Annotated in this window: 49 protein-coding genes (2 of these 49 running past the window's edge); 17 read left to right on the plus strand and 32 right to left on the minus strand. The window is 64.7% G+C overall.

Annotated elements, in window-relative coordinates; all coding sequences use genetic code 11:
• Positions 1–870: the 5' portion of an SdiA-regulated domain-containing protein gene (locus ABKS89_RS28805; RefSeq protein ID WP_348588490.1), read on the minus strand. Its footprint begins 54 nt before the window's first position; only the first 870 of its 924 coding nucleotides appear in the window; it begins with the start codon at positions 868–870; its stop codon lies off the left edge, out of view.
• A 149-nt stretch (positions 871–1019) separates the two neighbouring features.
• Between ABKS89_RS28805 and ABKS89_RS28810 the strand changes: the two genes are divergently transcribed.
• From ABKS89_RS28810 to ABKS89_RS28840, 7 genes are all read left to right on the plus strand, one after another.
• Positions 1020–2036: an AraC family transcriptional regulator gene (locus tag ABKS89_RS28810; protein WP_138213755.1), complete on the plus strand. Its 1017-nt coding sequence runs from the start codon at positions 1020–1022 to the stop codon at positions 2034–2036.
• Between the two features lie 267 nt (positions 2037–2303).
• Positions 2304–3353, plus strand: a complete 1050-nt coding sequence (locus ABKS89_RS28815) for an ABC transporter ATP-binding protein (RefSeq protein ID WP_301531933.1) — start codon at positions 2304–2306, stop codon at positions 3351–3353.
• Positions 3350–4264 carry an ABC transporter permease gene (locus ABKS89_RS28820; RefSeq protein ID WP_348588491.1) on the plus strand — a complete coding sequence of 305 codons (915 nt, stop codon included), beginning with the start codon at positions 3350–3352 and terminating at the stop codon, positions 4262–4264. Before ABKS89_RS28815 ends, ABKS89_RS28820 begins: the two co-directional genes overlap by 4 nt.
• Complete coding sequence (locus tag ABKS89_RS28825) at positions 4261–5049, plus strand: ABC transporter permease (protein ID WP_045215587.1); 789 nt, start codon at positions 4261–4263, stop codon at positions 5047–5049. The genes ABKS89_RS28820 and ABKS89_RS28825 overlap by 4 nt, the downstream gene beginning before the upstream one ends.
• 43 nt (positions 5050–5092) lie before the next feature.
• Positions 5093–6142 carry an ABC transporter substrate-binding protein gene (locus ABKS89_RS28830; protein WP_081515260.1) on the plus strand — a complete coding sequence of 350 codons (1050 nt, stop codon included), beginning with the start codon at positions 5093–5095 and terminating at the stop codon, positions 6140–6142.
• Positions 6143–6531: 389 nt separating this feature from the next.
• Entirely contained in the window at positions 6532–7941 is a 1410-nt protein-coding gene (locus tag ABKS89_RS28835; protein ID WP_348588492.1) for an APC family permease, read from the plus strand.
• Between the two features lie 54 nt (positions 7942–7995).
• The gene (locus ABKS89_RS28840) at positions 7996–9027 is read left to right on the plus strand and encodes a histone deacetylase family protein (RefSeq protein WP_045215578.1); all 1032 of its coding nucleotides are present in this window, start codon (positions 7996–7998) and stop codon (positions 9025–9027) included.
• 75 nt (positions 9028–9102) lie between these two features.
• Here the strand turns inward: ABKS89_RS28840 and ABKS89_RS28845 are convergent, their stop codons facing one another.
• From ABKS89_RS28845 to ABKS89_RS28860, 4 genes are all read right to left on the minus strand, one after another.
• Entirely contained in the window at positions 9103–9480 is a 378-nt protein-coding gene (locus ABKS89_RS28845; RefSeq protein WP_138213752.1) for a NirD/YgiW/YdeI family stress tolerance protein, read from the minus strand.
• Between the two features lie 118 nt (positions 9481–9598).
• On the minus strand, positions 9599–10513 hold the full coding sequence (locus ABKS89_RS28850) for an SdiA-regulated domain-containing protein (RefSeq protein ID WP_348588493.1): 915 nt from the start codon (positions 10511–10513) through the stop codon (positions 9599–9601).
• Positions 10514–10598: 85 nt separating this feature from the next.
• Positions 10599–11264, minus strand: coding sequence for a fumarylacetoacetate hydrolase family protein (locus ABKS89_RS28855; protein ID WP_081515255.1), 666 nt, complete (start codon positions 11262–11264; stop codon positions 10599–10601).
• A gap of 160 nt (positions 11265–11424) precedes the next feature.
• On the minus strand, positions 11425–12819 hold the full coding sequence (locus ABKS89_RS28860; RefSeq protein ID WP_138213750.1) for a D-2-hydroxyglutarate dehydrogenase: 1395 nt from the start codon (positions 12817–12819) through the stop codon (positions 11425–11427).
• Positions 12820–13009: 190 nt separating this feature from the next.
• Between ABKS89_RS28860 and serA the strand changes: the two genes are divergently transcribed.
• Positions 13010–14239 carry a phosphoglycerate dehydrogenase gene (serA, locus tag ABKS89_RS28865; protein WP_081515253.1) on the plus strand — a complete coding sequence of 410 codons (1230 nt, stop codon included), beginning with the start codon at positions 13010–13012 and terminating at the stop codon, positions 14237–14239.
• Positions 14240–14488: 249 nt separating this feature from the next.
• On the opposite strand, the gene ABKS89_RS28870 is transcribed toward serA, so the two are convergent.
• Together ABKS89_RS28870 and ABKS89_RS28875 are read right to left on the minus strand one after the other, a co-directional pair.
• On the minus strand, positions 14489–14863 hold the full coding sequence (locus ABKS89_RS28870) for a DUF4399 domain-containing protein (RefSeq protein WP_348588587.1): 375 nt from the start codon (positions 14861–14863) through the stop codon (positions 14489–14491).
• Between the two features lie 211 nt (positions 14864–15074).
• A complete protein-coding gene (locus ABKS89_RS28875) occupies positions 15075–15569 on the minus strand; it encodes a 2-thiouracil desulfurase family protein (RefSeq protein WP_315808335.1) in 495 nt (164 codons plus the stop codon).
• A gap of 320 nt (positions 15570–15889) precedes the next feature.
• Between ABKS89_RS28875 and ABKS89_RS28880 the strand changes: the two genes are divergently transcribed.
• Positions 15890–16384 carry a DUF6160 family protein gene (locus tag ABKS89_RS28880; protein ID WP_518301064.1) on the plus strand — a complete coding sequence of 165 codons (495 nt, stop codon included), beginning with the start codon at positions 15890–15892 and terminating at the stop codon, positions 16382–16384.
• Positions 16385–16396: 12 nt separating this feature from the next.
• Here ABKS89_RS28880 and ABKS89_RS28885 read toward each other — a convergent pair whose 3' ends face one another.
• Positions 16397–17020 (minus strand): 2OG-Fe(II) oxygenase, encoded by a 624-nt coding sequence (locus tag ABKS89_RS28885; RefSeq protein ID WP_348588589.1) that lies wholly within the window; start codon positions 17018–17020, stop codon positions 16397–16399.
• Positions 17021–17120: 100 nt separating this feature from the next.
• On the opposite strand from ABKS89_RS28885, the gene ABKS89_RS28890 reads away from it, so the two are divergent.
• Positions 17121–17861 carry a hypothetical protein gene (locus ABKS89_RS28890; RefSeq protein ID WP_348588495.1) on the plus strand — a complete coding sequence of 247 codons (741 nt, stop codon included), beginning with the start codon at positions 17121–17123 and terminating at the stop codon, positions 17859–17861.
• Between the two features lie 154 nt (positions 17862–18015).
• Here the strand turns inward: ABKS89_RS28890 and bipL are convergent, their stop codons facing one another.
• The gene (gene bipL / locus ABKS89_RS28895; RefSeq protein ID WP_348588496.1) at positions 18016–18954 is read right to left on the minus strand and encodes a phospholipase BipL; all 939 of its coding nucleotides are present in this window, start codon (positions 18952–18954) and stop codon (positions 18016–18018) included.
• A 123-nt stretch (positions 18955–19077) separates the two neighbouring features.
• Between bipL and ABKS89_RS28900 the strand changes: the two genes are divergently transcribed.
• Together ABKS89_RS28900 and ABKS89_RS28905 are read left to right on the plus strand one after the other, a co-directional pair.
• A complete protein-coding gene (locus ABKS89_RS28900) occupies positions 19078–19653 on the plus strand; it encodes a DUF6436 domain-containing protein (protein ID WP_348588497.1) in 576 nt (191 codons plus the stop codon).
• A gap of 88 nt (positions 19654–19741) precedes the next feature.
• Positions 19742–20254 carry a transcriptional regulator gene (locus ABKS89_RS28905; RefSeq protein ID WP_045215548.1) on the plus strand — a complete coding sequence of 171 codons (513 nt, stop codon included), beginning with the start codon at positions 19742–19744 and terminating at the stop codon, positions 20252–20254.
• Between the two features lie 3 nt (positions 20255–20257).
• On the opposite strand, the gene ABKS89_RS28910 is transcribed toward ABKS89_RS28905, so the two are convergent.
• Positions 20258–21307, minus strand: coding sequence for an AraC family transcriptional regulator (locus ABKS89_RS28910; RefSeq protein ID WP_348588498.1), 1050 nt, complete (start codon positions 21305–21307; stop codon positions 20258–20260).
• Positions 21308–21414: 107 nt separating this feature from the next.
• On the opposite strand from ABKS89_RS28910, the gene ABKS89_RS28915 reads away from it, so the two are divergent.
• Complete coding sequence (locus tag ABKS89_RS28915; protein ID WP_348588499.1) at positions 21415–23802, plus strand: penicillin acylase family protein; 2388 nt, start codon at positions 21415–21417, stop codon at positions 23800–23802.
• Between the two features lie 422 nt (positions 23803–24224).
• Here the strand turns inward: ABKS89_RS28915 and ABKS89_RS28920 are convergent, their stop codons facing one another.
• From ABKS89_RS28920 to ABKS89_RS28955, 8 genes are all read right to left on the minus strand, one after another.
• Positions 24225–25097, minus strand: coding sequence for an ABC transporter permease subunit (locus ABKS89_RS28920; protein WP_081515243.1), 873 nt, complete (start codon positions 25095–25097; stop codon positions 24225–24227).
• Entirely contained in the window at positions 25094–25975 is an 882-nt protein-coding gene (locus tag ABKS89_RS28925) for an ABC transporter permease subunit (protein WP_138214270.1), read from the minus strand. The genes ABKS89_RS28920 and ABKS89_RS28925 overlap by 4 nt, the downstream gene beginning before the upstream one ends.
• 26 nt (positions 25976–26001) lie before the next feature.
• Entirely contained in the window at positions 26002–27156 is a 1155-nt protein-coding gene (locus ABKS89_RS28930; RefSeq protein WP_015479458.1) for an ABC transporter ATP-binding protein, read from the minus strand.
• A 149-nt stretch (positions 27157–27305) separates the two neighbouring features.
• The gene (locus ABKS89_RS28935; protein ID WP_225594893.1) at positions 27306–28376 is read right to left on the minus strand and encodes a polyamine ABC transporter substrate-binding protein; all 1071 of its coding nucleotides are present in this window, start codon (positions 28374–28376) and stop codon (positions 27306–27308) included.
• Positions 28377–28627: 251 nt separating this feature from the next.
• Positions 28628–29728: a polyamine ABC transporter substrate-binding protein gene (locus tag ABKS89_RS28940; RefSeq protein WP_138213742.1), complete on the minus strand. Its 1101-nt coding sequence runs from the start codon at positions 29726–29728 to the stop codon at positions 28628–28630.
• 117 nt (positions 29729–29845) lie between these two features.
• Entirely contained in the window at positions 29846–31213 is a 1368-nt protein-coding gene (locus ABKS89_RS28945; RefSeq protein WP_138213741.1) for an aspartate aminotransferase family protein, read from the minus strand.
• 61 nt (positions 31214–31274) lie between these two features.
• A complete protein-coding gene (locus ABKS89_RS28950) occupies positions 31275–32633 on the minus strand; it encodes a glutamine synthetase family protein (protein WP_138213740.1) in 1359 nt (452 codons plus the stop codon).
• Between the two features lie 40 nt (positions 32634–32673).
• Positions 32674–33423: a gamma-glutamyl-gamma-aminobutyrate hydrolase family protein gene (locus ABKS89_RS28955; RefSeq protein WP_348588500.1), complete on the minus strand. Its 750-nt coding sequence runs from the start codon at positions 33421–33423 to the stop codon at positions 32674–32676.
• A 278-nt stretch (positions 33424–33701) separates the two neighbouring features.
• On the opposite strand from ABKS89_RS28955, the gene ABKS89_RS28960 reads away from it, so the two are divergent.
• The 4 genes from ABKS89_RS28960 to aguA all read left to right on the plus strand — a co-directional run bounded on the left by ABKS89_RS28960 (position 33702) and on the right by aguA (position 38471).
• The gene (locus ABKS89_RS28960) at positions 33702–35081 is read left to right on the plus strand and encodes a glutamine synthetase family protein (RefSeq protein WP_138213737.1); all 1380 of its coding nucleotides are present in this window, start codon (positions 33702–33704) and stop codon (positions 35079–35081) included.
• A gap of 249 nt (positions 35082–35330) precedes the next feature.
• On the plus strand, positions 35331–36392 hold the full coding sequence (locus ABKS89_RS28965) for a polyamine ABC transporter substrate-binding protein (RefSeq protein ID WP_138213736.1): 1062 nt from the start codon (positions 35331–35333) through the stop codon (positions 36390–36392).
• Positions 36393–36447: 55 nt separating this feature from the next.
• On the plus strand, positions 36448–37089 hold the full coding sequence (locus ABKS89_RS28970; protein WP_348588501.1) for a TetR/AcrR family transcriptional regulator: 642 nt from the start codon (positions 36448–36450) through the stop codon (positions 37087–37089).
• Between the two features lie 272 nt (positions 37090–37361).
• On the plus strand, positions 37362–38471 hold the full coding sequence (aguA, locus tag ABKS89_RS28975) for an agmatine deiminase (RefSeq protein ID WP_348588502.1): 1110 nt from the start codon (positions 37362–37364) through the stop codon (positions 38469–38471).
• Positions 38472–38558: 87 nt separating this feature from the next.
• Here aguA and ABKS89_RS28980 read toward each other — a convergent pair whose 3' ends face one another.
• The 14 genes from ABKS89_RS28980 to ABKS89_RS29045 all read right to left on the minus strand — a co-directional run.
• Entirely contained in the window at positions 38559–39935 is a 1377-nt protein-coding gene (locus ABKS89_RS28980) for an OprD family porin (RefSeq protein WP_348588503.1), read from the minus strand.
• A gap of 527 nt (positions 39936–40462) precedes the next feature.
• The gene (locus ABKS89_RS28985) at positions 40463–41821 is read right to left on the minus strand and encodes an OprD family porin (RefSeq protein ID WP_045215520.1); all 1359 of its coding nucleotides are present in this window, start codon (positions 41819–41821) and stop codon (positions 40463–40465) included.
• A gap of 846 nt (positions 41822–42667) precedes the next feature.
• Positions 42668–43789: a polysaccharide biosynthesis/export family protein gene (locus ABKS89_RS28990; RefSeq protein WP_138213732.1), complete on the minus strand. Its 1122-nt coding sequence runs from the start codon at positions 43787–43789 to the stop codon at positions 42668–42670.
• A gap of 31 nt (positions 43790–43820) precedes the next feature.
• Complete coding sequence (locus ABKS89_RS28995) at positions 43821–45221, minus strand: undecaprenyl-phosphate glucose phosphotransferase (RefSeq protein ID WP_348588505.1); 1401 nt, start codon at positions 45219–45221, stop codon at positions 43821–43823.
• A 102-nt stretch (positions 45222–45323) separates the two neighbouring features.
• On the minus strand, positions 45324–46199 hold the full coding sequence (gene rfbA, locus ABKS89_RS29000; RefSeq protein ID WP_348588506.1) for a glucose-1-phosphate thymidylyltransferase RfbA: 876 nt from the start codon (positions 46197–46199) through the stop codon (positions 45324–45326).
• Entirely contained in the window at positions 46196–47314 is a 1119-nt protein-coding gene (locus ABKS89_RS29005; RefSeq protein WP_348588507.1) for a glycosyltransferase family 4 protein, read from the minus strand. The genes rfbA and ABKS89_RS29005 overlap by 4 nt, the downstream gene beginning before the upstream one ends.
• A gap of 20 nt (positions 47315–47334) precedes the next feature.
• Positions 47335–49950, minus strand: a complete 2616-nt coding sequence (locus ABKS89_RS29010; protein ID WP_348588508.1) for a GH39 family glycosyl hydrolase — start codon at positions 49948–49950, stop codon at positions 47335–47337.
• Positions 49919–51151, minus strand: a complete 1233-nt coding sequence (locus ABKS89_RS29015; RefSeq protein WP_138213727.1) for a glycosyltransferase family 4 protein — start codon at positions 51149–51151, stop codon at positions 49919–49921. The genes ABKS89_RS29010 and ABKS89_RS29015 overlap by 32 nt, the downstream gene beginning before the upstream one ends.
• Positions 51148–52146 (minus strand): glycosyltransferase, encoded by a 999-nt coding sequence (locus ABKS89_RS29020; protein WP_138213726.1) that lies wholly within the window; start codon positions 52144–52146, stop codon positions 51148–51150. The genes ABKS89_RS29015 and ABKS89_RS29020 overlap by 4 nt, the downstream gene beginning before the upstream one ends.
• Positions 52147–52191: 45 nt before the next feature.
• Positions 52192–52719 (minus strand): transcription/translation regulatory transformer protein RfaH, encoded by a 528-nt coding sequence (gene rfaH, locus ABKS89_RS29025; RefSeq protein WP_138213725.1) that lies wholly within the window; start codon positions 52717–52719, stop codon positions 52192–52194.
• Positions 52716–53465, minus strand: a complete 750-nt coding sequence (locus ABKS89_RS29030; RefSeq protein WP_138213724.1) for a WbqC family protein — start codon at positions 53463–53465, stop codon at positions 52716–52718. The genes rfaH and ABKS89_RS29030 overlap by 4 nt, the downstream gene beginning before the upstream one ends.
• Positions 53466–53492: 27 nt before the next feature.
• Complete coding sequence (locus tag ABKS89_RS29035) at positions 53493–55706, minus strand: polysaccharide biosynthesis tyrosine autokinase (RefSeq protein ID WP_138213723.1); 2214 nt, start codon at positions 55704–55706, stop codon at positions 53493–53495.
• 31 nt (positions 55707–55737) lie between these two features.
• Positions 55738–56667: a glycosyltransferase family 2 protein gene (locus ABKS89_RS29040; protein WP_138213722.1), complete on the minus strand. Its 930-nt coding sequence runs from the start codon at positions 56665–56667 to the stop codon at positions 55738–55740.
• Between the two features lie 2 nt (positions 56668–56669).
• Positions 56670–57346: the final stretch of a lipopolysaccharide biosynthesis protein gene (locus ABKS89_RS29045; protein ID WP_348588510.1), read on the minus strand. 844 nt of this gene lie beyond the right edge of the window; the window shows 677 of its 1521 coding nt (coding positions 845–1521); its start codon lies off the right edge, out of view — the gene reads right to left on this strand; its stop codon occupies positions 56670–56672.

Raw genomic sequence — 57346 nt, forward strand, 5'->3', positions numbered from 1 at the left:
GTACAGCGTGCCCTGGTCGTCCATGGCGATGCCCTCGGCCTGCGGCACGCTGCGCCGCAAACCCTGCATGCCGCGCAGCAGCGACAGCGAGCTGATCGGCTCGCCATTGGCGCTCAGCTCCAGCACCAGCCGGGACTCGTCGGACAGCGCCAGCAGGTGCCCGCTGCGCTCGTCGTACTGCAGGCTGGAAAGATCGCGGACGAACAGGTTGCGGTTGTGCTCGAGATCCTCCACCACATGCACCGCGATGGGTTGCTCCGACTGCTCGTAGGGGAAGCCGCGCACCTCGTAGATGTGCACCGGGTTGCGCTCCTTGGCGACGAACAGGCGCTTGCCCTGCGAGTCGTAGGCCAGCCCCTCGAAGCCGCTGTTGCCGCCGCGCCCCAGGGCCAGGGCGAGCTGCTGGGCGTCTTCGGCGTGCAGCTCCTTGGTGTCGTCGCGCAGCTCCACTCGCAGCAGGCGCTGGTGGGTCTCGTCGGTGATCACATAGACGTTGCGGCTGATGTACTCGATGGCTTCGGTATCGCCGAAGCCGTGCAAAGCGATCCTGCGCAGCACCTTGCCTTCCAGTGACAGCTCGACCAGCTCGTTCTGCTTGTTGGTGACGGTGAACAGGGTCTGCCGGTCCGGGTCATAGGTCAGCGCCGAGACATTGTCCTTCAGTCCCTCGATCGGCTGCGCCTCCAGCACCACGCGGTAGTCGGGCAGCCAGAGCGACTGCTCCTGCCACTGCGCGGCATGGCGCCACTCGTTGAACTTGAACCAGACGCGCTCGTAGACCCGGAAACTCTGGCCCAGTGCGAGCAACGCGGCCAGGGCGAGCAGCGCCAGCAGCAGGAACAGGCGGCGGGGTTTGAGCAGACGGCGCATGGGGGACTCGGGATGGGGATGGCGTGGCAGAGTGACAGCAGCGCCTGAAGCCAAACTTAAAGGCCATCATCCGCTGCGGGCAGGCTAGAGTCAGGTTAGCGCAAGACTGTCCTGTGTTGCTGTTGCAAGCGACTACAAGAGGCGTATCGATGGCTCAGCACCTGCTTCCCGAACAACGCCAGCAGGCGACCCTGCACACCGTGGTGCTGGCCACCGAGGTGCTGCACCACGCTGGCGTACCGCGCCCGAAGCTGCTGGAGGGCAGCGGCATCGGCGAGGCGGACCTGCTGACGCCGGAGAAGCTGATCACCCACGCGCAGGAGCTGCGGGTCTTCGCCAACGCGCTGAACTGCCACCACGATCCGGCACTGGGTCTCTATCTCGGTCTGCGCATGCATGTTTCCGCCTACGGCATCCTCGGCTACAGCATGCTCGCCAGCCGCACCCTGCGCGACGCGCTGCAACTGGCGCTGTCGTTTCCCGAGCTGCTCGGCACCTACTTCCGCCTGGCACTGACGCCGCAGGGCGACGAAGTCCACCTGACCGCTGACGGCTACCGCTACGCGCCGGAGTTGACGGTGTTCAACACCGAGCTGTGCCTGACCTCGCTGCTGACGGTGATCCGCGACCTGCTCGGCGAGTCGGTGCGCCCCCGGCGACTACTGCTGGCCTACCGGCCGCCGCTGCACGCGGAGACCTACACCGAGCGCCTGGGTTGCCCGGTGGATTTCGGCGCGCCCACCAGTGCGCTGTGTTTCAGCCCGGCACTGCTGGACCGGCCGTTGCCGCTGGCCGACCCGGTCAGCTGCCACAACGGCGTGCAGCAGTGCCTGCGCATGAGCGGGATGCTCAGCGCCCGTGGCGACGTGCTCGACCAGTTGCGCCAGCACCTGGCCAGCCACCTGCAGGACACCGCCAGCCTGGACACCGTGGCGCGGCATCTGCACCGTTCCACCCGCACCCTGCGGCGCCACCTGCAGCAGCAGAACACCAGTTATCAACAGGTGCTCGACGAAGTGCGCTTCGATCGCGCGCGGCAGTTGCTCAAGGACACCGACCTGCCGATCTACCTGATCGCCGAGCAGCTGGGCTACAGCGAGACGGCCAGCTTCCGGCATGCCTTCCAGCGCTGGAGCGGGGCGAGTCCGAGCCTTTATCGGGGCTGATCCGGAACGCCATCCTACTCACCGCCAGAATCGACTTTTCCGCGTAGGACCAAGCCCCTAAAAAATCTTCAGAACAGCAATCCGCTGACGCCCGAAATCCAGCATTGCAGAGCGCATTTTCAACTTGGCCTGATTTATCCCTTATTGGCCTGATCTATCGTTCTGCGTATCCCGGCGCTTGGTCATTATCAATCCGCAGCTAGGTGAAACGGTCCTAGAAACCGTAAAACCTCAACAATAACAACTGCTTAACTGCATGGTACAAGCATGACCAGCGCGATCACCATCGAGCGGATATGCATGGAGTTCGGTACACCCGGACAAGGCCTCAAGGCCCTGGACGACGTGTCACTGGAAATCCGCGCCAACGAGTTCTTCACCCTCCTCGGCCCATCGGGCTGCGGCAAGACCACCTTGCTGCGACTGATCGCCGGCTTCGAACAACCCTCCTCCGGCAGCATCCGTCTCTACGGCGACGCGATGGAAGGCCTTCCGCCCTTCAAGCGCCCGGTCAACACCGTCTTCCAAAGCTACGCCCTGTTTCCCCACATGACCGTGGCGGAGAACATCGCCTTCGGCCTGGAAATGCAGGGCAAGCAGCGCAGCGATATCGACGCCACCGTGCAGAAGATGCTCGACCTGGTGCGCCTGCCCGACGTCGGCAAGCGCCGCGCTGACCAGCTCTCCGGCGGCCAGCAACAGCGCATCGCCCTGGCCCGCGCCCTGGCCAGCCGACCCAAGGTGCTGCTGCTCGACGAATCGCTTTCCGCGCTGGACCTCAAGCTGCGCAAGGAAATGCAGATCGAGCTCAAGCGCCTGCAGCACGAGACCGGCATCACCTTCATCTTCGTCACCCACGACCAGGAAGAAGCGCTGACCATGTCCGACCGCATCGCGGTGATGAGTCGCGGCAAGGTCATGCAGATCGGCACGCCCACCGAGATCTACGAGGCGCCGGTCAATCGCCTGGTGGCCGACTTCATCGGCGAGACCAACTTCCTCGAAGGCGAATCCAGCGGTGACAGCGTGCGCCTGGCCGACGGCCAGGTGCTGCCGGCCGCCACCACCCTGCCCGGCAAGGTAACCCTGGCGATCCGCCCGGAGCGCACCGAGCTGGCGCAGGACGGCCAGCTCGAAGGCGTGGTCGAGAACATCGTCTACGTCGGCACCGACACCGTGTACCACCTCAACGTCGCCGGTCAGGGCGGCTTCCGGGTCCGTCAGCAGAACCGCGACGGCGCCCATTCCACCCACGCGCCCGGCGCGCGGGTGCGGGTCCGCATTCCCGCCACCGCCATCCGGGTGCTGGCCGAATGAGTACACTGCGCGCACAAGCGGAACGAAAGTCACTGCTCAATCGCCTGGCCCTGACCAGCCCGGCGATGATCATGCTGGTGGTGTTCCTCGTCCTGCCGCTGGGCATCATGTTCGCCGTGTCGATCCAGGCACCGGGGGACTACGGCGGCGTGAAATGGGGCCAGCATACCGTCGAGGCCTACATCAATTTCCTCTGGGAACGCGACCTGGACGACAGCCTGGCGTTCAACGCCGACTACCTGGGCATCTTCCAGCGCTCCTTCTGGCTGTCGATCCTGACCACCCTGGGCTGCGTGCTGATCGGCTTCCCCACCGCGCTGTACCTGGCGCTGCAGGACGAACGCCGGCGCAACCTGCTGCTGTTCCTGGTCACGGTGCCGTTCTGGACCAACCTGCTGGTGCGGGTCTACGCCTGGATGCTGTTGCTGCGCAACGGTGGGCTGATCGACGAAGGCCTGCACGGACTGGGCTTCTCGGACGCCTCCCTGGGCATCCTTTACACCGACAACGCGGTGATCATCGGCCTGTTCTACACCTATCTGCCGTTCATGGTCCTGCCCATCTACACCAGCCTTGAGAAAATGGACTGGCGCCTGGTGGAAGCGGCCTTCGACCTGGGCGCCAACCGCTGGAAGGCGCTCAAGCGGATCATCATCCCGCTGGCGATGCCCGGCATCGTCGCCGGCTGCATCCTGGTGTTCATCCCCTCGCTGGGCAGCTACATCATTCCCGAGCTGCTCGGGGGCGGTAAGTCGCTGATGATCGGCAACCTGATCCAATTGCAGTTCGGCACGGCGCACAACTGGCCGTTCGGCGCGGCGCTGTCCTTCGCCCTCCTGGCCTTCGTGCTGCTGGCGATGATGATCTACAGCATGCGGTTCAAACAGGGCGCGTCGGGAGGTCATCCATGAAGTCGGCCAACCCGCTCTGGCGGTTCACCGGAGTCCGGCCCGCCGCCTGGCTGTTCTTCGCCTTCCTCTACATCCCGATCTTCGTGCTGGTGGTGCTGAGCTTCAACAGCGGCCAGTCGGCGACGCTGTGGGAAAGCTTCAGCCTGAAGTGGTACTCGGTGGTGGCGGACGACCCGGAGATTCTTCGCGCCGCGAAGAACTCGCTGATCGTCGCGACCCTGGCCACCGTCGTCGCCACCACCCTGGCCACACTCGCCGCGCTGGGCATGCGCGGTCGCTCGTTCCGCGGGCAGACGCTGATGAGTGGCGTGCTGGGCCTGCCGCTGCTGGTGCCGGAGATCGTCACCGCCGTGGCGACCCTGATGTTCTTCGCGTTCATCGGCCTGAAGCTGTCGCTGTTCACCATCCTGCTGGCACACATCGTGTTCTGCATTCCCTTCGCCTACCTGCCGATCCGCGCCCGTCTCGAAGGCATGGACCCGCGGCTGGCGGAAGCGGCGGCGGACCTCTATGCCTCGCCGTGGAAGACCTTCTGGAAGGTGACCTTCCCCCTGCTGACGCCGGGGATAGTGTCCGGTGCGATGCTGGCGTTCATCATCTCGATGGACGACTTCGTCATCACCTACTTCGTCGCCGGCGCCGGGGCCACCACCCTGCCGGTGTACATCTTCAGCTCCATCCGAATGGGGATTTCCCCGAAGATCAACGCCATATCTTCAATAATACTGTTGATTTCCATCGCGTTCGTTGCGTTGTCGTACTACGTCGGCCAGCGTCGCCGCTGACCTCCTGCCGCCAAACAAAACAACATTGCAAGGAGCTTCACCGATGAAATTCCGCCGTACCCCCATCGCCCGCGCGCTCGTCGCCGCCAGCCTGTTACTGGCCGGTAGCGCCCACGCCGACGGCACCCTGCACTTCGCCAACTGGTCCGACTACTTCCCGCCGGAACTGCTGAAGAAGTTCGAGAAGGACACCGGCATCCACGCCACCCTGGACTCCTACGACAGCAACGAAACCCTGCTGGCCAAGCTCAAGGCCGGCGGCGGCGCCTACGACGTGGTCGTGCCGTCGGACAGCTTCATCGAGATCTTCGTCAAGGAAGGCCTGCTGCAGAAACTCGACAAGTCGCAGCTGCCGAACCTGGCGAACCTGAAAGACAAGTTCAAGACCCTGACCTACGACCCGGGCCACGACTACTCCGTGCCCTACCTGTGGGGCACCACCGGCTACAGCTACGACAGCGCCAAGGTCCCCGGCGGCAAGCTGGACGAGAGCTGGAAGCCGTTCTTCGAGCCGCCGGCCGAGCTGAAAGGCAAGGTGGTGGCGCTCAATTCCATCGAGGAACTGTACGCCCCGGCCTCCTACTACCTGGGCATCGACGAATGCACCGAGGACCCGAAAGAAGCGGCGAAGATCCAGGACCTGCTGCTCAAGCAGAAACCGATGCTGGCCATGTACAACAGCGACGGCACCATCGAGCGCATGGCTGCCGGCGAAGTCTCCATGCACCAGCAATGGAACGGCGCCTTCCACCGCGCCCACGCCCAGCGCGCCAGCCTGGTCTACGTCTATCCCAAGGAAGGCGTGCGCCTGTTCATCGACAACCTGACCATCCCCAAGGACGCCACCAACATCAAGGAGGCCCACGCCTTCCTGAACTGGATGATGCAGCCTGAGAACATTGCCCTGGCCTCCAACTTCGCCAAGTACAACAACGCGATCGAAGGTTCGGACAAGTACATGGACAAGGAGCTGTTCGACGACCCGGCGATCAACACGCCGGCGGACAAGCTGGATCGCCTGAAGCCCTTCAAGCTGTGCTCGCCCAAGGCTCTGCAGTTGCGCTCCAAGGTCTGGACCAAGCTGAAGAAATGACCCACAGGTCACCCGGCGCGGCGGTGCGCGCCGGGTGGCTCTGACAGCCAGTTTGGCCATTTCGATCCCTTTTTGACCCTTTGCAGGGTTCTGCCCGGCACCCCTGGTTGCTAGAGTCGGGCGGCTCGCGCAGGGAGCGGCTGGAAAGGCGGCCAGCCCTTGCACCATCGCAGATGGCGCAGGGATTTCCCGAGGGAACGCGAGCGCGTTATCCACAAGAACAAATGCCCCGAGAACGCCCATGACCAGCTTTTGCGTCACCCTGCAGCAAACACCCTCATTCCTCGCGCGTCGTCAGCGCTGCGGCTGAGCCGTAAGCCGACGACTTCAGGACGGCCACCGAACGCCGCCCGCCCGCAAGACACCATAAAAATCGCGAGGATCCCCCCATGGCCAGCCAACACAGCGCCAGCACTGCACACGCACAACAGAGCACTCAACAGAACACCCAACAAGGCACCCCGGCCAACGCCGACGCGCGCCTGAAACGCGTCCTGGGCCTGCCCGCCCTGGTCTTCTTCGGCCTGGTCTACATGGTCCCGCTGACCATGTTCACCACCTACGGCGTGGTCACCGAAATGACCGGTGGCCGTACTGCCACCGCCTACCTGATCACCCTGCTGGCGATGCTGTTCACCGCAGCGTCCTACAGCTTCATGGTGCGCAAGTACCCGATCTCCGGCTCCGCGTACTCCTACACCAGCCTGAGCTTCGGTCCGGTGGTCGGCTTCCTGTCCGGCTGGTCGCTGCTGCTCGACTACCTGTTCCTGCCGATGATCAACTACCTGCTCATCGGCCTGTTCATGAACATCGCCTTCCCGGAAATCCCGGCCTGGATGTTCGTGGTCGCCTCCATCGCCCTGGTCACCGTGCTCAACGTGGTCGGCATCAGCCAGGTCGCCGGCATGAGCAACGTGATCGTCGGCGCGCAGCTGGTGTTCATCGTGGTGTTCGTGGTCATGTCGATCAAGAGCCTGGCCGGCGGCGCCGCGATCGACTTCTCCCTGCCCTTCGTCGGTGACGGCACCCAGCCCGGCTTCGCCCCGCTGATGGCCGGCGCCGCCGTGCTGTGCCTGTCGTTCCTGGGCTTCGACGCGGTCTCGACCATGGCCGAGGAAACCCGCGACGCGCGCCGCGACATTCCCCGCGCGATCATCATCACCACCGTCATCGCCGGCCTGATGTTCACCCTGCTGGCGATCATCAGCCAGCTGGTATTCCCCGGCAGCGTGTTCCAGAACGCAGACTCGGCAGCCAACGAAGTGATGCTCAAGGCCGGCGGCCAGTTCCTCGGCAACTTCTTCACCTCCGCCTACATCGCCGGCTGCATCGGCTCGGCGCTGGCGTCCCAGGCCTCGGTATCGCGCATCATCTTCACCATGGGCCGTGACGGCATCCTGCCGCGCAGCCTGTTCGGCGTCCTGCATGCACGCTTCCAGACTCCGGTGGTGGCGATCCTGGTGGTCTCCGCTGTGTCCCTGCTGGCGGTCGTGCTGGACCTGACCACCCTCGCCTCGATGATCAGCTTTGGCGCGCTGGTGGCCTTCTCCGTGGTCAACCTGGCGGTGATCCGCACCTACCTGGGCGTCGAGCGCCGCCGCGGGGCGAAGAACGTCCTGCTGTACGGGGCGATTCCGTTCATCGGCCTGTGCCTGACCCTGTGGCTGTGGACCAGCCTCTCGCAGCTGACACTGGTCGTCGGCCTGAGCTGGTTCGCAGTCGGCTTCGCTTACCTGGCGGTGCACACCGGCGGCTTCCGTCGCAAGGCACCGAGTGTGAATTTCGAGGAAAACGCCTGACGGCAGAGCTACTAGAACCCAACGGGCGCCCTGAGGCGCCCTCAGGAGCGCGTGATGTTGACGATCTATACCGACGACCATCGCTTGCACCACGGTCAGCACGAGCTGATCGGCGGCCAGTTCACCCCCTGCTTCGAAAAGCCCAGCCGCGCCGACATGGTGCTGGACCGGGCCAAGGCGGTGAAACTGGGCGACATCCAGGCCCCGCGCGACTTCGGCCTGGACCCCATCCTGAGGGTGCACAGCGAAGGCTTCGTGCGGTTCCTGCAGCACGCCTGGCGTGACTGGCTAGCCACCGGCCGGACCCACGACATGCTGCCGATCTGCTGGCCGACCCGCCGCCTGCGGCAGAAGGAGCCGGACAGCATCGACGGCCGGCTGGGCTACTACAGCCTGGACGCCGGCGCGCCGATCACCGCCGGCACCTGGCAGGCGGTGCTCAGCTCGGTGAACGTGGCGATGACCGGCCAGGCCGAACTGGCCAAGGGCGCGCGCTCGGTGTTCTCGCTCTGCCGCCCGCCGGGCCACCACGCCTCGGCGGACTTCATGGGCGGCTACTGCTTCTTCAACAACGCGGCCATCGCCGCCCAGTCGATCCTCGACCAGGGCGCCAACCGCGTGGCCATCCTCGACGTCGACTACCACCACGGCAACGGCACCCAGGACATTTTCTACGACCGCGCCGACGTGCTGTTCACCTCGATCCACGGCGACCCGCGCTTCGAGTACCCCTACTTCCTCGGCTACGCCGACGAGAAGGGCCAGGGCGTGGGCGAAGGCTTCAACTTCAACTATCCGCTGGCCTCGGGCAGCGACTGGTCGGTGTGGAGCCTGGCGCTGCAGGCGGCGATCCGGCAGATCTCGGCGTACAAGCCGGACGTGCTGATCGTGTCGCTGGGCGTGGACACCTACAAGGAAGACCCGATCTCCCAGTTCAAGCTGGACAGCCCGGACTACCTGCGCATGGGCGAAGCCATCGGCAAGCTCGGCCTGCCGACGCTGTTCGTGATGGAGGGCGGTTACGCGGTAGAAGAGATCGGCATCAACGCGATCAACGTGCTGCAGGGGTTTGAAAGCATCGGTTGACGCCGCTCCGGCGGAACGCTGAAAACAAGAAAGCCGCACCGGGATTCTCGGTGCGGCTTTTTCGTTGGAGCTGGATTACTGGAGGATTTCGACGCGATCCACATCGATATCGGTGGCCTTCAGCTTGTGGTGGTCGACCTCGCCGGTCAGGCGCACCTTGGTGTTCTCGGAGACAGCCGCGCCAGCGGGCCAATCGTCGTTGTCGATCTCGACCTCGATGCTGCCGGTGGCATCCTTGAACTCGTAGTGTTCACCGCCGATGCGCTTGGTGATCACGCCTTCCAGCACCACCGGGGTGTCGTCGTGGGCGGACTGCGCCTGCTTGACCGTGGTGACCTGGGCGGCAGCGGCAGCGGGCTTGGCGTCGCTGCCCGGACCGGTGTAGCCGGCAGCCAGGGTGATGGTGGAGAACAGGCCAGCGGCAGCGATCAGGGGGAGATGAGTCAGTTTCATGGATGAGCCTCCTGGGGCGTTTTCGATGGGTTCAGCTTAGAACCGGTGGCTGAAACCAGCCTGAATCCGGACTTAACCCAACCTTAAAGCCGCCGAACGCCCTCTCCCCCGATCCAGATCAATCCGCCTTGGCCGCCTCGCGCTTGAACACGTAGAACAGGTCCGGCTCGCTGACCATGTAGATGGTGCCTTGCTCATCGATGGCCACGCCCTCGGCGCGCGGGATGCGGTCGTCCAGGCCATTGAGCCCGCCGAGCAGGCTGATGAAGCTGATCGGCTCACCCTTCTCGTCCAGTTCCAGCAGCAGGTGCGACTCCGCCGACAGCACCAGGGTATGGCCGGTGCGCGGGTCGATGCTCAGGGCTGAAACGTTGGTCATCAACAGATCACTGGGCATGGGCTGGAGGGCACCATTCAGGCTGGCCCCACCGTCGCTCGGTAGGCTGAACAGCGCCAGCGGGTCACGTTCCTGCCCCAGCACCAGGCGATGCTGGCGCGGGTCCCAGGCGATACCCTCGATGCCCTTGTTCTTCTTGCCGCGCGGGCCGAGGTCGAAGCTGGACAGCTTCGCGGTGCTCAGCTCGCGGGTCTGCGGGTCGACATGGAAGATGGTCAGGGAGTTCTGGCGCTCGTCGGTCACGGCGATGTTGCCGTTCTCCAGCACTGCCACGCCCTCGGGGTTGGCCATGCCCAGCAGCGGGATCACCCGCAGCACGTCACCGGTAAGCGACAGCTCGGCCAGCAGCGGCTTCTTGCCGGTGACGGTGAACAGGGTGCGGGTCACCGGGTTGTAGGCCAGGTCGGAGGTCTCCTGCCCCTCGATGCCACCCTTGAGCGGCTTGGCCTGGATCACCGCCCGGTAACCGGGCAGCCAGACGCTTTCCGAGCGCGCCTGGGCGCTGGTGTCCTGTTCGCGCAGCCAGAGGCGTGCGCGGTCATCCCAGTGGAAGCGGGACGTCAGGTAGCCGAGCACCACGAGGATGAACAGCAGGGCCAGCAGCAGCCAGCGGGGACGAAGGATGGACATGGTCATGACGACTCTTGTTGGTCAGCACGGCAAGGTATCCCGCAACAAGCGAAGGCCGCACAAACGGCGGCCTTCGGCGGGACAACGGGGTTTAAAGCACGCGGCTTTCGAATCGGCTGGCGCCGGGAAGTTCCAGCACCACCTCACTGCCGCTCGTGAGCGGGCCGACACCGACCGGGGTGCCGGTGGAGACCACGTCGCCCGGCTGCAGCGAGAAGTGCCCGCAGATGTGCTGGATCAGCGGCACGATGGGGTTGAGCATGTCGCGGCTGTTGCCGTCCTGGCGGACTTCGCCGTCGATCACCAGGCGGATGCCGATGTCGGTCGGATCCGGGAAGTGGTCGGCGCTGACGAAGGGCGCCAGCACGAAGGCGCCGTCGAAGGACTTGGCCAGTTCCCAGGGCAGGCCCTTTTCCTTCAGCTTGGCCTGTACGTCACGCAGGGTCAGGTCCAGCGCCGGGGCGTAACCGGAGATGGCGTCCAGCACTTCCTCGGTGCTTGGCTTGCGCGACAGCGGCTTGCCGATCAGCACGGCGATTTCCGCTTCGTAATGCACCGAGCCACGATCTTCCGGGATGGCGAAGCCACCAGCCTGCGACACGGTGCAGGAACCGGGCTTGATGAACAGCAGCGGCTCGGTCGGTACCGGGTTGTTCAGCTCCTTGGCGTGCTCCGCGTAGTTGCGGCCGACGCAGACCACCTTGCCCAGGGTGAAATGGATCGGGGTGCCATCGACGTACTGGTGCTGGTAACTCATGACCGACTCCTGACAACGCATGGAAGAGATGATCCGCGCGGGGCTCGTGATCCCGCACGGTTGCCCGCGTCCTGCCGGCGTACGCGCCACTTCCCGTGACGCTGACGTGCGAAGGGCCGGCCCCTCTATCCAAAGAACCGGCCCTTCTGGATACAGCAGCTTATTCGGCGAAGATCTTGCCGGGGTTCATGATCCCGTTCGGGTCGAACACCGCCTTGACCGCCTTCATGTAGCCGATTTCAGCCTCGGAGCGAGAGTAACCCAGGTAATCGCGCTTGGTCATGCCCACGCCGTGCTCGGCCGAGATGGAGCCGTTGTACTTCTGCACGGTCTCGAAGACCCACTTGTTGACGGTCGCGCACTTGGCGAAGAACTCGTCCTTGGTCAGGTTCTCGGGCTTGAGGATATTCAGGTGCAGGTTGCCGTCGCCGATGTGGCCGAACCAGACGACTTCGAAGTCGGGGTAGTTGGCCGCGACGATATCGTCGATGTCCTTGAGGAAGGCCGGGACCTTGCCGACGGTGACGGAGATGTCGTTCTTGTAGGGCGTCCAGTGGGAGATGGTCTCGGAGATGTACTCGCGCAGCTTCCACAGGTTCTGCAGCTGCTGTTCGCTCTGGCTCATCACGCCGTCGAGGACCCAGCCCTGCTCTACACAATGTTCGAAAGTGGCCAGCGCCTCGTTGGCCACTTCCTCGGTGCTCGCCTCGAATTCCAGCAGGGCATAGAACGGGCAGTCGGTCTCGAAGGCCGGCGGCACGTCGCCGCGGGCCATGATCTTGGCCAGGGCCTTGTCGGAGAAGAATTCGAAGGCGGTCAGGTCCAGCTTGTTCTGGAAGGCGTGCAGCACCGGCATGATCGAGTCGAAGTCCGGGGTGCCGAGGACCATCGCGGTGAGGTTCTTCGGCTGGCGCTCCAGGCGCATGGTCGCCTCGACCACGAAGCCCAGGGTGCCTTCGGCGCCGATGAACAGCTGGCGCAGGTCATAGCCGGTGGCGTTCTTGATCAGGTCCTTGTTCAGTTCGAGCAGGTCGCCCTTGCCGGTGACGACCTTCATGCCGGCCACCCAGTTGCGGGTCATACCGTAGCGAATGACCTTGATACCGCCGGCATTGGTGCCGATGTTGCCGCCAATCTGGCTGGAACCCGACGACGCGAAGTCCACCGGGTAATACAGGCCGTGCTCTTCGGCGAAGGTCTGCAGCTGCTTGGTGATCACGCCCGGCTGGCAAACCACGGTGCGGTCGAATTCGTTGAATTCCAGCACCTTGTTCATGTAGTCGAAGGCCACGACCACCTCGCCATTGGCGGCGACGGCGGCGGCGGAGAGCCCGGTACGACCCCCCGAAGGCACCAGCGCGACCTTGTGCTCATTGGCCCAGCGGACGATGGCCTGGACCTGCTCGGTGCTCTTGGGGAAGGCGATCGCCAGGGGCGCCGGGGCGAAATGCTTGGTCCAATCCTTGCCATAGGTCTCGAGGGAATCGGCGTCTGTCAGCAGCTTCCCAGCATCCAGCAGGGGCTTGAGCGATTCGATCAGGGCGTCGCGGGTCATTGGAGGAACTCTCAAATGGTTCATGGTCGTCCTGAGAACAGCTCAGGTCGCAACCGGGCAAGGAAAAGGGAGAACATGCTAGCATACGCACCCCACGCAGATCGCCACCTGGCGCCAAGCTTGGCACCGGCCGGTCCGGCCTGAGCTGTTCAATTTCTCGCCACATCCCGGGACTACAGGTTCAAAGCAGATGAGCAAGACTTCTCTCGACAAGAGCAAGATCAAATTCCTTCTCCTTGAAGGCGTGCACCAGAACGCCGTCGACACCCTCAAGGCGGCCGGCTACTCCAACATCGAGTACCTCAAGACCGCACTGTCCGGTGACGAGCTGAAGGAAAAGATTGCCGATGCACACTTCATCGGTATCCGCTCCCGCACCCAGCTGACCGAAGAAGTCTTCGACGCTGCCAAGAAGCTGATCGCCGTCGGCTGCTTCTGCATCGGCACCAACCAGGTCAACCTGAACGCGGCCCGCGAGCGCGGCATCGCCGTGTTCAACGCGCCCTACTCCAACACCCGTTCGGTAGCCGAGCTGGTGCTGGCCGAGGCCATCCTGTTGCTGCGCGGCATTCCGGAGAAGAACGCCTCCTGCCACCGCGGCGGCTGGATCAAGTCCGCTGCCAACTCCTTCGAGATCCGCGGCAAGAAGCTGGGCATCGTCGGCTACGGCTCGATCGGCACCCAGCTCTCGGTCCTGGCCGAAGCCCTGGGCATGCAGGTGTTCTTCTACGACACCGTGACCAAGCTGCCGCTGGGTAACGCCCAGCAGGTCGGCAACCTGCACGAGCTGCTCGGCATGTCCGACATCGTCTCGCTGCACGTGCCGGAACTGCCGTCCACCCAGTGGATGATCGGCGAGAAGGAAATCCGCGCCATCAAGAAAGGCGGCATCCTGATCAACGCCGCCCGTGGCACCGTGGTCGAACTGGACCACCTGGCCGCCGCTATCAAGGACGAGCACCTGATCGGCGCTGCCATCGACGTGTTCCCGGTCGAGCCCAAGTCCAACGACGACGAGTTCGAAAGCCCGCTGCGCGGCCTGGATCGCGTGATCCTGACCCCGCACATCGGCGGCTCCACCGCCGAAGCCCAGGCCAACATCGGCCTGGAAGTGGCCGAGAAGCTGGTCAAGTACAGCGACAACGGCACCTCGGTGTCCTCGGTCAACTTCCCGGAAGTGGCCCTGCCGTCGCACCCGGGCAAGCACCGCCTGCTGCACATCCACGAGAACATCCCGGGTGTGATGAGCGAGATCAACAAGGTGTTCGCCGACAACGGCATCAACATCTCCGGCCAGTACCTGCAGACCAACGACAAGGTCGGCTACGTGGTGATCGACGTCGACGCCGAGTACTCGGACCTGGCGCTGGAGAAGCTGCAGCACGTGAACGGCACCATCCGCAGCCGCGTCCTGTTCTAAGCGCTGCCCGGTGACAAGAAAAAAGGAGGCCTCGGCCTCCTTTTTTCGTTTCTGTCTCCCAGCAACTCGATCCAGGGCCAAAGCCCCTCACCCCAGCCCTCTCCCAGAGGGAGAGGGAGCCGCTCGGATTTCCGGGGCAGTCTCGGCGTCAGCCGGCGAGCACCAGAACATCAGCACACTCAGGACAGTCCCCTCTCCCTCCGGGAGAGGGTTAGGGTGAGGGCAAGCCCCCCACGCCCAAGCCAATCGTCACTTCACATTGACGGTGATCTGCTGTGACTCCACCGGCGGGTCGAACGGCACGTGGTTCTTGTCGCCCACCAGCAGCTGCAGGGTGTGCTTGCCCGGCGGCAGGGTCACCTGGGTCTCGGTCTGGCCCTTGCCGAAGTGCTTGATCTGGTCGGTCATCGGCAGCGGCATGTTCATCGCCGGCTGCTCCTTGAGATCGATCAGCAGGTGGTGGTGGCCGGTGGCCGGCGAATCCACGCCCGCCGGCGCGACGCCCATGCCCTTGAGGCCGAATTTGACGGTGAAGGTCTTGTCCACCGTAGCCCCGTCGGCCGGCTCGATGAAGTACACCTTGGCGCCTTCCGGGGCCGGGGTGCGCGGGATTTCCGCGGCCATGGCGGAAGTACCGGCGAGCAGCGCGGCAAGGCCGAGGCAAGGCCGAGGCAAGGCAGCATGGTTCTCATGTTCTTCTCCTTCTGCATGACAATCGCAAAGGCGAAGGACCCGCTCAGGCCGGCCCGCGCCTTTGCGCATGGAACGCACAAGCATAGGCGCCAGAGCGCGAGGCTCAAGGAAAATAGTGCGTCTTCGAGTGTCGGAAAGCGCTCTAGCCTCCGGCTTCCAGCCCGGCCAGGCAGACCGCGGCGGCATCCAGCTCTTCCTCGCTGAACACCAGTACGCCCATGCGTTTGAGAGCGGCGGCGGTGACGCCTTCGCCAGCGACCTTCTGGCCGCTGAAGCTGCCGTCATAGTTCTCGCGGTTGCCGCAGGAAGGGCTGCGCGCCTTGAGCACCGCCAGGCGGATGTCATGGCGGCGCACCAGCGCCATGGCTTCTTCGGCGCCGAGCAGGAAGGCGTCGCTGACGTCCTCACCCTCTACCGTCATCACTGGGCGCACGCGCTCCAGCACTGCCATGCCCTGGCCACCAGGGATCTCCGCCGGGGCGCGGGGCGTCGGCAGGCCGCCGGCGACTTCCGGGCACAGCGCGACCACCCGGCCCTGGTCCAGCCAGCGCGACAGCAGGTCGAACGGCCCGTGCGCACCGCCGTCGTAGCGGACGCGATGGCCAAGCAGGCAGCGGCTGACGAGAACCTTCTGCATGGGCGAATCACTCCCTTTTGGAAGGGGACAGACTAGCCGCTCACCGTTTACCGGTCACGCCGGGTAACGCAACTTTCATCGGCGCGTCTGTCGCAACAGGTTTCCGGCCCGCCGAAAGTCGGGTCCTTGAGCGGCGCGCCGGTCGTCGGCGCCCGCTCGGGCCCGAGTCGAGCACAACCTTCGACGGGAACAGCCGTCCGGCACTGGCTGCCAGGCAGGCCGCCACCCAGACTCGCGCATCGGCCAATCGCCAAGGAGCCTCCGTCATGCCCCGTCTCTTGCTCTGCACCGCCACCTTCGCCGCGCTGTCCTACCTGCCGATGGCCTTCGCCGAACTCCAGGCGCTGGACAATGAGCGCCTGGGTGCCGTCACCGGCCAGGACGGCATCAGCATCCGTGCCGACGTGCTGGCGCACATGGACAGCGTGGCGTGGAATGACGACGGCGGCAGCGTCTCGCTGCGCAACGTGTTCATCGACAACGGTTGCGTGAGTGCCGGCGACTGCCCCGACGGGCGCGGCGGCAGCCTGCCCTACGGGCCCGCACAGCTGGGCCTGAGCCTGCCGATCTTCGGCATCGAACAGCCGACGCTGCAGGTGGACGTGGTGCAGGGTGCCGGCGGCCAGCAGCAACTGGCGCTGACCCTGCCCGACCTGACCACCATCAACCAGCAGCTCAATGCCAGCGGGTTGCCGTCGCAGACCATCCGCATGCGGGTAACCGGCGATCTCTATGTAGGTGGCGGCAAGCTGGGGAGCATCGAAGTGCGCGACATCCAGGACATCAGCGGCACCCTGAAGATCTGGGGCCACTGACACGCCCGGGGTTCAGCGCGGGGCGTCGCCGCGACGACGGAACCAGCCGGTGAGCGACAGGCGCTCATGGGTGGCCGGCAGCACCTCGTGGGGGAACTCGCCGGAGAGGAACACCACCAGCCGGCCGGCCAGCGGCGGCAGGTCCAGTGTCCGTTCGTCGGGGAGGTACATCCGCAATTCGCCGCCCTGCGTCACCGGCCAGTCGCGGTTGAGGTAGAACACGGCGGAAATGGCGCGGCGGTCATCGTCGCGGAAGCGGTCCAGGTGTTTCTGGTAGAACGCCCCTGGCGGATAGAGCGCGAAGTGCCCCTCGAAGTCTTCCAGGCCCAGGTACAGCGAGCGATTGATCTGCTGGCGCAGCGCGTCCAGCGCACCCAGGTAAAGGTCGCAGGCCTCGAACTGGCCGGGCTCGAGCCACTGGATACGGTCGCCGCGAATGCCTTCGCGCACCGCCTGGCCCTCACCCCGACCGATGGCGGCGGAGGCCAGCTTGCCGGCCGCGTCACGGGCACGACATTCCGTCGCCAGCTGGGCGATCAGGGCATCGGGAAGGAAGGCGTCCTGCTGCGACCAGCCCTTGTCGGCGAGGTCATCCACGATGCGGTGCAGGACAGGAGAATCGGCGTCGAAATACATCGCGCATTGTAACGTCCAGCGCCAGTGTCTCGACAAGCGGGGCAAGCCTTGCCGACAATAGCCCCCGGCGAGCGAACCCTGCCGCCCAAAAGGAGTTGCAATGCGCGTACTGCTGGCCCTCACCCTTCTTGTACTGGGCATGCCTGCCCTGGCCGACAACTACCAGCGCCTGTACCAGGCCGCCGGCTGGCCGGAACAGCGAGCGCACTTCAATGACGCCCTGCACGCCGCGCAGAAGCGCTACCAGGGCAACCTGCCGCCGGCGCTGTACCAGACGCTGGTGGACAACAGCAACCAGCGATTCGCCCCTGCCGATATCGACCAGCGCGCCCTCGATGGCCTGCGCCAGAACCTGCAGGACAGCACCGCGGCGGTGAATTTCTTCGAATCCCCACTGGGCCGCAAGGTCGCCGGCGCCGAGACCCTGGCCACCCGCAGCGACCAGCTGCAGAAGTACGCCAACGGTCTGCCGCGCCAGCAGGCCAGCGATGCGCGCAAGCAGATCATTCATCGCCTGAGCCAGATCCTGCCGGCCCGCGAAGCCGGCGCCGAAGTCAGCCTGGCCCTGGCCAGCGTGGCCGCCGACAGCCTCAGCCAGATGCTCCCCGGCCTGCTCGGTGGCGGCAGCGCCCAGGGCATGCTCGAAGGCCAGCGGCAGAAGCTGATGAGCCAGATCGGCGCCGATCTCGACAACACCCTGCTGTACGTCTATCGCGGCCTGAGCGATGCCGAACTGGGCCAGTTCGCCGACTTCAGCGAGTCGCCGGCCGGCCGCGATTATTACCGCGCCGCCCTCGCCGCCCTTAAGGCAGGGTTATCGGTTTCCTCTGGCGGGCAGTGATCGGAAAAGACTGACCCCGCTTGAGGACCACTCCGAGGAACGCTCCTCCTAGAATGGCACCCGCTGTACAGAGGGTGGCGCCTGAGGAGCATGGCGCAAGGAGTGTAGGGACACACCCTCGACTACAGCGGTTCCCTTCCCCGCACCATCCCCGCTAAGCCAACCGCTCACTGAGAAAATCGAAGTAACGCCTGCGCAACGTCTCGCTCTCGTTCGCCAGGTGGTGCCGCGCGCCGGTGAGCAGCAGACACTCGATCTTCTCGAACTTGTCCTCCAGCACCTTCAGGTTGTAGCGCCAGTCCACCGTCTCGTCGGCGTCGCCCTGCACCACCAGCAGGCTCTGCGCGCCGTGGCCGGCCGCCTCGATGCGCGGAATCCAGCGCGCCAGCGCGCCCACCCAGGCCGTGGGCAGGATCTTCGGCTGCAGCGGATCGCGGTCGCGCAGGAAGGAAAGGAACTCGGCGTCATTGGAATTCTCGCTGAAGCGTCGCGGAATCGAATCCACGAAGGGCCGCAACATCTGGTAGCTGAACTTCGACCAGCCCCAGGCCCGTGGTCGCACCAGCGGCGCCAGCAGGATGGTACGGCCCAGTTCCGGGCGCGGTGCGCCGGTGAGCAGGTAGTCCAGCAGGATCGCCCCACCGGTGCTCTGCCCACAGAGATGCCAGGGTTGCGGCAGGTCCAACTCCTGGGCCTGCCCCAGTAACGCGCCCAGCACCACCTGGTATTCGGCGAAGTCGCCGATGCTGGCGGCAGCGCCACCCGACAGGCCGTGCCCCGGCAGGTCGCAGGCCAGCACCGCGAAGCCCATGCCCAGCGCCCAGTCGATCACGTGGCGGTACAGGCCCATGTGGTCGTAGTAGCCATGCAGCAGGACGACGGTTCCCCGCGCCAGCACCGGTCGCCAGTACTGCGCGGCGATCTGGTAGCCGCCGGCCTCGAAGGTGCCCAGCCGACTCTGCAGGCCGGGGTGACGGGCGTGCAGGTCCAGGCCGTAGAAATGCTGGTACAGCGCGATGCCGACCTCGTTCGCCTCTGCGGTCAGAGGTCGCAGCAGGGTGCGCAGCAGATCGGGCTGGAAGGCTTCAGGCATGGGCGTTTCGCTTCTGGCAGGCGGGTGACGAAAGGAGCGCGTGCAGCAGCGGGATATTCTGCCGCGCTCGCCCCCGTGGCAAGCTTGTCGGCTATCTTACCGACTCTGTCACTGGTCGCCGCCATGTCCTCACGCCGAAAATCGCTGCTCACCTGGCTGATCGCCGCGCTCTGCCTGGGCGCGCTGCTTGCCACCTACTGGTGGTACGAGAACCGCTTCATCCGCCCGTTCAGCCATCAGCCGCAGCTGTTTTCCGGCGACCACCTGATGCTGCCCGCACAACTGGCCGGCCCCGGCAAGATCCGCCTGGTGCACTTCTGGGACCCGGCCTGCCCGTGCAACGTCGGCAACCAGCAGCACCTGGCCGAGCTGATCCAGCGCTTCGGTCCACAAGGCGTGGAGTTCTTCGCCGTGCAGAAGCCCGGCAGCCGCGGCCACCTGCCCGACACGCTGAACACCATGCGTGCGCTGGACTCGCTGCCCGGCGCCGAGCAGTTGCCCGCCAGCCCCGCCGTGGCGATCTGGGACGCCCAGGGCAAGCTGGCCTACTTCGGCCCCTACAGCGAAGGCGCGGTGTGCACCTCTGGCAACAGCTTCATCGAGCCGATCCTCGATGCTCTGGTGGGCGGCCGCCAGGTCAACGCGACCCACACCCTGGCGGTGGGCTGCTATTGCCCCTGGGATGGCGCAAAGCACTGAGCCGCATCAACGAAGCCGATGGCCAATCCGTGACTACACTTGGATCGCCGGCCCATGAAGGGCCGATCGCCACCAAGGAGCTTTTCGCATGCGTCTTCCTTCCGCCCTCGCCTTCTGCGCCGTTCTCTCCACCGGGCTGGTGCTGCCCCTGGCCGCCCACGCCGAGGATGCCCCCAACAGCAAACAGGTGATGGAGCAACACAAGCAGGCCATCAACAACCGCATCGCCGACATCGACTACAAGCGCAAGCGCATCGTCGAAGCCAACATGAAGCTCACCCCGCAGGAAACCGAGAAGTTCTGGCCGATCTACAACAGCTACCGCACCGAGGCGGACAAGCTGAGCAAGCAGACCCTGGCGATCATCATCGACTACGCCAACAGCTATAACACCGGCTCGGTGAGCAACGACGACGCGGCGAAGCTGCAGAAGCAGGTGCTGGAACTGCAGGACGACCGCCAGGAGCTGAAAGAGAAGTACCTCAAGCGCATCGCCAAGGAAGTCTCGCCGCAGCGCGCACTGCGCTTCCTGCAGGTCGAAGACCAGCTCGACGCCATGGCGCTGCTGGAAGTCAGCCGCGAAATCCCGCTGGCCGAGTAAGCCTCAGCCTTCGGTGCCGCCCTGCAGACGCTGGCGATAGCGCTCGGGCGGCACCGAATACCAGCGCTTGAACGCGCGATAGAACGGCGACAGCTCGGCAAAGCCACAGGCCCGCGCCACCTCGCGGATCGCTTCGCCCTGCTCCAGCAACTGCGCGGCACGTTGCCGGCGCACCTCCTCCCGCACTTCCCTGAACGTCTGTGCCCGGCTCGCCAGGTTGCGCTGCAGCAGCCCCGGCCGCACGCCCAGCTCACGGGCGCAGCTTTGCAGGGTGCACTCCTCCTCCCCCAACCGTATGGCGATCAGGTAGCGCAGGCGATTGAGCAGGTCGTTCTCGTCCAGCGTGCCCAGCTGCTCCCGCGCGTGCTCGGTGAGCAACCGGTGCAACACTGGGTTGCCGGTGCGTGACGGCCTGGCCATCTGGGCGCGATCGAACAGCAAGGCGTCATTGGGCTTGCCGAAGGTCGGCGTGAGGCCGAACAGCCGCCGGTGCTCGCTCAGCCGACGCGGCTGCGGATGGCGAAACTCGATGGCCTGGACGCGGAATTCATCGTCGGTGATCAGCGCCAGCAGCTTGAGGAACAGCAGCATCAGGCACTCCATCTGCTGGCGCAGGTTACTGGTGCCCAGGTAGTTGAGATCGAGGATCAGCCGGACCTGCTCGCCCTCCTCGCGCATCTGCGCGGCAAAGCCGCCGGAGAGGATGTGCTGGAAGCGCAGGAAGCTGTGCAGCGCCTCACGCAGGTCGCTGCTGGCCATCAACAGGTAGCCGACCACGTCCAGCAGGCGCGGCTTCATCGCCTCACCCAGGTGCAGGCCGATATCGGCGTCGCCGGTAATTTCGTCAAGGGTCGTCCAGAACAATGGTGCGTCGTCGTGCACCAGGCGACCGCTCTGCGCCGGCGGCGGCAGGCGGACCTTCTGCAGGGCCTGGCGGTAGATGTCGGTGGGGTCGAAGCCCAGCACCGAGAGCGCCTCGTACAACTGGCGGCGCAGGGTGGCGGACTGGGTCAGCGCCGGGGTGGCGGGGAAGTTCAGTTCGGGGGCGGCCATGGTCACTCCTGGAGTTGACCGGAGAATTCCAGCAGCGAGACCTTTGGTCAATGAGCGACGAGCGGCATCCACTGCAAAATCGCCGCATAACAACAAGGAGTTGCCGCATGAAACGCACTTTGACTGTCCTCGCTGTCGTTGTCGCCGCTGCCGCGGCAGGCGCCGGCTGGTACCTGCACGGCAAGCAGCCGGTACGCGACGGACAACTACCCCTGGCCGGCCTCGCCAGCGAAGTCACGGTTCGCTACGACGAGCGCGGCGTGCCGCACATCAAGGCCGGCAGCGAAGAGGACATGTACCGGGCGATCGGTTACGTCCACGCCCAGGACCGCCTGTTCCAGATGGAAATCCTCCGTCGCCTGTCCCGTGGCGAGCTGGCCGAGGTGCTCGGGCCCAAGCTGGTCGACACCGACCGCATGTTCCGCAGCCTGCGCATCCGCGACCACGCCGCCGAATACGTGGCCAAGCAGGACAAGAATTCTCCGGCCTGGAAGGCGCTGGTCGCCTACCTCGATGGCGTCAACCAGTTCCAGGACAGCCATCCGCGCCCGGTGGAGTTCGACATCCTCGGCATTCCCAAGCGCGCCTTCACCCCCGAAGACACCGTCAGCGTCGCCGGCTACATGGCCTACAGCTTCGCCGCCGCCTTCCGCACCGAGCCAGTGCTGACCTACGTGCGCGACGAGCTGGGCGCGGACTACCTGAAGGTATTCGACCTCGACTGGCACCCCGAAGGCGTGATGACTCCCAAGGCGCTGGCCGCCGCCGACTGGCAGGATCTGAGCGCCATCGCCCGCCTGAGCCACTCCGCGCTGGAGAAAGCCGGCCTGCCGCAGTTCGAGGGCAGCAACGCCTGGGCCGTTTCCGGCAGCCGCACGAAGAGCGGCAAGCCGCTGCTGGCGGGCGACCCGCACATCCGCTTCGCCGTGCCGGCAGTGTGGTACGAGATGCAGGCCAGCGCACCGGGCTTCGAGCTGTACGGCCACTACCAGGCGCTCAACCCCTTCGCCTCGCTCGGCCACAACCTGCAGTTCGGCTGGAGCCTGACCATGTTCCAGAACGACGACGTCGATCTGGTCGCCGAGAAGGTCAACCCGGACAACCCCAACCAGGTCTGGTACCACGGCCAGTGGACGGACCTGAAAAGCGAGGAGCAGAGCATCGCGGTGAAGGGCGAGGCGCCGGTGAAGATCACCCTGCGCAGCTCGCCCCACGGCCCGCTGGTCAACGATGCACTGGGCACCGCTGCGGGCAAGACGCCGGTGTCCATGTGGTGGGCCTTCCTGGAAACCCAGAACCCGATCCTCGACGCCTTCTACGAGCTGAACCGCGCCGACACCCTGCCCAAGGCGCGTGCGGCAGCCTCGAAGATCCAGTCGCCGGGCCTCAACGTGGTCTGGGCCAACGCCCGTGGCGACATCGGCTGGTGGGCCTCGGCGCAACTGCCGGTGCGCCCGGACGGGGTCAACCCGAACTTCCTGCTCGACGGCGCCAGCGGCCAGGCCGACAAGAGCGGCTTCTACCCCTTCAGCGAGAACCCGCAGGAAGAGAACCCGGCGCGTGGCTACATCGTCTCCGCCAACTTCCAGCCGGTGCCGGCCAACGGTCGCCCGGTGCCCGGCTACTACAACCTGCCCGATCGCGGCCAGCAGCTGAACAAGCGCCTGTCCGACGACACGGTGAAGTGGGACCTGCAGAACAGCCAGGCGCTGCAGCTGGACACCGCCACCGGCTATGGCCCGCGCTTCCTCAAGCCGCTGCTGCCGATCCTGCGTGAAGCCGCCGCAACCGACGAAGAGAAGGCGCTGGTGGAGAACCTGGCCAACTGGCAGGGCGACCACCCGCTGGATTCGGTCACTGCCACAGTGTTCAACCAGCTGCTCTATCAGGTGGCCGACGGCGCCATGCGCGACGAGATGGGCGACGCCTTCTTCGACAACCTGCTGTCCACCCGCGTGCTCGACGTGGCCCTGCCGCGCCTGGCCGCCGACGAGAATTCGCCGTGGTGGGACAACCGCAAGACGCCGCAGAAGGAAACCCGCGCCGATATCGTCAAGGCCGCCTGGAAGGACAGTCTGGCGCACCTGCGCGCCAAACTCGGCCAGGACTCGAAGCAATGGCAGTGGGGCAAGGCGCACACCCTCACCCACGGCCACCCGCTGGGCCAGCAGAAGCCGCTGGACCGCCTCTTCAACGTCGGCCCGTTCGCGGCTCCTGGCGGCCACGAGGTGCCGAACAACCTGTCCGCCCGCGTCGGCCCGGCGCCCTGGCAGGTGATTTATGGCCCGTCCACCCGTCGCCTGATCGATTTTGCCGACCCAGCCCACAGTCTGGGGATCAACCCGGTGGGGCAGAGCGGCGTGCCGTTCGACAAGCACTACGACGACCAGGCCGAGGCCTACATCGAAGGCCAGTACCTGCCGCAGCACTACGACGACAACGAAGTGAAGGCCAACACCAAGGGCATCCTGCGGTTGATTCCCGTGCGCCGCTGAAGCGCCCTCGGCAAGAGCCACCCGGAAATGAAAAACCCCGCCTCTGCGGGGTTTTTCATTGGTGCGTTGTAGAGAGTGTTGCGGGAGATGCCGAAGCTCCCTGGCGCGTTATTTCCCCAAGGGATAACGATCGGGGTGTTGTATTGGGCGCCGTCTCCCGCACGGAGTGCCATAAGGCGTCACTGGAAGTTTGCCGGCGGCACCATCCGGTCCTGGTTCGGGGGGTGACCGGAAAGCGCTACCGAACGCTTAGAGCGTAGTTGGCAATCGGCCGGGAGGGAGTCTTTGCGACCCACGGATTTTTCCGATAAACCCCGTACTTCCAAGCACTTCGGAATAACGTGTGAGCAAAAAAACACGGGCCACCCGAAGGTGGCCCGTGGTTCGACAATCGCCGGATACTACCGGCCGACAAGACGGCGTCAGGCGGTGGCTGTCGAACCCTTCTGCCAATCGGTCGCGTTGGACTCCATGGCTTCCTGGATCGCACGCTTGCGACGCTCCTCGGCCTGGCGGGTGAAGTACCAGGCGAAGAAGGTGAACAGCGAAACGGTCAGCAGGATCAGGCTGGCTACGGCGTTGATCTCCGGCTTCACGCCCAGGCGCACGGCGGAGAACACTTCCATCGGCAGGGTGGTGGAGCCAGGACCGGACACGAAGCTGGCCAGTACCAGGTCATCCAGCGACAGCGCGAAGGACATCATGCCGCCCGCCGCCAGCGACGGGGCGATCATCGGGATGGTGATCAGCATGAACACTTTCCAGGGCTTGGCGCCCAGGTCCATGGCCGCTTCCTCGATGGACAGGTCCAGTTCGCGCAGGCGCGCCGACACCACCACCGCCACGTAGGACGAGCAGAAGCTGGTGTGGGCGATCCAGATGGTCACGATGCCGCGCTCCTGCGGCCAGCCGATCAGCTGGGCCATCGCAACGAACAGCAGCAGCAGCGACAGACCGGTGATCACCTCGGGCATGACCAGCGGCGCGGTGACCATGCCGCCGAACAGCGTGCGGCCACGGAAGCGCGGGATGCGGGTCAGCACGAATGCGGCCAGGGTGCCCAGGGCCACCGAAGAGATCGCGGTGTAGCAGGCGATCTCCAGCGAGCGGAACACCGAGCCGACCAGTTGCTGGTTGTCCAGCAGGCCGACGTACCACTTCACCGACCAGCCGCCCCACACGGTCACCAGCTTGGAGCCGTTGAACGAGTAGATGACCAGGATGAGCATCGGCACGTAGATGAAGAGCAAGCCCAACACCAGCATGATGTTGGAGAACGACCAACGCTTGTTCATACCTTGCCCTCCAGCTCTTTAGCCTGGTTCTTGTTAAAGAAGATGATGGGCACGATCAGGATCGCCAGCATCACGACGGCAAGGGCGGATGCCACCGGCCAGTCACGGTTGTTGAAGAACTCCTGCCACAGCACTTTACCGATCATCAGCGTCTCGGGGCCGCCCAGCAGTTCCGGGATCACGAACTCGCCCACCGCCGGGATGAACACCAGCATGCAGCCGGCGATGATGCCGTTCTTGGACAGCGGGACGGTGATCTTCCAGAAGCTGGTGAAGCTGCGCGCGCCGAGGTCGGAAGCGGCTTCCAGCAGGCTCATGTCGTGCTTCACCAGGTTGGCGTAGAGCGGCATGACCATGAAGGGCAGGTACGAGTAGACGATACCGATGTACACCGCGAAGTTGGTGTTCAGGATCGTCAGCGGCTCGTTGATGATGCCCAGCCACATCAGGAAGCTGTTGAGCAGGCCGTTGTTGGACAGGATGCCCATCCAGGCGTAAACGCGGATCAGGATCGCCGTCCAGGTCGGCATCATGATCAGCAGCAACAGGACGGTCTGCATTTCCTTGCTGGCGCGGGCGATGGCATAGGCCATCGGGTATCCGATGAGCAGGCACAGGAAGGTGCTGATCGCCGCCATCTTCAGCGAGCCCAGGTAGGCGTCGATGTAGAGCGGGTCGTCCGTCAGCATCAGGTAGTTGCCCAGATTCATCACGACCTGAAGGGTCTGGTCGGCGTACTGGAACACTTCGGTGTACGGCGGAATGGCCACGTCCGCTGCCGCCAGACTGATCTTCAGCACGATGGCGAAGGGCAGCAGGAAGAACAGGAACAGCCAGAAGAACGGCACACCGATCACGGCATGCCGGCCGTTCGGCAGGCGTTTCATGAGCGATTTGCTGATGTTCATGATTGCAGTACCACACCGCTGTCGTCGTACCAGCTGATGTAAACCGGCTGGTCCCAGGTCGGGCGCGCGACGTGGCGCTCGGCGTTGGCCATGAAGGCCTGGACGATGAAGCCGGAGGCCAGCTTGATGTAGTACACCGAGTGACCGCCCAGGTAGGCGATGTCGTGGACGGTGCCCTGGGCGACGTTGAAGCCTTCGTGCTCGAGGTTTTCCGGCTTCTGCGCGCTGACCATGACCTTTTCAGGACGCAGCGCGTAGGTCATGCGCTTGTTCTCGGCACGGGTGCTGATGCCGTGGCCGATGTAGATCGGGTTTTCCAGCTGCGGGCAGGCGATGACCGCGTGGTCCTGCAGGTCCTCGACGATCTCGCCGTCGAACAGGTTGACGTTGCCGATGAACTCGCAGATCAGGCGGCTGGCCGGAGTCTCGTAGATGTCCATCGGGCTGCCGATCTGCTCGATGCAACCCAGGTGCATGATGGCGATGCGCTGGGCCATGGTCATGGCCTCTTCCTGGTCGTGGGTCACCATCACGCAGGTCACGCCCACGCGCTCGATGATCTCTACCAGTTCCAGCTGCATCTGCGAACGCAGTTTCTTGTCCAGCGCGCCCATGGGCTCGTCGAGCAGCAGCAGCTTCGGACGCTTGGCCAGGGAGCGGGCCAGGGCCACGCGCTGACGCTGGCCGCCGGAGAGCTGGTGCGGCTTGCGCTTGGCGTACTGGGTCATCTGCACGAGCTTGAGCATCTCGTCGACGATCTTGTCGATCTCAGCCTTGGGCAGGCCATCCTGCTTCAGGCCGAAGGCGATGTTCTGCGCCACGCTCATGTGAGGGAACAGGGCGTAAGACTGGAACATCATGTTGATCGGCCGCTCATAGGGCGGCAGGTCGGTAATGTCCTGGCCATCGAGGAAGATGCGACCTTCAGTGGGACGCTCGAAACCAGCCAGCATGCGAAGCAGGGTCGACTTGCCCGAACCCGAACCACCGAGCAGGGCGAAGATCTCGCCTTTCTTGATGTCCAGGGACACGCTGTCCACAGCCAGCGTTTCGTCGAACTGCTTGCTGACCCGGTCGATTTTTACCAGAACCTCTTTAGGCTTCTGGTCGCCACTCAAGGCTTTCTTGTAGGCACCGGAGGCTATTGCCATTACCACAACTCCCAAATCATAGAGGCCCGGCCCCCGCGGCCGGGCATGCTTGGTATTACAGGGCTGGCGCAGTTTACGTGCGCCGCTGGGCCTTTCGAGGGGCCCTGCGACGCTCCGTGCCCGCGCGGACGGATTTGGGGAAAACCGTCTTACTTGCCCGACTTGATCTTGGTCCAGGAACGGGTCATGAGGCGCAGGATCTTCGGCGGCAGCTCATGCTGCACGAAGAGTTTGTCGAGAACCTCCTGGGATGGGTACACCTCAGGATTGTTGCGCACGGACTCATCCATGAATTCGCCAGCCTTGGGGTTCGGGTTGGCGTAACCGACGTAATCGCTGACCTTGGCGATCACTTCGGGTTTGAGCAGGTAGTTGATGAACGCGTGGGCCGCCTTCGGGTTGGAGGCATCCTTCGGCACGGCGAGGATGTCGAACCAGAGGTTGGCGCCTTCCTTGGGAATGGCGTAGGCGATGTTCACGCCCTTGCCGGCTTCCTTGGCGCGGTTGGCGGCCTGGAATACGTCACCGGAGAAACCGGCCGCAACGCAGATGTTGCCGTTGGCCAGGTCGGAGATGTACTTGGAGGAGTGGAAGTAGGTGACGTACGGACGCACCTTCATCAGCTTGTCCTCCACCTTCTTGTAGTCGTCCGGATTGGTGCTGTTGGGGTCCAGCCCCATGTACTTGAGCACAGCCGGCATCATCTCGTCGCCCGAATCAAGGAAGGCGACGCCACACTGGCTGAGCTTCTTCATGTTCTCGGGCTCGAAGAGAACGGCCCACGAATCGATGGTGTCGACACCCAGCACGGCCTTGACCTTCTCGACGTTGTAGCCGATGCCGTTGGTGCCCCACAGGTACGGCACGCCGTACAGGTTGCCAGGGTCGTTGGCCTCGAGCTGCTTCATCAGGTGCGGGTCGAGGTTCGACCAGTTCGGCAGCTGGCTCTTGTCCAGCTTCTGGAACGCGCCGGCCTTGATCTGGCGACCGAGGAAGTGGTTGGACGGCACGACCACGTCGTAGCCGGTGCGACCGGCCAGCAGCTTGCCTTCCAGGGTTTCGTTGGAGTCGAAGACGTCGTACACCGGCTTGATACCGGTTTCCTTCTCGAAATCGGCGAGGGTGGTTTCACCGATGTAGTCCGACCAGTTGTAGATGTGGACGGTCTGTTCCGCCTGGGCCAGCGAAGTCAGGCCGAAGACGGAGACTGCAGCGATCAGGGTTCTGCGGAAGGGAATGCGCACACGTGAGTCCTCTCGTTGTATTTGACTACTTCAGTCGGTTGCTGCCGGGGTTTCGACGGCCGGTCCGTGGATAGCGCCGAACCCTTTACAGCACGAGAGCGCCGGGGCTTGCGCAGCCATTCCACCGATGGAAGCTGTTTGTTGCTGCCGGTAGCGGGCGAGGGAGCGCACTCCCCCGCCGCTGTCCGGACCATCCGCTGCCGCGCCAGGCGACAGCGATTACCCGATTACTTGCCGGACTTGATGGTGGTCCAGCTGCGGGTCATCAGACGCTGGGTCTTCGCCGGCAGGTCCGGGAAGGCGTACAGCTTCTTCATGGTTTCCGGAGTCGGATACACGCCCGGGTCGTTGCGGATCGCCTCGTTCACCATCGGCGTGGCGGCGGCGTTGCCGTTCGGGAACTGCACGACGTTGGTGATCTCGGACATGACCGCCGGCTCGAGCAGGAAGTTGATCCACTTCAGCGCGGCTTCCTGGTTCTCGGCATCCTTCGGAATGGCGACGGTGTCGAAGAACGCGCCAGCACCTTCCTTCGGAATGTTGTACTTCACAGTGACCTTGTTCTTGGCTTCTTCAGCGCGGGACTTGGCCTGGTACACGTCACCCGAGTAACCGATAGCCACGCAGATGTTGCCGTTGGCGATGTCGGAGATGTACTTGGAGGAGTGGAAGTAGGAGACGTACGGACGAATCTTCAGGAACAGCGCTTCGGCTTCCTTCAGCTCTTTCGGGTCCTGGCTATCGGGCTTGTAGCCCAGGTAGTGCAGGGCGGCCGGGAGCATTTCGGTCGGCGAGTCGAGGAAGCTCACGCCGCAGGCCTTCAGCTTCTGGATGTTTTCCGGCTTGAACACCAGGTCCCAGGAGTCCACCGGGGCGTTGTCGCCCAGCGCGGCCTTGACCTTGTCCGGGTTGTAGCCGATGCCGATGGTGCCCCACATGTAGGGGATCGCGTACTGGTTGCCCGGGTCGCTGATCTCCAGCGTCTTCATGATGTCCGGGTTCAGGTTCTTCCAGTTCGGCAGCTTGGACTTGTCCAGCGGCGTGTAGACGCCAGCCTTGATCTGCTTGGCCAGGAAGGAGTTGGACGGCACCACGATGTCGTAGCCCGACTTGCCGGCCAGCAGCTTGGCTTCCAGCACTTCGTTGCTGTCGTAGACGTCGTAGACGACCTTGATTCCGGTTTCCTTGGTGAACTTGTCGACCGTGTCCGGCGCGATGTAGTCCGACCAGTTGTAGACGTGCAGCACCTTGTCATCTGCCTGCGCCATACCAGCCACAGCGCCTGCCAGCGTTACAGCGAGCAGGGATTTGCCGAAGGTCTTGAACATGCGGGTAGCTCCGTTTGTTTTTTTGATGTTCCGGGTGGCGTGGACATCTCCTTCCGTCACCACCCGGTGAGCCTGGCCAACGCACAGGCGCAGTCTGTCAAAGGTCCGGTGAAAGACTCAAGACAGAACGGCTGCGGCGGTTTGATCGAGGCACTTGCGCGCCAGGGTGATCAGGTCATCGATCTGCGATTTCTCGATCACCAGCGGCGGCGAGATAATCATAGTGTCTCCCACCGCGCGCATGATCAGACCGTTGCGGAAGCAGTGCTCACGGCACAGCATCCCGACACCCTTGCCTTCGAAGCGCTCGCGGGTCTTCTTGTTCTTCACCAGCTCCAGTGCTGCCACCAGGCCTACCCCGCGGGCTTCGCCTACCAGGGGATGGTCGGCCAGCTCTTGCCAGCGCTGCTGCAAATACGGTGCCGTTTCGTTCTTCACACGCTCGACAATCTTCTCTTCCCGCAGGATGCGGATGTTCTCCAGCGCCACCGCAGCGGCTACCGGGTGACCAGAGTAAGTGAAGCCGTGATAGAACTCCCCACCCTCATTCAGGGTATGGACGATCTCGTCGCGAACGATCACGCCGCCCATGGGGATGTAGCCGGAGGTCAGGCCCTTGGCGATCGGCATCAGGTCCGGGGCGTTGCCGAAGTACTGGCTGCCGAACCATTCGCCGGTACGGCCGAAGCCGCAGATGACTTCGTCGGCGATGAAAAGAATGTCGTACTTGGCGAGGATCTCGCGGATCTTCGGCCAGTAGGTTTTCGGCGGAATGATCACGCCGCCCGCGCCCTGCAGGGGCTCGGCGATGAAGGCGGCGACCTTGTCTTCGCCGACTTCGAGAATCTTCTTCTCCAGCTGCTCGGCAGCCCAGACGCCGAACTCTTCCGGGTCCATGTCGCCGCCTTCGCCGAACCAGTAGGGCTGGGCGATGTGCTCGATGCCGGGGATTGGCAGGTCACCCTGCTCGTGCAGCGCCTTCATGCCGCCCAGGCTGACGCCGGCGACGGTGGAGCCGTGGTAGCCGTTCCAGCGGCCGATGACCACTTTCTTCTGCGGCTGGCCCTTGATGGTCCAGTAGTGGCGGACCATGCGCAGCACGGTGTCGTTGGACTCCGAGCCCGAGCCGGTGAAGAACACGTGGTTCATGCCTTCGGGGGCGATGTCGGCGATCGCCTTGGACAGCTCCAGCACCGGCGGGTGGGCAGTCTGGAAGAACAGGTTGTAGTAGGGCAGTTCCTGCATCTGCTTGTAGGCGGCTTCAGCAAGTTCCTTGCGACCGTAGCCGACGTTCACGCACCACAGGCCGGCCATGCCATCGAGGATCTTGTTGCCCTCGCTGTCCCACAGGTACACGCCTTCGGCCTTGGTGATGATGCGCGCACCCTTCTCGTTCAGCTGCTTGTAGTCGGTGAACGGAGCCAGGTGGTGATCGCGGCTGAGCGCCTGCCAGTGTTGGGTGTTGGCGCTGGTCTGGTTAGTCATCTTGATAAAACCTCTTCTCTAAGAAACACGGGGCCCGGCCACGCGCCGGACCCCACGCCGATCAGACAGAAAGCAGAAGGAACTCACGCTCCCAGGAACTGATTACTCGTTTGAAGTTCTCGTGCTCGGCGCGTTTCACCGCGACGTAGCCTCGAATGAACTTGTCACCCAGGTATTTCTCCAGGGTCTTGCTGCCTTCCATGCACTCCAGGGCGGCCTCGATGGTCAGCGGCAGGCGCAGGTTACGCCGTTCATAGCCACGGCCTTTGACCTGGGCACTGGGTTTGAGGCCTTCAACCATGCCGATGTAGCCACACAGCAGGCTGGCGGCCAGGGCCAGATAAGGGTTGGCGTCGGCGCCGGCCAGGCGGTTCTCCACGCGGCGGTTGTCCGGTGTGGAATCCGGTACGCGCAGGCCCACGGTACGGTTCTCCTCGCCCCACTCCACGTTCACCGGCGCCGAGGTGTCGGGCAGGAAGCGGCGGAACGAGTTGACGTTCGGGGCGAACAGCGGCAGCGCCTCGGGGATCAGCTTCTGCAGGCCGCCGATGTGGTGCAGGAACAGCTCGCTCATGCTGCCGTCGGCGTTGGAGAAGATGTTCTTGCCGGTCTTGATGTCGACGATGCTCTGGTGCAGGTGCATGGCACTGCCCGGCTCGCCGGTCATCGGCTTGGCCATGAAGGTGGCGGCGACGTTGTGCTTGAGCGCGGCCTCGCGCATGGTGCGCTTGAACACCACGATCTGGTCGGCCAGGTCCAGGGCATCGCCGTGACGGAAGTTGATCTCCATCTGCGCGGTGCCTTCTTCATGGATCAGGGTGTCCAGATCCAGGCCCTGCAGTTCGCACCAGTCGTACATGTCCTCGAACAGCGGGTCGAATTCGTTCGCCGCGTCGATGGAGAAGGACTGGCGACCGGTCTCCTGGCGGCCGGAACGGCCGATCGGAGCCTGCAGCGGGTAGTCGGGGTCGTCGCTGCGCTTGGTCAGGTAGAACTCCATCTCCGGCGCCACGATCGGCTTCCAGCCTTTATCGGCGTAGAGCTGGAGGACGCGCTTGAGCACGTTGCGCGGCGACAGCTCGATGGGGTTGCCGAGCTTGTCGTAGGTGTCGTGGATGACCATCGCAGTCGGCTCGATGGCCCAGGGGACGAGGAACACGGCATTCTCGTCCGGGCGGCAGACCATATCGATGTCGGCCGGGTCCAGCAGGTCGTAATAGATGTCGTCTTCGACGTAATCACCGGTCACGGTCTGCAGGAGAACACTCTCCGGCAGGCGCATGCCCTTCTCGTTGAGGAATTTCGCGGTCGGCGCGATCTTGCCCCGGGCAATCCCGGTCAGGTCGGCGATCATGCATTCCACTTCGGTGATCTTGCGTTCCTTCAACCAGCCACTGAGCTGGTCTAACTTGCTAGTCATAAAGACCTCAGGGTTTGAGAGCCCGGCACCAACGCCGGACTCAGCGGTTCCCCGCCCTCTTGCTGCAGGCTTTGCCGAATGCCTGGAAGATAGCGAGATAGTTGGGGTTCGTTTCGACCTGCCATTCCGGGTGCCACTGCACCCCGACGGCGAAGGCCGCACCTTCGACGGAGAAGGCTTCAACCAACCCGTCAGGCGCCAGAGCTTCTACACGAAGGCCGGGCGCCAGACGATCAACGCCCTGGCCGTGAATAGAGTTGACCTGGAACTGCGAGGGTAGCCCGATACCGGCGAAAACGCCGCCCGGCTGCACATCGAGGACGTGCCGCAGACCATATTGGATTTCGATCGGTTCACCCGCGGGTTCGCGGTGGTCCATCAAGCCTTCGACTTCGTGCACCTTCTGGTGCAGCGAACCGCCGAAGGCGACGTTCATTTCCTGGAAGCCGCGGCAAATGCCCAACACCGGAATCCCGGCCGCGACGGCGCGGCGAATCAGCGGCAGCGTCGTACTGTCGCGCTCGGGATCATGAGGAGTGCCTGCAATGCTGGCGGAGCCACTATAATGATGGGGCTCGACGTTCGACGCCGAGCCTGTGAAGAGCAGGCCGTCGAATGCGGCCAACATGTCTTCCTGGTCGATGGCATCGCCCAGGGAGGGAATGATCAAAGGAATGCCCGAGGCCCCGGAGATCAGCGCTCTGAGGTATTTGTCGCCAGCAACATGGTAGGGTTTGGAACCGATCTGCTTGATGCAGGCGGACACGCCGATTAACGGCAGGCGAGACATGGGACACCCGTGTTTGTAAGTGTTATGGGCTTGAGGCCGAGCTTAGCCTTGTTCATTTTTTTACACAATAGTCATGTAAAAAATCAAACACGCCCCATTGAACAGCCCGCCAGCAAAGGCTCTCCGCTCATCAAAAGCGGCGCGAAACGCCCCAAAAACGGCCCATCACGACCGATGCGCCCTATTTTGGTGCGACATTGACAACCCTTGCCAATTCGGATTGACTCACACCTCAGCTTTCGAATGATTGAAATTTTTAACAATAAAGGTGTTACATCATGTCGGTACCCCAGAGTGCCGTGTCGCTCGATGAAGCGAGTGAGTTCCTGAAGGAACACCCCGAGGTCCAGTTCGTCGACCTCCTTATTGCAGACATGAATGGTGTGGTCCGCGGCAAGCGCATCGAACGCACCAACCTGCCCAAAGTCTATGAGAAGGGCATCAACCTCCCCGCCTCTCTCTTCGCTCTCGACATTACCGGCTCCACCGTAGAAAGCACCGGCCTCGGCCTGGACATTGGCGACGCGGATCGCGTCTGTTTCCCAATCCCCAACACCCTCTCCATGGAGCCCTGGCAGAAGCGCCCGACCGCGCAGCTGCTGATGACCATGCACGAGATGGAAGAACGTACGCCGTTCTTCGCCGACCCGCGTGAAGTGCTGCGTCAGGTCGTACAGAAGTTCACCGACATCGGCCTGACCATCGTCGCGGCCTTCGAGCTCGAGTTCTACCTGATCGACCAGGAGAACGTGAACGGCCGTCCGCAGCCGCCGCGCTCGCCGATCTCCGGCAAGCGTCCGCAATCGGTGCAGGTCTACTCCATCGACGACCTCGACGAGTACGCCGACTGCCTGCAGGACATCATCGACGGCGCCCGCGCCCAGGGCATTCCGGCTGACGCCATCGTCAAGGAAAGCGCCCCGGCACAGTTCGAAGTCAACATGCACCACGTTGACGACGCCCTGAAGGCCTGCGATTACGCAGTCCTGCTCAAGCGCCTGATCAAGAACGTCGCCTACGACCACGAGATGGACTCGACCTTCATGGCCAAGCCCTACCCGGGTCAGGCAGGCAACGGTCTGCACGTCCACGTCTCGCTGCTCGACAAGGACGGCAAGAACATCTTCACCAGCGAGGATCCCGAGCAGAACGCCGCGTTGCGCCACGCGATCGGCGGTGTGCTCGAGACCCTGCCGGCGTCGATGGCGTTCCTCTGCCCGAACGTCAACTCGTACCGCCGTTTCGGTTCGGCCTTCTTCGTGCCGAACGCACCGAGCTGGGGCCTGGACAACCGTACCGTCGCCCTGCGCGTGCCCACCGGCTCCGCGGACGCGGTGCGCCTGGAACACCGCGTCGCCGGTGCCGATGCCAACCCGTACCTGCTGCTCTCGGCGGTACTGGCCGGCGTCCACCACGGCCTGACCAACAAGGTCGAGCCGGGCGCGCCGATCGAAGGCAACGCCTACGAGCAATTGGAACAGAGCCTGCCGAACAACCTGCGCGATGCACTGCGCGAGCTGGACGACAGCGACGTGATGAACAAGTACATCAGCCCCGAGTACATCGACATCTTCGTCGCGTGCAAGGAGCATGAGATGCAGGAGTTCGAGTATTCGATCTCCGACCTCGAGTACAACTGGTACTTGCACACCGTATAAGTGGTAAACGAAACGCCGGCCTCAGGGCCGGCGTTTCCTTGTGCCTCTGGCACACCCGGGGAACTGCGACATCGCAACGGCGAGGAGGGGCGCTGCGGCGAGTCACATCCGTCGTTCCTTCCTGCCCGCGATGTCTCCATGCGCCCGCCTGGGCGTCCATCGCGTCTGTCGTGTCTTTGCTGTCGCGCTATCGAGCGGCGAATGAATGCCGCATCCGCTGATTACGTGGTTCATTCAGGGAGATCGCCAATGCCACGCCTGTACGCCTTGATTCTGATGCTGTTGTGCCCGCTGTCCGCCTGGGCCGACCAGGTCATCCGCGTCTACAACTGGAACGACTACATCGCTCCGGAAGTGCTCAAGGACTTCGAGAAGGACACCGGCATCCGGGTCGAGTACACGACCTACAGCACCGCCGAAGAGGTCAAGAAAGCCCTGGAGAGCGGCGAGAAATTCGACGTCGCCGTGCCCTCGCACAACGACCTGCCGGCGCTGATCCGCGACAAGCGCATCCAGGCGCTGGACTTCAGCAAGCTGCCCAACCGCAGCCACCTCGACACCCAGCTGCTGAGCAAGCTGGCCGCCGTCGACCCGAACAACCAGCACGCCGTGCCCTACCTGTGGGGCGCCGTCGGCCTGGCAATCAACGAACCCGAAGCAGAGAAGGCCTACGGCGGTAAGCTGCCCGACAGCTGGAGCATTCTGTTCGATCCGCAGCAGAGCCAGCGCCTGAAGGCCTGCGGCATGAGCCTGCTGGACGCCCCGGACGAAGCCTTCTCGGTGCTGATGAACTACCAGGGCCGCAACTTCGCCCGCAGCGCACCGTCGCAGATCCGCCGTGCCGGCGAAGTACTCGCGCAGCTGCGCCCGAACCTGCGCTACATCGACAGCGAGCGCTACATCCAGGACCTCAATACCGGCAAGCTGTGCGTCGCCATGGCCTGGGTCGGCGACGCCCTGGGCGCGGCCAACGCCGGCCAGCCGGTGCGCTTCGTGGTGCCGCAGGAAGGCTCGGTGCTGTTCATCGACAACCTGGTGATCCCCAGCGCTGCCGAGCACCCGGACCTGGCGCTGAAATTCATCGACTACATGATGCAACCCAAGGTCGCCGCGCAGGTCACCGCCGCCACCCTCTACCCCAACGGCAACAAGGACTCCGCGCAGTTCCTCGACGCCGCCCTGCGCGACCAGCCGGGCCTCTACCCGGACCAGGAAACCAAGCGCCGCCTGTTCGCCCTGGAAACCGCGCCGGAGAAGACCGCCCCGGTGATCACCGACGTCTGGGCCAAGCTGCGCGACGGCGGCAGCTGACTTGCCGAGCACCCCGGAGCTGGCGTCCAATAGCCGCCCAGCTCCGGAGGTCGTCATGCCCGCTCCCTCTCCCACTCGCAAGCCCCGCGCCAGCAGCCAGGCACGCATCGCCGTGATCCTCGAGGCCGCCCGCGCCCTGCTGGCCGAGAGTGGCGCGGCGGGGCTGTCGATCTACGCGGTGGCCGAGCGCGCGGATATCCCGCCCTCCTCCGTCTACCACTTCTTCCCCAGTGTGCCGGCCCTGCTGCAGGGGCTGACCAGCGACGTCCACGCCGCCTTCCGCGCCTGCCTGGAACAGCCCGTCGACCACGCCGCCCTGCGCGACTGGCGCGCCCTCGCGCGGCTGGTCGAGCAGCGCACCCTGGCGGTTTACGCCGAAGACGCCGCCGCGCGCCAGCTGATCCTCGCCAGCCACGGCCTCGCCGAAGTCACCCAGGCCGACAGCCAGCACGACGTGCAACTCGGCCAGGCCATGCGCGAACTGTTCGAGCGCCACTTCGAGCTGCCGCCGCTACCGCAGGACATCGAGGTCTTCAGCCTGGCCATCGAGCTGGGCGACCGCGTCTACGCCCTCTCCGTGCAGCGCCACGGGCAGATCACCGAGCGCCTGGCCGAAGAAGGCATGCGGGTAATCGACGCCTACCTGTCGCTGTACCTGCCACCCTGCCTGCCGAAGCGTCCCTCACCGCTAGAATAATCGATTTTTATCCGATAAGTATTCGGATATACGGCCGAAATATTTCTATTTTGTCCTTCATAAACCGATTTTTATCGGATATAAGTTCTCCCACCTGGGAGCATCCCGGCTTGCTGATGCGGCAGGCGACCTATACTGGCCCTCCTGCAACGGTCGACAGCGACGACATCCCGAATGACACAACCCACTCCGTAGGATGGGCAGAGCGCAACGATACCCATCGATGGCTATCGGCTCGCCCCTTCCACGAAGCACTGACCAAGGACCGCCCCATGACCACGCTGACCAGCACTCCCCGCGCCGATGGCTTCCGCATGCCGGCGGAATGGGAACCCCAGACCCAGACCTGGATGGTCTGGCCCGAGCGTCCGGACAACTGGCGCCTGGGCGGCAAGCCCGCGCAGGCCGCCTTCAGCGCCGTGGCCCGCGCCATCGCCCGCTTCGAGCCGGTGACCATTGGCGTCTCCGCCGGCCAGTACGAGAATGCCCGCGCCCAGTTGGCCGACGCGGCCAACATCCGCGTGGTGGAAATCAGCAACGACGACGCCTGGGTGCGCGACACCGGCCCGACCTTCGTCACCAACGACAAGGGCGACGTACGCGGCGTGGACTGGACCTTCAACGCCTGGGGCGGCCTCGAAGGCGGCCTGTACTTCCCCTGGCACCGCGACGATCAGGTAGCGAGCAAGATCCTCGGCATCGAGCGCTGCGACGGCTATCGCACCGAAGGCTTCGTACTGGAAGGCGGCTCCATCCACGTGGACGGCGAAGGCACTCTGATCACCACCGAGGAATGCCTGCTCAACCACAACCGCAACCCACACCTGAGCCGCGAAGAGATCGAGGCCGTGCTGCGCGAGCATTTGGCCATCGACACCGTGATCTGGCTGCCGGACGGCCTGTTCAACGATGAGACCGACGGCCACGTCGACAACTTCTGCTGCTACGTGCGTCCCGGCGAAGTGCTGCTCGCCTGGACCGAAGACCAGAACGACCCGAACTACGAGCGCTGCCAGGCCGCCATGCGCGTGCTGGAAACCGCCCGTGACGCCAAGGGCCGCCAGCTGACCGTGCACAAGATCATCATCCCCGGCCCGATCCACGCGACCGACGCCGAGTGCGAAGGCATCGACCTGGTGATCGGCACCCAGCCGCGCGATCCGTCGATCCGCCTGGCCGGTTCCTACGTCAACTTCCTGATCGTCAACGGCGGCATCATCGCCCCGCGCTTCGACGACCCGGCGGACGCCGAAGCCGAAGCGACCCTCAAGCGCATCTTCCCCGAGCACGAGATCGTCATGGTGCCGGGCCGCGAGATCCTCCTGGGCGGCGGCAACATCCACTGCATCACCCAGCAGCAACCGGCGCCGCAGAGCCGCTGATGCGCTGATGCGCTGAAGACCAAAAGGCCGTCGCTCCCACCGGAACGACGGCCTTTTTCATTGCCTGAAATCTGCGGAAATGCAGCGTTACAGCAGCGGAATGCTGTAGCTGACGATCAGGCGGTTCTCATCCTGGTCGCGCTGGCTCGCAGAGCCCGGCGTGGCGGCCGCCGGCAAGCCGCTGCGCAGCGACGCATTCTTCCAGGCCACGCCCAGGTTCTTCAGCGGGCCATCCTGGATGGTGTAGCCCAGGCTGATATCGCGCTCCCACTCGGTCTGCTTGCCGTAGGCGGTATCAATGCTGTCGCCGCGCAGGTAGACGGTCTGGAAGTTCAGGCCCGGTACACCCAGCGCCGCGAAGTCATAGCCGTAGCGCGCCAGCCAGGTCCGCTCGCCGGCATGCTGGAACCTGCCGATCTGCGATTCAGTGATCAGGTAGGAAGTCGCGCCGTCACCATCATTGATGAACGGAAAGTCGCTGTCGCCAGAGAGGCCTTGGTGCCCGACGCCGAAGCTGTGGCCCTGCAGGCTGTAGGTGAACAGACCGCTGAGCGCCTGGTTGTCCACCTTGCCACGGGTCACGCCGCTACCGTAGTAACCGGTGGTGGAATAGAACGGATCTTGGCTGCCATTCTTGCCGTCACTGCTGCTGTGGAAGTAGCGCAGATCGCTCTTCAATGCGCCGACACCCACGTCCCAGCTGTGCTGCAGGCCGAGGAAGTGCTGCTTGTAGAAGTCCTTCAGGTTGCCGTAGTAGTACTGGACCGTGGTGTTCGCGTTGATCCGGTAGTCCGCCCCGCCGTAGTAGAACTTGTTGCTGTACTGGGCGAACTGCGACTTGCCGCCGGCGTTGGCCCCGGCAATCGACAGCCCCTGGTCGGAGTTGCTCGAATTACGGCCTTTCATATGTTCCAGTTGGCCGGCTACGAAGGTCAGGTCCTTGAACTCGTTGGAGGTGACCTGCCCGCCACTGAAAGTCTGCGGCAACAGGCGGCCGTCGTTGTAGGTCACCACCGGCAGCTTGGGCTGCAGGGTGCCGTAGCGCAGTTCGGTCTGCGAAACCTTGGCCTTGGCGGTCAGCCCCAGGCTGGCGAAGTCATCCACCGCGCGGCCATCGCTGTCGGTGGGGAAGACGATACCGCCCAGGTTGCTGCTGTCCGGGTTGTACTGCTTGCCCCTGCCGCTATCGAGCTTCACGCCCAGCAGGCCGAGCGCATCAACGCCGAAACCCACCGTGCCCTGAGTGAAGCCGGAAGCATAATTGAACAGGAAACCCTGCCCCCACTCTTCCTGCTTGCTCGGCGCGGCGGAGCCGTTGCGGTTGTCCTGATTGATGTAGAAGTTACGCAGGCCGAGGCTGGCCTTGCTGTCCTCGATGAAGCCGTCGGCGAGAGCGCCCTGTGCCAGAGCGGCGATGACGATGGCCACGGCCAGGCTCGAATGCTTGAGTTTGCAGTGCTGCATAGCGGTTCCCCATGACAGGTTCGTGAGCACGTCATCTGGCTCCCGGCGCGCTGGGCGCGGCAGGGATGACGGCAGTGCTGATCACGACAGCCATGGGAAGGAGTGAAGGAGACGAGCCAGACGGGGCAATCTGCGCCGCCTTGTCATTGCAGCGACGGCCGGGCGCTGGTTCAGCGAGGTACTCCCGAGCGACGCCCGCTTCGTCAACCACCACCGTAAGGCCTGCTCGATGCCTCTCCCGCCGGTCCGCGCAACCGGCGCCACGATAAGAGCCAGGCCGGGCCGTGCGCGGCGGACAGGCCTGCGCTTGGGGGGCTGTTGCGCGATCTTTGACCAGGCTCACGCTTGGATTTTCAGACGCGCACGGACCACTCCGGAAATGAATGGGAAGTCTCCGATCACCGCCGGAAGAACACCGAATGGCGGCAGGAAAATTCAGCCGAAATCACGCGCTGGCTATGCACGCGCGTCATGAAAAAAGCCGCCGCCTCTGGCGAGGACGGCGGCTCTTCTTCAGCCCGCGGAAATTACAGCAGCGGGATGGTGTAGCTGACGATCAGGCGGTTCTCGTCCTGGTCACGCTGGGTCGCGGTGCCCGAACCCGTGGTCGGCAGGCCGCTGCGCAGGGCAGCGTTCTTCCAGGTGAAGCCCAGGCCCTTGAAGGTGCCATCCGGGATCACGTAGGCCAGGGAGATATCACGCTCCCACTCGCTCTTGTCGCCGTACTTGGTGTCGATGTTGTCGCCGTGCAGGTACAGGGTCTGGAAGGTCAGGCCCGGCAAGCCGGCCTGGGCGAAGTCGTAGCCGTAACGGACCTGCCAGGTGCGCTCGCCGGCGCGCAGGAACTTGCCGATCTGCACGTCGGTGATCAGGTAGGCCGTGGCGCCGTCGCCGTTGTTGATGAACGGGAAGTCGCTGTCGCCGCTGAGCTGCTGGTAGCCGGCGCCGAAGCTGTGGCCGCTGACGGTATAGGTGAACAGGCCGCTCCAGGCGCGGTTGTCGACTTCGCCCTTGGTCACGCCGTTGCCGTAGTAACCGCTGGTGTAGAAGTTCTTGTCGTGGCCGTTCTTGCCGTCATCGCTGCTGTGGAAGTAGCGCAGGTCGCTCTTGAGCACGCCCGGGCCGATCGCCCAGTTGTGCTGCAGGCCGAGGAAGTGCTGTTTGTAGAAGTCCTGCAGGTTGCCGTAGTAGTACTGCAGCGTCAGGTCCTTGGTCAGCTTGTAGTCGGCGCCGCCGTAGTAGAACTTGTTGACGAACTCGCCGGTGCGCGCGTTGTTGGCGCCGGCGATGGACAGCCCTTCGTTGTTGCTGGAGCTGCGGCCCTTCATGTGTTCCAGCTGACCGCCGAGCAGGGTCAGGTCCTTGAACTCGTTCGAGGTGACCTGGCCACCTTCGAAGGTCTGCGGCAGCAGGCGACCGTCGTTGTAGGTCACGACCGGCAGCTTGGGCAGCAGGGTGCCGTACTGCAGCACGGTGCTGGAAACCTTCACCTTGCCGGTGGCGCCCAGGTGGGAGAAATCGTCGACCGCGCGACCGTCACCATCGGTGGGGAAGACAGTACCGGAAAAGCTCGAGCTGGTTGGGTTGTAATGTGTGCCCTTGCCGCTGTCCAGGCGTACGCCCAGCAGGCCGAGTGCGTCGACGCCGAAGCCCACGGTGCCTTCGGTGAAGCCGGAGGTGTAGTTGAGCAGGAAACCCTGGCCCCACTCTTCCTGCTTGCTCGGCTCGGCGGTGCCGTTGCGGTTGTCGGTATTGATGTAGAAGTTGCGCAGGGTCAGGTTGGCCTTGCTGTCTTCGATGAAACCACCGGCGACGGCGGATTGTGCGAGGCCTGCGGCAGCGATGGCGAGCGCGAGGCTCGATTGCGTGAGAGTGCGGCGTTTCATTGGAATTTCCCCATTTTATTGATCTTGGAAAGCAGGCCATTCAAGGCGACCACTGGCTCCAGCGGAGCCCGACCGAACGGCAAGCAGCGGCCATGGCGTGTCAGGCACGCTCGGCATGCGGTAATTCGGCGGTGTACGGCGCTCCCCTAAACGGGGATCGAGCGCAGGCAAGCAGGCGGGAGGGCAGCAGAAGAATGGAATGGCATGGATCGGATCTCGTGTCTTGTTGTTGTGGCAATGCGCGGGGCATGCGTCAGTGGCTAGGCAATCCCCAGGCCAACCGGCCTTACCTGCCTGACACGCCCGCCACTTCCGACACTCGGAACGATCTGCAAGCAAATTCCTTCAGAAAAATCAGCGGAAAACCGCCACGAGCCCCCTTCATCCTGGCGGATAACCGCCATCCCCTTTCGCTGTCACGGCAACGCTGGGGGCCACGATAAAAGAAGCTCTATAAATCAAAAAAGAATTAATTATTACTATGTAATTTCTTTTGGGAATATATGGTAGCACGCCGACTGGCCGGCGCCGCCTCCCTGAGGAGGTACCCAGTTTGTATGAAATGGCTGATCAATCAGAAACGACGTAAGGACCAGGCCCGAGCTGCCGAACGCCGGGCAAAAAAAACCCGCCAGCGCTGCAACGCGGGCGGGTTCGGGACCCTGTGCTAGGGGAAGGTCCCAAAGGAGAGCGGCGGAGTGGAGTCCGCCTAGGAGTGGTGCGTCCCTGCACCCGATGGCGGCGATGATGGCCACCACCCGGCGCGGAGTCGATTCCAGCGATCCACCCGCGGCGGTGGGAAAATTCCCCAACGCCGCGGGCATTGCCGGAGAGTGCGGGTCGCAATCAGTTGCCGCCGACAGCGGCGCTGGTGCCGATGAAGTTGGCCGATGGCAGCAGCTGGCTGATGAAGCGGTTCCAGCGGGTGATGTTGGCCGGGCCGATGAACACCACGTCCTGCGGCTGCATGGCGAATTCCTTGGCCAGGGCGTACGCGGTCGGGCGCTTGGCTTCCAGGTGGAAGACCTGGGCCTGGAAGGTGCCTGGCGCGGTACCGGCGACCGGTTCCGGGTTGCCACGGATCACGTAGACCGAGTCGCCGTCGGAGGTTTCCGGGGCCAGGCCGCCGGCGTTGCCGAGCACTTCCAGCAGGGACAGACCGGTGGTGCGATAGGTGACCACCTGCGGACGCTCCACTTCACCGACCACGTAGACTTTCTTGCGGTCGTTGTAGGGCAGGTGGATCTGGTCGCCATTCTTCAGGTAGATGCCGGTCAGGGTCGAACCGGAGCGGTTCAAGGCGTCGACGTCGAGCACGTACTCGCGGCCATCACGCTTGAGGACCAGGCCGGACAAGTCCGCTTCACCGGTGACCACCCCCGCCTTGCTGACTGCCTGCACCAGGGTGGTCGGTGTGTTGTTCAGCTCGACCTGCCCGCCGTTCTGGAAGGCCCCGGAAAGCACCACGTGCTGGCTGGCATAGCGCAGCACGGTGACGTCCACCTGCGGGTCGACGATACCCTTGTTCGCCAGCCGTCGGGACAGGCTCGTACGCAACTGCGCCGGGGTCTGTCCTTCGGCGCGCACCACGCCGGCATAGGGGAAGAATATGTTGCCGTCGGCGCCGACCACGCGACCGTTGGCTTCCATCTGCTGGGTGGAGCCGGGGCTGGTCAGTTCCGGGTGGTCCCAGACGGTCACCAGCAGCACGTCGCCGCCGCCGATCACATAGTCCTCCTGCGGCGGGCGGTAATTAAGCAACTCTGCGGGTACACCGGGTTTGGCGGCGAACGCGGCCTCCTGGCGTTGCAGCACCTGGGGCGTGATGGGCACGAGGGTGATGTTCATCCCCTCTTTCTGTGCCTCGCGTTGGATATCGGAATCCGTCATGTGCTGACCGGGGGAGAACACGCAGCCTTGTAGCGCCAGACTGCCGACTACAAAGCTGAAAGCGAGCAGGTTTTTCATGGCAATCCTTCCTTGAAGCTTGTGTGGAAACTCAATAGGCATTGCGGTGTACGAAACCCTTGAACAGGGTCAGCAAGACGATCTTCAGGTCCCACCAGACGGACCAGTTCTCGATGTAGTCCAGGTCGAACTCGATGCGCTTCTGCATCTTCTCCAGGGTGTCTGTTTCGCCACGCCAGCCGTTCACCTGGGCCCAGCCGGTAATGCCTGGCTTGACCTTGTGACGCAGCATGTAACGGCTGACCTGACGCCGGTATTGCTCGTTGTGCGCCACGGCGTGGGGGCGTGGGCCGACCACGGACATGTCGCCGAGCAAGACGTTGAAGAACTGTGGCAATTCATCCAGCGAGGTGCGCCGCAGGAAGGCGCCCAGCGGGGTGATGCGGCAATCGTTGCGCGAGGCCTGGATAACGGCGGCGCCGTCTTCCATGACCGTCATGCTGCGGAATTTCCAGACGCGGATGGGCCGGCCATCCATGCCGTAGCGGGTCTGGCGGAACAGCACCGGGCCGCGCGAAGTGAGCTTCACCGCCACCGCGATGAACAGCATGGGCACGGCGATCAGCAGCAGGATCAGCGAGGCCAGCACCACGTCCTCGATGCGCTTGAGCACGGCGTTGGGGCCGTCCATGGGCGTGTCGAAGATGCTGATGGTGGCCAGCCCGTTGATGCTTTCGCTGCGCGCGTGCAGCAGGTCGAACATGAACAGGTCGGGGATCAGGTAGACCGATACCGTGGTGTCGGAAAGCTCGCGGATCAGCTCGTTGAGCAGCGGCTCGCGGGACAGCGGCAGGGTCAGGTAGACCTTGTCGATCTGCCCCGAGCGGGCGGCCTCGATCAGTGCCAGGCGGTCGCCTTTCACCGGCACCCGTTCGCCCAGTTCCATCTGCTGCGGGCGGTCGTCGTAGAAGCCGATCAGGCGCAGGCCCATCCAGGGTGCGGCGAGAATGGTCTCGGCCAGTCGCGCGCCGACTTCGCCGGTGCCGTAGATGGCCACGTTGCGGCTGTTGAAGCCGTGGCGGCGGGCGACGCGCAGCAGCATGCGGATGGCCAGGCGGTAGCCGCCCAAGATCAGCAGCGCCGCGGCGAACCAGCCCAGGCGCCGGGGCTCTTCCAGCTCCACGTGGCGCAGCGAGATGTCCAGCAGCAGCACGGCGAAGAACGCCAGCGACCAGTACAGGGTGACGCTCAGCGACTCACGCAGCAGCGACTCGCCGCGCCAGGAGCCGTAGAGCTGGTTCAGTTCGCCGAGCCAGTGGAACAGCATCACGCAGAGCAGCACCGAGACCCAGATCTGGGCATCCAGCACGCCATTGCCCGCGCCGAGCAGCACGACCCCGGTGAGCACGATCACCAGTATGTCGCTCAGGCGGTGCGCCAGCGAGATCAGCGACTGGTGCGCACGCAGAATTCCTTTCGTCTTGTTGGGCATGATGACCTCACGACTGCCGGCGTCGCTCCTGGCGCCGCTGCATCGCAGTCCGTTATCGGGCGCAATGCCGGCCAGCCCTCCACGGGCTCGCCGGCTGCGGGTTCACTGTCGCTTGTCCAGCAGCAGTTGCTGCAGGTAGCGGCCATAGCCGGTCTTGCTCAGGCGCTCGGCCTGCAGCGCCAGCAGGTTCTCGCTGAGCCAACCCTGCTGGAAGGCGATTTCCTCCAGGCAGGCGACCTTGAGTCCCTGGCGCTCCTCGATGGTCTGCACGAAATGGCCGGCCTCCATCAGCGATTCGTGGGTGCCGGTGTCCAGCCAGGCGAACCCGCGACCGAGCAGGCTGACGTGCAACTCGCCCAGCTCCAGGTAGAGGTTGTTGATGTCGGTGATTTCCAGTTCGCCGCGGGCCGAAGGGCGGATCTGGCGGGCCATGTCCACCACGCGGTTATCGTAGAAATACAAACCGGTGACGGCGTAGTTGGAGCGCGGCACGCGGGGTTTTTCCTCGATGGAAAGCACCCGGCCCGCGTCGTCGAACTCGACCACGCCGAAGCGCGCCGGGTCCGCCACCTGGTAGCCGAACACGGTGGCGCCCCGGGTCCGCGCGGCTGCCTCGCGCAGGGTTTCGGTGAAGCCCTGGCCGTAGAAGATGTTGTCGCCCAGCACCAGGCACACCGAGTCGTCACCGATGAATTGCGCACCGATCAGGAAGGCCTGCGCCAGCCCGTCCGGCGAGGGCTGCACGGCGTATTGCAGGCGCACGCCGAACTGCTCGCCGTCGCCCAGCAGGGCGCGGAAGTTCGGCAGGTCGGTGGGCGCGCAGATCAGCAGGATGTCGTCGATGCCGGCGAGCATCAGCACCGACAGCGGGTAGTAGACCATCGGCTTGTCGTAGATCGGCAGCAGTTGCTTGGACACTCCCAGGGTAATGGGATGCAGGCGGGTGCCGGAGCCACCGGCGAGGATGATGCCCTTCATGATCTGCCTCCTTGCTTGGCGATCTGTTTGGCGTCGAAGCGCGCCGGGTAGTCCGAGCGCTCGGTCAGAAAGGTGTCGATCAGGCTGGAGAGCCGCAGCGCGGAGATGTCCCAGGAGTAGCGCAGGACGTTCTCCTGACCCAGGCGGCGCAGGTCGGCGCGCAGCTTGTGGTCGAGCAGCACGCGGCGCAGGGCGGCGGCGATGCCGGGCGGATCGAGGGGGTCGAAGTACAGCACCGAGTTGCCCAGCACTTCAGGAATCGAGGCACTGCTGGCGGCCACCACCGGGCAGCCGCAGGCCTGTGCTTCCAGCGGCGGGATGCCGAAGCCTTCGTACAGCGAAGGGAAGGCGAAGACGGCGGCGTTGCGGTACTGCTCGATCAGCTGGTCGTCGTCCAGCCGGCCCAGCCAGCGCACCCGGTCGCCCTGCCCGCTCTGCTGCAGTTGCGCATCGACGAAGCTGCGGTTGGCGGCGCCGACGATGCGCAGCTCCACGTCCAGCTCGCCGAGCAGACGGAACGCTTCGATCAGCCGGGAGAAGTTCTTGTGCGACGCCGGCGAGGACACCGCCAGTACATAGGGGCGTTCGAGCAGCGTCGGCTCGAGGCCGGTGCAGAACTCGGCGGACACTGCATTGGCGATCACATGAATGCCCTTGGGGTCGACACCATAGTGCGAGGCGATCTCCTCGCGGGAGAACTCGCTGACCGTGACCTGCGCCAGCGAGCGACGCAGCATCAGCGGGATCATCAGGCGGTACAGCGCACGGAACTTCCAGGAGAAGCTTTCCGGATGGCGCACGTAGGTGATGTCGTGGTGCGTGACGACCTGCTTCGAATAGGCCAGCGGCGCCGTGCTGCACAGCGAGACCAGCAGCGGCCGGCCGTGACGGGCCAGCCACAGCGGCAGGTCGATCTGCTCCCAGAGGTGCCCGCTACGCTGGCCGATCTGTTCGACCCGGAGTTGGCTGGCGACTTCCGGGCGGAGGATTTCACCGGGCGGTGCGACGAAGTGCAGGTCGCTGCGCAGCCGCGCCAGCGACAGCGAGATCTGCTCGGCGAAGCGCTGCACACCACTCACTTGCTGGGTGAGAAAACGCGCGTTGATCACGATCATGTGGATTCTCCGCGATGGAGTCAGCGCAACGACAGTTGCGGGGTCGACGCGCTGCGCACCAGGGTGGGCGACTCGTCGATGCGGATGCTGGCCTGGCAGTCGCCGCCCCCTGCGGGGCACTGCCAGGGCACCGGCCGGCCCTCGCGGCGGGCGATCCCTTCGACGGCGTCCAGGCGCCAGAGGGTGTCGCTGCTGCCGGGCTTGCTGGTGATGTTCAAGGTCTGCTCGTGGCCCAGGGTCCAGGCCACCAGGATTTCCTCGCTGGCCTTGGCGAAGCGCAGCAGGTAGACGTTCGGGTCTTCGTTCGGCACGCGACCGACGAAGCGGTAGCGGCCGATGATGTCGGCGATGCTGGCCATCGCGTGGTAGGCCGGCTTGGGCTGTCCGCCGGCGGTGAGCAGGCCGAAGTTGTGCTCCATGTCCGTGCGGTCGATGCCGTCGTCCACCAGGTCGTACCACCAGGCGCCCTTCACGTTCGGCAGGCTGCGTACCAGCACGTAGGCGCGGGCCAGGTAGGCGGCCTGGCGCTCGCGGCTGATGCCGCAATCGCCTTCGTGGGCCGGCCAGCTGAACTCGGTGAAGTACAGCGGGACCGGTTTGCCGGCGGCGTTTTCCAGCTTCTGGTTGACGCCCTGGAACCAGTTCAGCCAGGCCTCGGGGGTGGACATCTCGCGCTCGCAGTACACCGAGGGGTGCAGCGAGATACCGTCGACGACATCCAGCACGCCCCCACCGGCGATGCGCTCGGCGAAGCCCTGGCGAATGCCCTTGAGGGTGACGGCCCCGGCGAGAATTCTGGCCTGCGGGTCTTCCTCGCGGATCACCTTGGCGGCCGCGCGCACCAGGGTCAGGTAGTCGTCGCTGAAGTCCTTGTCGGTGGCGTTTTCCGAGTCCCACTCGTTCCACACTTCGTAGTAGGCGACTTGCCCCTTGAAGCTGCGCACCACGTAGCGCACGTAACGCAGGTAGCCCTCGCGGGAGGCGTCGTCGCGCGGCTTGGCGTTACCGTAGAACTGGTTCTCGTTGCCCAGGATCAGCAGCGTGTCTATCCCCAGGCTGCGGGTGCTGCGCAGCTGTGCGCGCCAGGCGGCGTCGATGGACAGCACGCCGCGCTCGCGCTCGACGCTGGACCAGTAGGCGTCGTCGCGGAACGACAGGATGCCGGCCTCGCGAGCCAGGCGATTGATGCCGTCGCGATTGCCCGCGCGGATGTTCTGGTGGGTACTGGCGCCGACGATGAATTCCGCCGGACCGAGATTTTCCACCGGTGCCTCGTTGGCCAGGCTGCGCGGTGACTGCAGCAACCCGCCGATCAGCAGAGCGCAGGCCAGCAGACTGAGCATGCCGCCCTGCAGGCGCAGGGTGCGCGGTGCCGGCTGCGGCGCGGTCTCGCCCGGCAGGCGCAGGGCGCGGCCGATGGCCAGGCCGAGAAACAGGCTGGGAATCGGCGACTCGAGCACGTCGCTGGTCCAGGCGATGAGCAGGATGCAGTAGGCGATGCCGAGCAGCGCGCGGGCTTCGCGGCCGGGTTGGCGTTGCAGGCGCATCAGCATCGGCACCGCCAGCAGGTAGAGGGCGACGCCGGCCACGCCGAACAGGCACCAGAGGTAGAGCAGCGAATTGTCCGCCACCGCCAGCTGCTCGACGCCGAAGACCGGGAAGGCCGCGTAGGCGCTGCCCGTCATGCCCAGCCCGGCGCCGGTATAAATCCAGCCGTTGTAGTCCATCACCTTGATCAGGTTCGGCCAGGTATTGACCAGACGATCCACCATCGAGCCCATCAGGTTGTCGCCGGTGGCGGTGGCCAGGTACGGGTCGACATGGCCGTACAGGCCGTACAGCGGCAACGCCAGCGCGCCGAGCACCACCAGCAGCGCGGCCAGCAGGAACAGCAGGCGCTGGCGGCTGATGCTCATCACCAGCAGGGCCAGGAAGAAGGCGCCGGCGGAGGACTTGTTGGTGGTCAGCACGATACCGACCAGCGCAATCAGGTAGATCAGCCCACGCACCGGCAGTGCCAGGCGGAAGGACCCCAGATACAGGCTGAACACCGCCAGCATCATCGCCAGGCTTGAGGACATCCGCGAGAAGCCGGCGATACGATCCAGGCCATAGGCGCTCCAGGAACGGTTGCCGCTGATCTCGACGCCGCCCATGGAGTAGGTGTAACCCTTCCACGGCACGTTGATGGTGAGGTCCAGGGCGATGCCCAGCAGGGACGCGAGCAGGCAGAAGAAGATGATCCAGCCCACGGCCTTGCGGTGCATTTCCAGGTACTGGCCGCAGAGCAGGCCGAACAGTAGCGGCGCGTAGATGAAGACGGAGAAGAAGCCGCTCTGGGATTCGGCGCCGTGCAGCCGGCCGAGCAGCAGCGAAGCCGCCGCGAGGATCAGCAGCAGCCACAGGCCGCGCTGCTGCGGGCGAGTGAACAGCTCCCAGCCCACCGCGACGATGCAGGCCACCTTGGGCAGGTAGACGATGGCCGACAGACCGGCCTGGTCGGTGTAGAAGCGCAGCGCGCCGTTGAAGGTCTCCACCAGCAGCAAGGCCACCAGCACCCCGAGCGCCAGCAAGGAGCGGTCGAAGGTCACGCGGCGGTCGACCTCAAAGCGTGGATACGGGGATTGCAGTTCCATGCTGGACTCCGCGGGTAAGCAGGGTGTGGCGCAGGATGGCTTCGTATTCGTCGAGCATCCGTTCCACGCTGAGCATCGGTGCCACGACTTCACGGGCGCGCGCGGCCAGGCGCTGGCGCAGCGCCGGGTCACGCACCAGGCGCTCGATGGCGTCGCCCAGCGAGTCGCTCCGGTCGGGCGAGCAGAGCAGGCCGTTGATTTCGTCCAGAACGATTTCCGTCAGGCCGCCCATGCGCGAGGCGATCACCGGCAGGTGGTGGGCACAGGCCTCCAGCGCCACCAGGCCGAAGGATTCCGGGGACAGGCTGGGCACCACGGCGACGTCGATCTCGCTGAAGAACTCAGCCGCCTTGCGGTAGCCGACGAAGTGCACGCGCTGGGGGTCGGCGAGCGACTTCAGCTGGTTCACGTAGGCGCCGTCGCCCCGTCCGGCGATCAGCAGCGAAGCATCGTCACTGCGTGCCTGAAACTGCTCGATCAGCCACTCCACGCCCTTGTTCGGGGTCAGCGCGCCGATGAAGCCGAAGCGCAGCGGGCGACGCCCGCTTGCCGGTGGCGCGACGGTCACCTCCGCCATCGGCGAGCCGTTGTAGACCACATGGGTCTGGCTACCGGCGAAGTACCCGGCATCGAGCAGCGCATTGAGCTGGTAGCGGCTGACGCCGACTACTGCATCGACTTCGCTCGAAGCCGATGCGTGGGAGCGCCGCAGCAGCGCACAGGACGCGCACTGCTGCTCGCAGTGGCGGCCCTTGTTGAAGCGCACGCCGCGCGGGCAGGTGAGGTACTGGTCGTGAAGTATCTGGACCAGCGGCAGGCCGGCATCGCGGATCGCATCCCAGGCGGAGATCGACCAGCCCGACAGGTTGTGGCAGACCACCACGTCGGGCTCGACCTCTTCCAGCACCTTCGCCAGCACACTGCGCATGCTGCGGTTGTAGCGGTCCAGCCCGTGCCAGGCGAGGCGCTTCAGCGTGCCATGGCGCTTCTCGTCGAACGGCCAGTAAAGATTGCGCAGACCGGCGCGCAGCACCGTTACACCGTTCAGCGTCTCGTGCTGCAGGCCCTCGTCCGGCCCGGTGCAGAGCACCTGAACGTCGTGGCCACGCCCGCGCAGGCCCTCGGCCATGTGCTGCAGCATGACTTCCGTCCCGCCACCGATGTTCGGGGCGTAGAGGGTGTTGAGCAGCAGCACTCTCATAGCGGGTAGGACCGGTTCATGCCGAGGCTGCCGGCCTCGCCATCACGGATTGCCTGCAGCAGCAGGGCCAGGCGACTCTCGCGCTGGTGACGGCGGGCGAAGAAGTGCAGCAGGCGAATGAACACCCAGCGGTTGAAGCGGTACATCAGCGGCGAGGTGACCCACAGATTCTTGTCGAACCAGGCCTGGTTGCGCGCGGCGTAATAGGCGCGCAGGTCGGAGCTGCCGAGCAGGTAAGTCTCGTAGATGTTGGAGGTGCGCGCCTTGATGTTCCAGGAGTTCTCCAGGTCATCCAGGCCCGCTTCGGGCACCAGGTAGAGGTGGCCGCCCAGGGCGCCGATGCGGAAGGTGTATTCGGTGTCGTCGGCGTAGAGCACCAGGTCGCGGCGCGGCAGGCCGATGCGGCGGAACAGGTCGGCATGCCCGAGCAGGCCGCCGTAGTAGGCGAACGGCAGCTCCAGCAGCGGCTGCGCCGGGCGCGGCTTCGGCTTGCCCCAGGGCGTGCGTCGCCACAGCTTGTAGGGCAGCTGGCGAACGTGGAAGCCGAAATAGCTGGAGCGCGGCGGCGCGATGAAACGGGTCGGCACGCCGGAGGCGACGTCGGCCTGATGGGTAGGGCGGAAGCCGAGCACGGCGGTGTTGTCGGCGCCATGGCGCAGGGCGCAGTCGATCAGGCGTTGCTTGAGGAGCGGGAAGGAGCCCGGCGTCGGGGCGTTGTCGTCATCCATCAGCCAGATGAAATCGCAGCCGGTCTTCAGCGCAGCCTCGATGCCCACGGCGTAGCCATTGGCCGAGCCGGTGTTGCTGTCCAGCTCGATGACCTGCACGCGGTTTGGCCAGAGCATGAACAGCTGATCGAGCTCCGCCACGGAGGCATTGCTGACGACGATGGCGCGGGTGATTTCCTTCTCGCGGAAGGCGCGCGCCAGCAGTTCCTGCAGGTAGTCCAGGCGATCGCCATAGGTCAGCGTCACCAGCACGGTCGATCCATTCATCTTGCCACTCCTCCTTGTACCTGGCCTTGTCTGGGGGTTTGCGCCTCAGGCGCGCCAGCCGTCGTTGCCGCTCAGCGCCGAGAGCTGGCTGAGCGGGACCCGGATGCGTTGTTCGCGTTGCAGCAGGTTGAGCAGGATCAGGGCGCGTTCGGTGCCGTCGTCGCAGAGGAAGATGGCCTCCACTTCACATTCGCCAGAACACTTCAGGCGCACGACCTGGCCTTCGTGGAAGCCGCTGGAGGGCCGCTCGGGCATGGCTGCCAGGCGCTCGCGGATGCCTTCCACCAGGTCGTCGGCCACCGCCAGCGGCTGCGCGCCGAAGCTGACGATGCGCGCCACGCCCCGGGTGGAGCGGATCGGGAACCAGTTGTCGTGCTGCTGATCGAGGCGGATGAACAGGTAGCCGGGGAACAGCGGCTGCGGCCGGCTGCCCTGCTTCACCACCGGGCGGTAGCAGGAGAAGCCCTGGCGGCCGAGGTTCTCCTCGGCGCGCAGTTCCTGGTGCGGTTTGGTCTGGATCAGGTACCAGCGATACTGCGCGGCTTGCAGGCCAACGCTGACAGCGGAATTCATGACTCGTACTCCCCGAGGATGTCGGACGACGGAGCGGGTCGCTCCAGGGTGTAGCGGCCTAGCAACCGCTGCATCTCGTCCGGTGGGTTGAACATCAGCACGTCGATGATCGACAGGCTGGGGACGAAATCCGGGCTGAACTGCGGGTAGCTCAGCTCGTCCATGCGCAGGAACTGCAACTCCAGGCCATGGGCCTGGAACACATCGGGCGAGTACAGGTGGCGACCGCCCTCCGGGTTGAGGTAGATGTCGCCGCCACTCTGCTTCACCGCCTCGATCAGGCGCTGGTCGCGGCCGATGTCCTCGGCCAGCTCCAGCTCCGAGGCCCGCACCATCGGCGTGTCGATGCCGATGTAGTGGCAGATGCGGCGGATCGAGTGCTCGGCGAAGTGCGACAGGTTGCGCTCGGGGTGCTCGAGGATTTCCTCCAGCAGCGGCATCACCTGCTCGTAGCACGGCGCGCGGTGGTAGGCATGGCGGATGGTGTGCAGCAGCCGCCGGTTGCTCAGCTGCATCTGCTCGCTAAGCCTGCGTTCGTTGATCGCCTGGGTCTGCGAGCCCTGCTCCAGGGGAAAGCTGAACTGCCAGATCTTCCCGCCGACCAGCAGGCGATTGCGGTTGATCCACCCACGCCGGGTGTACTGCAGGCTGTCGCCGAGAATGAACAGGCCGCTCGCGGCGATCAGCTGGAAGTACCCCAGGTAGGGGAACAAGTACGGCTGCATGAGGCTGACGATATGGACCATGGCTGCATCCTTTCCCTAGATTCCCTTTCAGTCCTTGGCGTCGTAGCGATAGGCGTAGGCGCCGTAGTCGTACGCCGCGGTCGAGGCCTTGCGTTTCACCCCGTTGAGGATGGCGCCCTGCAGGTGGATGCCGCTCTGCGCCAGGCGCCGCCGCGCGGTGTCGATCTCGCTCGCCGGGCTCTGGCCGAAGCGCGTCACCAGCAGGCAGATGCCGCACAGCCGGCCGACCAGGGCGGCGTCGGTCACCGCCAGCACCGGCGGCGTGTCGACTATCACCAGGTCGTACATCGACGAGGCATCGCGCAGCAGCTGGGCGAAGTTGTCGTGCATCAGCAGTTCGGACGGGTTGGGCGCGGCGAAGCCACAGGAGATGAAGTCCAGCTCCGGCACCTCGGTGGGCAGGATCACTTCGCTCAGCGGACGGTGCGAACTCAGCGCGTCGGACAGGCCGTGGCGCGGGGTCAGGCCGAATACCCGGTGCAGGTAGCCCTTGCGCATGTCGGCGTCGATCAGCAGGGTGCGCAGGCCCGATTGCGCGACGATGGCCGCGAGGTTGCTGGAGACGAACGACTTGCCGGCGCCCGGCGCCGGGCTGGTGAGCATCACCACATTGTTGCGCGCTTCGAGCAGGGCGAAGTGCAGGTTGGTACGCAGGCTGCGGATCGCCTCGTTGGCCAGGTCGCCGGGGGCAGACGCGGCGAGCAGCTTGGGCGTGTGGCCGAGGATGTCGCTCTTGCGCTCTTTCTCCAGGCGCTCCTGCTGCCGCGAGTAGGGAACCGCGGCGAGCACGGAGAGGCCCAGCTGCTCGATCGCCTCGGGATTCTCCACGCCACGGTAGAAGGCCTGGCGCAGGAACAGGATGCCGAGGGCGACGCAGAAGCCGAGCAAGGTCGCGAGCAGCACGATGACCTTGCGCATGGGCTTGGCCGGTTGCTCGACGTTGGCCTGGGCGGTGTCGATCACCCGCACGTTGCCGATGGTGCCGGCACGGATGATGTCCTGCTCCTGGGCCTTGTTCAGCAGGCTGGTGTAGGTCTGCCGGGTGACCTGCATGTCACGGGACAGGCGCAGCAGTTCCTGCTGGGTGGCCGGCAGGGTCTGGATGCGTTTCTGCAGTTGCGCCTTGCGGTCTTCCAGGCTGGACATCTGCTTGAGCAGGGCCTGGTAGGTCGGGTGCGACGGGGTGTAGAGGCGGTCGTAATCGGCACGCTTGAGCTTGAGTTCGGAGAGCTGGTTGTCGATGCCAACGACCTGGTCCAGCACGCCGCGGGTCTCGACGCTGATGTCGGCGGACTTGGCGGTGGTCTGGTAGGCGTTGTAGGCGTTCTCGGCGCGCTCCAGGTCCAGGCGCACCACCGGCAGCTGCGAGCGCAGGAACTGCAGGCGCTGGGAGGCTTCGGCGGAGCTGCGTTCAACGTTCTGCAGCACGTAGAGGTGGCTGATCTTGTCGAGGATGCGGTCAGCCTGCAGCGGGCTCGGATCTTCCAGGGTCATGTAGATGATCCCCGAGTCCTTGCCGGCCTCGACCACCTTGAGCAGCTTCTGGTAGTTCAGGGTGGTGGTCAGCAGGCGGTTCTTGGCCACGATGAACTCGGTGCCGGGGCGCGCCACCAGTTCGTCCACCTCGATGCTGAAGCCCTTTTCCAGCACCGGCTTCTTCAGCTCGCCGCGCAGGATCAGCTGGTCGTCGGCGTTGAGCAGGTGGTAGGCGTCGCCGCCATCGGCCACCAGGGTCAGCGGCTCGCCCAGGTACTCCTCCGGCACATCGAGGGAGAACACCTTGATCTGCTCGCCGCCCCAACCATAGGAGCCCATGCCCAGCCAGGGCGCGGACAGGGCCTCACCGGCTTCGGGGTGGTAGCGCCGCGCCAGGTAGTCACCGATCAGCGGCAGGTGCTTGGGCTTGGCGATGATGTCCAGCTTGAGCAGCTCGACCGCCTTGCCGAGCACCGCGCGGGACTTCAGCAACTCGATCTCGGTGGCGGCGATGGACACGGAGTCGGGGCGGTTGATCACCTCCGGCGTGCCGTTCAGGCCGTTCTTCTTCTGTTCGATCTGGATCATCGCGCCGGAAACGTAGATCGGCGTGGCGATTACCGCGTAGAAGAGCCCGAGCACGGCGAACAGGCCGGTGACGGCGAGGATCATCTTCTTGTGATCGAACAGCAGGCGCAGCAGGCCGGCCACATCGATGCGGGTGTCCTGGAGCGTTTCCAGGGACGAGCGGGGCATGACACTCATGGACTTCCATCCTCCATTGAGGTGGCGCGGCTCAGCGCGCCTGTACCGGGTTCAGCCGCTTGAGCAGGTTGGCGCCGTGGTTGCCGATCAACATCAGGAAGGCTTGCACCTTGCGCATGGGCGAGATGGCAGCCATCGACATCCGGCAGACCTGCATCAGGAAGTACTCGTTGAGCTCCTGGTTGCCCAGGCGCTGGTAGTAGCGCGACAGGCAGTAGTAGGTGTGCAGGGTCATTTGCTGCTGCACGCGGTCGGCCTGCATGGAGAAGATTCCGCCCTGGTGCACGCGATAGGCCGCCGGGCGGATTTCCTCGATGAAACGGCCCTTGCCGAAGGCCCCCAGCAGCGACCACCAGCACAGGTCGACCATGCGCGTGGTGCGCAGCTCCTCGGGCATCTCGGTGAGGACATTGCGGAAGCAGGTGGTGAGGGTGGAGATCGGCCGGGCCTGCTGCAGCTCCAGGCGGCTGGCGTCGCGGCGGTACTTGCCGGTGAGCTGCCGGGGCTTGATCACGCCGTCCTCGTTGTAGGTGTAGGCGTCGTGGTAGGTGATCACGTAGTCCGGGTTCTGCTCCAGGAAGTCGACCTGGATCTGCAGCTTGCGCGGGTCGGTCCAGTAGTCGTCGCCCTCGCAGTAGGCGATGTAGCGGCCCCGGCACTTGCGGAACACCGGCAGGCCGTGGGAGACGCCCTTGGAGTACTGGTTTTCCTTGTGGAAGATCGGCTTGATGATGTGCGGGTAGCGCGCGGCGTAGTCGGCGATCAGCTCGCTGGTGCCGTCGTTGGAGGCGTCGTCGTTGACCAGCACTTCGAAGCGGAAATCGGTGACCTGCTCGAGGAAGCTGTCCAGCGTGCGGCCGATGTAGTTCACCTGGTTGTAGGCCAGGCAAACGATGCTCAACAGAGGCTTCGGGTCTTCCGGCCAGTTGGAAAGGATCTGCAGCTCGGAGCGGATATCCATGTCTAGACACTCGGCTTGTGGGACGGTTTGAACAGGCGCAGCAAAGCCGGGGCAGAGCCCGCGCCCACGAGGAACAGGGTGATCAGGCCGCACACGGCCAGCGCCGCCAGCAGCCACAGGCGCTCGCCGGAGCGGGCCAGCAGCGCGTAGAAGGGTTCGCTGAGCAGCAGGCCGGCGGCGCTGAGCGCGGCGATCTGCAGGGTGTCGCGCAGCCACGGGCCATGCAGGCCGGGAGCGAAGGCGTGGTGCACGATCGCCGGCCAGATCAGGAACGACACCAGGCGCAGGCCGAACCAGCACAGCGCCACGCCGAGCACGCCGTAGAGGTAGGCGCTGGCGATCACCAGCGGCACGGTCACCAGGGTGGAGATGACCGTGTACCAGACGTGCATGCGCAGCAGGCCGTGGGCGTATTGCAGGTAGAACTGGAAGCTGGCCACCGCCAGCAGGCCTGAGCCGAGTACGTACCAGGCCAGGATCGGCCGGCACCAACTGGCGGCCACGGCATCGCCGCTCCAGGCCAGGACCAGGTCATGACCATGAGCGGCGATCACCGCGACCATCGGGAACAGCAGCACACAGACGAAACGGTTCGCCTTCAGATAGAGCTGCTGCATGTCTTCGTGGCGTTGTTCGGCGACCAGCACGGTCATGCGCGGCAGCAACGACTGCGCCAGCG

Origin of the sequence: Pseudomonas sp. LABIM340, from assembly GCF_040017195.2 — a bacterium.
In the GTDB taxonomy this organism is placed as follows: domain Bacteria; phylum Pseudomonadota; class Gammaproteobacteria; order Pseudomonadales; family Pseudomonadaceae; genus Pseudomonas.

Coding starts and splice junctions, on each gene's coding strand:
- ABKS89_RS28960 (WP_138213737.1), top strand. CDS start 33,702: ATGTCGGTACCCCAGAGTGCCGTGTCGCTCGATGAAGCGAGTGAGTTC.
- ABKS89_RS28905 (WP_045215548.1), top strand. CDS start 19,742: ATGCGTCTTCCTTCCGCCCTCGCCTTCTGCGCCGTTCTCTCCACCGGG.
- bipL (WP_348588496.1), bottom strand. CDS start 18,954: ATGCCTGAAGCCTTCCAGCCCGATCTGCTGCGCACCCTGCTGCGACCT.
- ABKS89_RS28875 (WP_315808335.1), bottom strand. CDS start 15,569: ATGCAGAAGGTTCTCGTCAGCCGCTGCCTGCTTGGCCATCGCGTCCGC.
- ABKS89_RS28995 (WP_348588505.1), bottom strand. CDS start 45,221: ATGCCCAACAAGACGAAAGGAATTCTGCGTGCGCACCAGTCGCTGATC.
- rfbA (WP_348588506.1), bottom strand. CDS start 46,199: ATGAAGGGCATCATCCTCGCCGGTGGCTCCGGCACCCGCCTGCATCCC.
- ABKS89_RS29030 (WP_138213724.1), bottom strand. CDS start 53,465: ATGGTCCATATCGTCAGCCTCATGCAGCCGTACTTGTTCCCCTACCTG.
- ABKS89_RS28845 (WP_138213752.1), bottom strand. CDS start 9,480: ATGAAACTGACTCATCTCCCCCTGATCGCTGCCGCTGGCCTGTTCTCC.
- ABKS89_RS28990 (WP_138213732.1), bottom strand. CDS start 43,789: ATGAAAAACCTGCTCGCTTTCAGCTTTGTAGTCGGCAGTCTGGCGCTA.
- ABKS89_RS28980 (WP_348588503.1), bottom strand. CDS start 39,935: ATGCAGCACTGCAAACTCAAGCATTCGAGCCTGGCCGTGGCCATCGTC.
- ABKS89_RS28825 (WP_045215587.1), top strand. CDS start 4,261: ATGAAGTCGGCCAACCCGCTCTGGCGGTTCACCGGAGTCCGGCCCGCC.
- ABKS89_RS28900 (WP_348588497.1), top strand. CDS start 19,078: ATGTCCTCACGCCGAAAATCGCTGCTCACCTGGCTGATCGCCGCGCTC.
- serA (WP_081515253.1), top strand. CDS start 13,010: ATGAGCAAGACTTCTCTCGACAAGAGCAAGATCAAATTCCTTCTCCTT.
- ABKS89_RS28940 (WP_138213742.1), bottom strand. CDS start 29,728: ATGTTCAAGACCTTCGGCAAATCCCTGCTCGCTGTAACGCTGGCAGGC.
- ABKS89_RS28855 (WP_081515255.1), bottom strand. CDS start 11,264: ATGAGTTACCAGCACCAGTACGTCGATGGCACCCCGATCCATTTCACC.
- ABKS89_RS28955 (WP_348588500.1), bottom strand. CDS start 33,423: ATGTCTCGCCTGCCGTTAATCGGCGTGTCCGCCTGCATCAAGCAGATC.
- ABKS89_RS28830 (WP_081515260.1), top strand. CDS start 5,093: ATGAAATTCCGCCGTACCCCCATCGCCCGCGCGCTCGTCGCCGCCAGC.
- ABKS89_RS28890 (WP_348588495.1), top strand. CDS start 17,121: ATGCGCGTACTGCTGGCCCTCACCCTTCTTGTACTGGGCATGCCTGCC.
- ABKS89_RS28835 (WP_348588492.1), top strand. CDS start 6,532: ATGGCCAGCCAACACAGCGCCAGCACTGCACACGCACAACAGAGCACT.
- ABKS89_RS28870 (WP_348588587.1), bottom strand. CDS start 14,863: ATGGCCGCGGAAATCCCGCGCACCCCGGCCCCGGAAGGCGCCAAGGTG.
- ABKS89_RS28965 (WP_138213736.1), top strand. CDS start 35,331: ATGCCACGCCTGTACGCCTTGATTCTGATGCTGTTGTGCCCGCTGTCC.
- ABKS89_RS28815 (WP_301531933.1), top strand. CDS start 2,304: ATGACCAGCGCGATCACCATCGAGCGGATATGCATGGAGTTCGGTACA.
- aguA (WP_348588502.1), top strand. CDS start 37,362: ATGACCACGCTGACCAGCACTCCCCGCGCCGATGGCTTCCGCATGCCG.
- ABKS89_RS29010 (WP_348588508.1), bottom strand. CDS start 49,950: ATGGAACTGCAATCCCCGTATCCACGCTTTGAGGTCGACCGCCGCGTG.
- ABKS89_RS29005 (WP_348588507.1), bottom strand. CDS start 47,314: ATGATCGTGATCAACGCGCGTTTTCTCACCCAGCAAGTGAGTGGTGTG.
- ABKS89_RS29040 (WP_138213722.1), bottom strand. CDS start 56,667: ATGGATATCCGCTCCGAGCTGCAGATCCTTTCCAACTGGCCGGAAGAC.
- ABKS89_RS28850 (WP_348588493.1), bottom strand. CDS start 10,513: ATGACCATGTCCATCCTTCGTCCCCGCTGGCTGCTGCTGGCCCTGCTG.
- rfaH (WP_138213725.1), bottom strand. CDS start 52,719: ATGAATTCCGCTGTCAGCGTTGGCCTGCAAGCCGCGCAGTATCGCTGG.
- ABKS89_RS28860 (WP_138213750.1), bottom strand. CDS start 12,819: ATGACCCGCGACGCCCTGATCGAATCGCTCAAGCCCCTGCTGGATGCT.
- ABKS89_RS28885 (WP_348588589.1), bottom strand. CDS start 17,020: ATGTATTTCGACGCCGATTCTCCTGTCCTGCACCGCATCGTGGATGAC.
- ABKS89_RS28820 (WP_348588491.1), top strand. CDS start 3,350: ATGAGTACACTGCGCGCACAAGCGGAACGAAAGTCACTGCTCAATCGC.
- ABKS89_RS28945 (WP_138213741.1), bottom strand. CDS start 31,213: ATGACTAACCAGACCAGCGCCAACACCCAACACTGGCAGGCGCTCAGC.
- ABKS89_RS28950 (WP_138213740.1), bottom strand. CDS start 32,633: ATGACTAGCAAGTTAGACCAGCTCAGTGGCTGGTTGAAGGAACGCAAG.
- ABKS89_RS28970 (WP_348588501.1), top strand. CDS start 36,448: ATGCCCGCTCCCTCTCCCACTCGCAAGCCCCGCGCCAGCAGCCAGGCA.
- ABKS89_RS28910 (WP_348588498.1), bottom strand. CDS start 21,307: ATGGCCGCCCCCGAACTGAACTTCCCCGCCACCCCGGCGCTGACCCAG.
- ABKS89_RS28920 (WP_081515243.1), bottom strand. CDS start 25,097: ATGAACAAGCGTTGGTCGTTCTCCAACATCATGCTGGTGTTGGGCTTG.
- ABKS89_RS28985 (WP_045215520.1), bottom strand. CDS start 41,821: ATGAAACGCCGCACTCTCACGCAATCGAGCCTCGCGCTCGCCATCGCT.
- ABKS89_RS29015 (WP_138213727.1), bottom strand. CDS start 51,151: ATGAGAGTGCTGCTGCTCAACACCCTCTACGCCCCGAACATCGGTGGC.
- ABKS89_RS28840 (WP_045215578.1), top strand. CDS start 7,996: ATGTTGACGATCTATACCGACGACCATCGCTTGCACCACGGTCAGCAC.
- ABKS89_RS28810 (WP_138213755.1), top strand. CDS start 1,020: ATGGCTCAGCACCTGCTTCCCGAACAACGCCAGCAGGCGACCCTGCAC.
- ABKS89_RS29035 (WP_138213723.1), bottom strand. CDS start 55,706: ATGAGTGTCATGCCCCGCTCGTCCCTGGAAACGCTCCAGGACACCCGC.
- ABKS89_RS28880 (WP_518301064.1), top strand. CDS start 15,890: ATGGCCTTCGCCGAACTCCAGGCGCTGGACAATGAGCGCCTGGGTGCC.
- ABKS89_RS28915 (WP_348588499.1), top strand. CDS start 21,415: ATGAAACGCACTTTGACTGTCCTCGCTGTCGTTGTCGCCGCTGCCGCG.
- ABKS89_RS29020 (WP_138213726.1), bottom strand. CDS start 52,146: ATGAATGGATCGACCGTGCTGGTGACGCTGACCTATGGCGATCGCCTG.
- ABKS89_RS28930 (WP_015479458.1), bottom strand. CDS start 27,156: ATGGCAATAGCCTCCGGTGCCTACAAGAAAGCCTTGAGTGGCGACCAG.